Annotated in this window: 44 protein-coding genes and 6 pseudogenes (1 of these 50 running past the window's edge); 30 read left to right on the forward strand and 20 right to left on the reverse strand. The window is 57.0% G+C overall.

The features are described from left to right. A partial coding sequence (locus BMY84_RS25335; RefSeq protein WP_143075160.1) for an integrase core domain-containing protein occupies positions 1 to 404 on the forward strand: 404 nt, incomplete at its 5' end. 168 nt (positions 405 to 572) lie between these two features. Here the strand turns inward: BMY84_RS25335 and BMY84_RS25340 are convergent. From BMY84_RS25340 to BMY84_RS25380, 9 genes and pseudogenes are all read right to left on the reverse strand, one after another. Beyond that, a complete protein-coding gene (locus BMY84_RS25340; RefSeq protein ID WP_093087656.1) occupies positions 573 to 1,853 on the reverse strand; it encodes a hypothetical protein in 1,281 nt (426 codons plus the stop codon). Next, on the reverse strand, positions 1,850 to 2,236 hold the full coding sequence (locus BMY84_RS25345) for a hypothetical protein (protein ID WP_093087658.1): 387 nt from the start codon (positions 2,234 to 2,236) through the stop codon (positions 1,850 to 1,852). Before BMY84_RS25345 ends, BMY84_RS25340 begins: the two co-directional genes overlap by 4 nt. Positions 2,237 to 2,728: 492 nt before the next feature. Beyond that, complete coding sequence (locus BMY84_RS25350) at positions 2,729 to 4,927, reverse strand: hypothetical protein (protein WP_143075161.1); 2,199 nt, start codon at positions 4,925 to 4,927, stop codon at positions 2,729 to 2,731. Then, positions 4,924 to 5,319, reverse strand: a complete 396-nt coding sequence (locus BMY84_RS25355; RefSeq protein WP_093087661.1) for a hypothetical protein — start codon at positions 5,317 to 5,319, stop codon at positions 4,924 to 4,926. The genes BMY84_RS25350 and BMY84_RS25355 overlap by 4 nt, the downstream gene beginning before the upstream one ends. 3 nt (positions 5,320 to 5,322) lie before the next feature. Then, positions 5,323 to 5,622 (reverse strand): hypothetical protein, encoded by a 300-nt coding sequence (locus tag BMY84_RS25360; protein WP_093087663.1) that lies wholly within the window; start codon positions 5,620 to 5,622, stop codon positions 5,323 to 5,325. Between the two features lie 399 nt (positions 5,623 to 6,021). Next, positions 6,022 to 8,499 carry a S8 family peptidase gene (locus BMY84_RS25365; RefSeq protein WP_093087664.1) on the reverse strand — a complete coding sequence of 826 codons (2,478 nt, stop codon included), beginning with the start codon at positions 8,497 to 8,499 and terminating at the stop codon, positions 6,022 to 6,024. Positions 8,500 to 8,518: 19 nt separating this feature from the next. Next, positions 8,519 to 9,535: an AAA family ATPase gene (locus BMY84_RS25370; RefSeq protein ID WP_093087666.1), complete on the reverse strand. Its 1,017-nt coding sequence runs from the start codon at positions 9,533 to 9,535 to the stop codon at positions 8,519 to 8,521. A gap of 289 nt (positions 9,536 to 9,824) precedes the next feature. Next, positions 9,825 to 10,330, reverse strand: a pseudogene (locus tag BMY84_RS25375) (transposase); the annotation flags it as partial. Between the two features lie 225 nt (positions 10,331 to 10,555). Beyond that, complete coding sequence (locus BMY84_RS25380) at positions 10,556 to 11,011, reverse strand: MarR family winged helix-turn-helix transcriptional regulator (RefSeq protein ID WP_093087667.1); 456 nt, start codon at positions 11,009 to 11,011, stop codon at positions 10,556 to 10,558. A 494-nt stretch (positions 11,012 to 11,505) separates the two neighbouring features. Here BMY84_RS25380 and hisD point away from each other — a divergent pair, with 494 nt between their 5' ends. The 21 genes and pseudogenes from hisD to BMY84_RS30920 all read left to right on the forward strand — a co-directional run. Then, positions 11,506 to 12,840, forward strand: a complete 1,335-nt coding sequence (gene hisD, locus BMY84_RS25385) for a histidinol dehydrogenase (RefSeq protein WP_093087669.1) — start codon at positions 11,506 to 11,508, stop codon at positions 12,838 to 12,840. Further along, complete coding sequence (locus tag BMY84_RS25390) at positions 12,833 to 13,603, forward strand: SDR family NAD(P)-dependent oxidoreductase (RefSeq protein ID WP_093087670.1); 771 nt, start codon at positions 12,833 to 12,835, stop codon at positions 13,601 to 13,603. Before hisD ends, BMY84_RS25390 begins: the two co-directional genes overlap by 8 nt. Positions 13,604 to 14,019: 416 nt before the next feature. After that, a complete protein-coding gene (locus BMY84_RS25395) occupies positions 14,020 to 14,733 on the forward strand; it encodes a dienelactone hydrolase family protein (RefSeq protein WP_093087672.1) in 714 nt (237 codons plus the stop codon). Then, the gene (locus BMY84_RS25400) at positions 14,730 to 15,440 is read left to right on the forward strand and encodes a class II aldolase/adducin family protein (protein WP_093087674.1); all 711 of its coding nucleotides are present in this window, start codon (positions 14,730 to 14,732) and stop codon (positions 15,438 to 15,440) included. Before BMY84_RS25395 ends, BMY84_RS25400 begins: the two co-directional genes overlap by 4 nt. A gap of 104 nt (positions 15,441 to 15,544) precedes the next feature. Further along, positions 15,545 to 16,771 carry an NAD(P)/FAD-dependent oxidoreductase gene (locus BMY84_RS25405; RefSeq protein WP_093087675.1) on the forward strand — a complete coding sequence of 409 codons (1,227 nt, stop codon included), beginning with the start codon at positions 15,545 to 15,547 and terminating at the stop codon, positions 16,769 to 16,771. A 542-nt stretch (positions 16,772 to 17,313) separates the two neighbouring features. Next, positions 17,314 to 19,569 carry a TonB-dependent receptor gene (locus tag BMY84_RS25410; protein WP_093087677.1) on the forward strand — a complete coding sequence of 752 codons (2,256 nt, stop codon included), beginning with the start codon at positions 17,314 to 17,316 and terminating at the stop codon, positions 19,567 to 19,569. A 98-nt stretch (positions 19,570 to 19,667) separates the two neighbouring features. After that, positions 19,668 to 20,963 (forward strand): MFS transporter, encoded by a 1,296-nt coding sequence (locus BMY84_RS25415; protein ID WP_177204203.1) that lies wholly within the window; start codon positions 19,668 to 19,670, stop codon positions 20,961 to 20,963. A 19-nt stretch (positions 20,964 to 20,982) separates the two neighbouring features. Beyond that, positions 20,983 to 21,693: an alpha/beta fold hydrolase gene (locus BMY84_RS25420; protein ID WP_218147028.1), complete on the forward strand. Its 711-nt coding sequence runs from the start codon at positions 20,983 to 20,985 to the stop codon at positions 21,691 to 21,693. Between the two features lie 287 nt (positions 21,694 to 21,980). After that, a complete protein-coding gene (locus BMY84_RS25425; RefSeq protein ID WP_093087680.1) occupies positions 21,981 to 23,927 on the forward strand; it encodes an FAD-binding monooxygenase in 1,947 nt (648 codons plus the stop codon). A gap of 224 nt (positions 23,928 to 24,151) precedes the next feature. Then, positions 24,152 to 25,792, forward strand: a complete 1,641-nt coding sequence (locus tag BMY84_RS25430) for a bifunctional 3-(3-hydroxy-phenyl)propionate/3-hydroxycinnamic acid hydroxylase MhpA (protein WP_093087682.1) — start codon at positions 24,152 to 24,154, stop codon at positions 25,790 to 25,792. Beyond that, positions 25,773 to 26,627 carry a fumarylacetoacetate hydrolase family protein gene (locus BMY84_RS25435; protein ID WP_093087683.1) on the forward strand — a complete coding sequence of 285 codons (855 nt, stop codon included), beginning with the start codon at positions 25,773 to 25,775 and terminating at the stop codon, positions 26,625 to 26,627. The genes BMY84_RS25430 and BMY84_RS25435 overlap by 20 nt, the downstream gene beginning before the upstream one ends. After that, positions 26,624 to 27,607 carry a TAXI family TRAP transporter solute-binding subunit gene (locus BMY84_RS25440; RefSeq protein ID WP_093087685.1) on the forward strand — a complete coding sequence of 328 codons (984 nt, stop codon included), beginning with the start codon at positions 26,624 to 26,626 and terminating at the stop codon, positions 27,605 to 27,607. The genes BMY84_RS25435 and BMY84_RS25440 overlap by 4 nt, the downstream gene beginning before the upstream one ends. A 39-nt stretch (positions 27,608 to 27,646) precedes the next feature. Then, positions 27,647 to 28,120, forward strand: coding sequence for a flavodoxin domain-containing protein (locus BMY84_RS25445; protein WP_093087686.1), 474 nt, complete (start codon positions 27,647 to 27,649; stop codon positions 28,118 to 28,120). A gap of 26 nt (positions 28,121 to 28,146) precedes the next feature. After that, complete coding sequence (locus BMY84_RS25450) at positions 28,147 to 28,851, forward strand: hypothetical protein (RefSeq protein ID WP_093087688.1); 705 nt, start codon at positions 28,147 to 28,149, stop codon at positions 28,849 to 28,851. An 11-nt stretch (positions 28,852 to 28,862) separates the two neighbouring features. Further along, positions 28,863 to 29,426 carry a hypothetical protein gene (locus BMY84_RS25455; RefSeq protein ID WP_093087689.1) on the forward strand — a complete coding sequence of 188 codons (564 nt, stop codon included), beginning with the start codon at positions 28,863 to 28,865 and terminating at the stop codon, positions 29,424 to 29,426. Between the two features lie 98 nt (positions 29,427 to 29,524). Beyond that, complete coding sequence (locus tag BMY84_RS25460; RefSeq protein WP_143075163.1) at positions 29,525 to 29,995, forward strand: MarR family winged helix-turn-helix transcriptional regulator; 471 nt, start codon at positions 29,525 to 29,527, stop codon at positions 29,993 to 29,995. Positions 29,996 to 30,281: 286 nt separating this feature from the next. Next, positions 30,282 to 31,232 carry a VOC family protein gene (locus BMY84_RS25465; protein ID WP_093087692.1) on the forward strand — a complete coding sequence of 317 codons (951 nt, stop codon included), beginning with the start codon at positions 30,282 to 30,284 and terminating at the stop codon, positions 31,230 to 31,232. 333 nt (positions 31,233 to 31,565) lie between these two features. Further along, positions 31,566 to 31,958 carry an IS66-like element accessory protein TnpA gene (locus BMY84_RS25470; RefSeq protein ID WP_093087693.1) on the forward strand — a complete coding sequence of 131 codons (393 nt, stop codon included), beginning with the start codon at positions 31,566 to 31,568 and terminating at the stop codon, positions 31,956 to 31,958. Continuing rightward, entirely contained in the window at positions 31,955 to 32,311 is a 357-nt protein-coding gene (gene tnpB, locus BMY84_RS25475) for an IS66 family insertion sequence element accessory protein TnpB (RefSeq protein ID WP_256215442.1), read from the forward strand. Before BMY84_RS25470 ends, tnpB begins: the two co-directional genes overlap by 4 nt. Positions 32,312 to 32,366: 55 nt before the next feature. After that, entirely contained in the window at positions 32,367 to 33,233 is an 867-nt protein-coding gene (locus BMY84_RS25480) for an IS66 family transposase (protein WP_143075164.1), read from the forward strand. Further along, positions 33,230 to 33,694, forward strand: a pseudogene (locus BMY84_RS30920) (transposase); the annotation flags it as partial. The gene BMY84_RS25480 and the pseudogene BMY84_RS30920, both read left to right, overlap by 4 nt. Positions 33,695 to 33,775: 81 nt before the next feature. Here the strand turns inward: BMY84_RS30920 and BMY84_RS25490 are convergent. Next, positions 33,776 to 35,845 carry a recombinase family protein gene (locus BMY84_RS25490; protein WP_093087696.1) on the reverse strand — a complete coding sequence of 690 codons (2,070 nt, stop codon included), beginning with the start codon at positions 35,843 to 35,845 and terminating at the stop codon, positions 33,776 to 33,778. Beyond that, entirely contained in the window at positions 35,832 to 36,017 is a 186-nt protein-coding gene (locus tag BMY84_RS29460) for a hypothetical protein (RefSeq protein WP_143075165.1), read from the reverse strand. Before BMY84_RS29460 ends, BMY84_RS25490 begins: the two co-directional genes overlap by 14 nt. A gap of 312 nt (positions 36,018 to 36,329) precedes the next feature. On the opposite strand from BMY84_RS29460, the pseudogene BMY84_RS25495 reads away from it, so the two are divergent. Beyond that, positions 36,330 to 36,551: pseudogene (locus tag BMY84_RS25495) on the forward strand (transposase domain-containing protein); the annotation flags it as partial. Positions 36,552 to 36,680: 129 nt separating this feature from the next. After that, positions 36,681 to 37,613, forward strand: coding sequence for an IS5 family transposase (locus BMY84_RS25500; protein WP_218147029.1), 933 nt, complete (start codon positions 36,681 to 36,683; stop codon positions 37,611 to 37,613). Between the two features lie 113 nt (positions 37,614 to 37,726). Here BMY84_RS25500 and BMY84_RS25505 read toward each other — a convergent pair. The 3 genes and pseudogenes from BMY84_RS25505 to BMY84_RS25520 all read right to left on the reverse strand — a co-directional run. Continuing rightward, a protein-coding gene (locus tag BMY84_RS25505; RefSeq protein ID WP_093087700.1) for an IS630 family transposase occupies positions 37,727 to 38,790 on the reverse strand; the annotation gives its coding sequence in 2 pieces (ribosomal slippage) (positions 37,727 to 38,296 and positions 38,299 to 38,790; 1,062 coding nt in all). Between the two features lie 500 nt (positions 38,791 to 39,290). Beyond that, a complete protein-coding gene (locus BMY84_RS25515) occupies positions 39,291 to 39,884 on the reverse strand; it encodes a plasmid pRiA4b ORF-3 family protein (RefSeq protein ID WP_256215444.1) in 594 nt (197 codons plus the stop codon). 332 nt (positions 39,885 to 40,216) lie between these two features. Then, positions 40,217 to 40,621: pseudogene (locus tag BMY84_RS25520) on the reverse strand (transposase); the annotation flags it as partial. Between the two features lie 327 nt (positions 40,622 to 40,948). Here BMY84_RS25520 and BMY84_RS25525 point away from each other — a divergent pair. Next, positions 40,949 to 42,202 (forward strand): aromatic ring-hydroxylating oxygenase subunit alpha, encoded by a 1,254-nt coding sequence (locus BMY84_RS25525; RefSeq protein ID WP_093087702.1) that lies wholly within the window; start codon positions 40,949 to 40,951, stop codon positions 42,200 to 42,202. 139 nt (positions 42,203 to 42,341) lie between these two features. Continuing rightward, positions 42,342 to 42,980, forward strand: a complete 639-nt coding sequence (locus BMY84_RS25530) for a TetR/AcrR family transcriptional regulator (protein ID WP_093087704.1) — start codon at positions 42,342 to 42,344, stop codon at positions 42,978 to 42,980. Between the two features lie 204 nt (positions 42,981 to 43,184). On the opposite strand, the pseudogene BMY84_RS25535 reads toward BMY84_RS25530, so the two are convergent. Next, positions 43,185 to 44,408: pseudogene (locus BMY84_RS25535) on the reverse strand (IS256 family transposase). Between the two features lie 185 nt (positions 44,409 to 44,593). On the opposite strand from BMY84_RS25535, the pseudogene BMY84_RS30245 reads away from it, so the two are divergent. Together BMY84_RS30245 and BMY84_RS25545 are read left to right on the forward strand one after the other, a co-directional pair. Continuing rightward, positions 44,594 to 44,900 (forward strand): annotated as a pseudogene (locus tag BMY84_RS30245) (ATP-binding protein); the annotation flags it as partial. Positions 44,901 to 46,019: 1,119 nt separating this feature from the next. Next, complete coding sequence (locus BMY84_RS25545) at positions 46,020 to 48,305, forward strand: TonB-dependent receptor (RefSeq protein WP_093087705.1); 2,286 nt, start codon at positions 46,020 to 46,022, stop codon at positions 48,303 to 48,305. 59 nt (positions 48,306 to 48,364) lie between these two features. Here the strand turns inward: BMY84_RS25545 and BMY84_RS25550 are convergent, their stop codons facing one another. The 5 genes from BMY84_RS25550 to BMY84_RS25570 form a co-directional block, all read right to left on the reverse strand. Further along, positions 48,365 to 49,792 carry a glycoside hydrolase family 28 protein gene (locus tag BMY84_RS25550; protein WP_256215445.1) on the reverse strand — a complete coding sequence of 476 codons (1,428 nt, stop codon included), beginning with the start codon at positions 49,790 to 49,792 and terminating at the stop codon, positions 48,365 to 48,367. An 84-nt stretch (positions 49,793 to 49,876) separates the two neighbouring features. Continuing rightward, on the reverse strand, positions 49,877 to 51,103 hold the full coding sequence (locus BMY84_RS25555; RefSeq protein WP_177204205.1) for a glycoside hydrolase family 28 protein: 1,227 nt from the start codon (positions 51,101 to 51,103) through the stop codon (positions 49,877 to 49,879). 113 nt (positions 51,104 to 51,216) lie between these two features. Beyond that, on the reverse strand, positions 51,217 to 52,695 hold the full coding sequence (locus BMY84_RS25560; protein ID WP_093087708.1) for a mannitol dehydrogenase family protein: 1,479 nt from the start codon (positions 52,693 to 52,695) through the stop codon (positions 51,217 to 51,219). Beyond that, positions 52,692 to 53,939 carry an MFS transporter gene (locus BMY84_RS25565; RefSeq protein WP_093087709.1) on the reverse strand — a complete coding sequence of 416 codons (1,248 nt, stop codon included), beginning with the start codon at positions 53,937 to 53,939 and terminating at the stop codon, positions 52,692 to 52,694. The genes BMY84_RS25560 and BMY84_RS25565 overlap by 4 nt, the downstream gene beginning before the upstream one ends. Before the next feature lie 45 nt (positions 53,940 to 53,984). Continuing rightward, positions 53,985 to 55,481, reverse strand: coding sequence for a UxaA family hydrolase (locus tag BMY84_RS25570; protein WP_093087724.1), 1,497 nt, complete (start codon positions 55,479 to 55,481; stop codon positions 53,985 to 53,987). Between the two features lie 83 nt (positions 55,482 to 55,564). Between BMY84_RS25570 and uxaC the strand changes: the two genes are divergently transcribed. Both uxaC and BMY84_RS25580 read left to right on the forward strand, forming a co-directional pair. Further along, positions 55,565 to 57,010 carry a glucuronate isomerase gene (uxaC, locus tag BMY84_RS25575; RefSeq protein WP_093087711.1) on the forward strand — a complete coding sequence of 482 codons (1,446 nt, stop codon included), beginning with the start codon at positions 55,565 to 55,567 and terminating at the stop codon, positions 57,008 to 57,010. An 85-nt stretch (positions 57,011 to 57,095) separates the two neighbouring features. Then, positions 57,096 to 57,671: the 5' portion of a LacI family DNA-binding transcriptional regulator gene (locus BMY84_RS25580; RefSeq protein WP_093087712.1), read on the forward strand. Its footprint extends 468 nt past the window's final position; the window shows 576 of its 1,044 coding nt (coding positions 1–576); the start codon lies at positions 57,096 to 57,098; its stop codon lies beyond the right edge, outside the window.

Below are 57,671 nucleotides of genomic sequence, written 5' to 3' on the forward strand. Positions count from 1 at the left end.
TTCTGGCGGCCCTGGCCGACCTGTTCATCGCGCGCGGTCCGCCCGCACATATACGGTCTGATAATGGCAGCGAATTTATCGCGACCGCCGTCCAGAAATGGCTGGGCCAGATCGGCGTGAAGACACTCTACATCACGCCGGGATCACCGTGGGAGAATGGCTATAACGAAAGCTTCAACGGGTCGCTTCGCGACGAACTGCTCAACGGCGAGATCTTCTACAGCCTCGCAGAGGCCAGAGTGCTGATCGAAGCATGGCGGCGGCATTACAACACCGTTCGCCCTCACAGCAGCTTGGGCTACCGACCACCGGCACCGGAAACGGCGACACCGCCATATCCGGCCTCCGGTTCCGCTTCGCTCCACCTCCGTCCGGATATGGCGGCGATGGGCTTAATCCACTAACAAACCAAACGGTCCACTCGGTGGGGGCAGATCAATCTCCTGGGCGCCCGCCAGGATCCGGGCGATGCTGACGGCATGGCCCGACGCGCCGCTGTTCGATGTCAGCGTGGCGCCATGTGACGCAGGCCCGTCTTCCTTGTTCGTAGCGATGATCTGTTCCGTCACAGTCTAGGAAAGTGTGCAGGGCGTTGGGGTTTCCTTGTCCTCGCGACCGGCATTTTCGGCGCTCGGGACCAGCTGGCCATATTGGGCGGTTGAGAGGGTCTTGAAGCTGCCCCCTACAAGAAAGCCTATCTTGCCATTGGCGAGTTTGCCGCCCGGTGGCACCGTTTGACGGAGCCATTCACGAAAGGCCGTCGCCTCTTCAAGGGTTGCGAATATCAGGGAGCTCGGCTCGCCGTTCTTTTTGAAGTGGAGAGTGTAGTCGCCAATCCCGATGACATAGCCAGGCTCATAGGGCGGTTGAGAGAAGAGAAAGGGTACCTCGGCCGTGCCGGTCCGGAACTCGACCGCATCGTCGGACTCGCTGAATGTGCTGCCGCCACCGTTCGTGATGTGGCGGATGCGATAGGTGAGTCTGGCCTTGCCGCAGACTGGCTCGCGCTCGAAGGCGATCGGTGCATAGAGGCTGGCCGCGATCAGGCTGACCGCGTCGGGCCTCGCCGGCTGTTCATCCTTGCCCCTGCTTTCGATCGACAGATCGCTGAAGGTGGACAAAGGGCTTGGACGCAGCATGAGTCGGTCGGTCTTCAGCACGACGTCGACCGACAGATTATGTGCTAGGCTCTCACGCCAGCCGGCGGTCTCATAGAGCCACGCCATACCGTCATTGTCGACGGCCGCGTCGAATTCCGATGTATCCTTGAGCTGCACCTCCCGCGCCGTCGTCTGGCTACTCTCGCCAGCCACGCTCAGGTCGGGAAAAAATTTGGCAATCTTGATCCCGGACTCGATCGAGACCTTACTGCTGCTCGTGTCAGTGAGTTTGCCCAGGTCGATGACCTTCTGGCCGTTGCTGGCCTGCGTCCAGGTCGCGACTTTCCAGCGATTAGGTTGAGCGGGGTGTACCTGCAAGGAGACCTTGATTGCATCGACACGGTCCCCGGGCGGAAGAAAGTCCTCCGGCTGGATAGCGATGACGAGGTGACGCGTGATACTGTCGCGCACGATGACTGATTTGCTGCCGACGCCTGCCGGCTTGATGACAGTCGGGGGCTTGCCCTTGGTCTGCTCGATGAGCGCGGCCTGCCCGCTGTCACTGAGCGCTGTGATGGCGACGCCGCCTGGCGTCGAGGCCACTTCGCTGGTTGATACGGAAAGGACCATTTTGGCCGCAGTTTCCGATGTGCGGGCGACGCTACTGTAACGGTTCTCGATGACCGCCTTTTGCCCACCCAGCGCTGCGCAGCCCTCCAGCAGCAGGAGCACTGATACCAAAGCGCGCCTCATTCGCCATCTCCTGTGACGCTGTTGACGCCCTGCTTGCGAACCCATGATCGCACGGCCAAACCCATGGTGAGCCCGCTGATAAGCATCGCGAGCGGCAGGGCTAGGCTTCGTCTTCCTCGGGTCGGGTCTTGACCTAATCCATCGTCGGAGCCGAGCATGTGCGGGCCAACCGGTGTGAGTTCGTAAATGGCCCCGCGCTCGCTGCCGAGGGGATGGTCTTCCCTCCAGACACGATCGCCAAAGTCCGACTTGGCCCAGGCCATGAAGTCGCTGCTCAGGACGCTATACTGCCTGCAGAAATCAAGTGTACCGCTTCGGCTCACGCACCATTGGTCAGCGTGAACCTTTTCCTGATAATTGTCGAACATGAGCGCGAAGACCATAGCAAATCCCCCATCGATGCTATGTTGAGTATGGTAGCGGAAAGTCTTCCCCGAATGAATATCGTTTCGGATCTATTTCGGCATTTTTTGTTTCCCGGCCATGCGCCAGCATATTGACCGCAGCCACTTGATTGCAGAGACCCTCGCCCATGCATCTTTGCGGACGGTCGGTATGAGAGCATGCGGCGGGGCTTGGGCTTCGCCTGAGCCTTCAAGGGATGCGTGCTCGTCAGGGCGGCAGGCTTCAGGGAGCCGGGGGAGCTAGGGGTGATTGCCCGCTGCACGGGCAACGTCGCTTTCATCTCCGAGGCGCTGCGCGCCGATCCGACCCAACTCCCGCTTCGCGGGATCTCGGCCCTTTGGGCGTCGATCGATTGCCGGAAGGGGAAGATCGCGCGGGTTAGGAGGCTTTGGCTGCATAAACGAAGGCGCATCTCGCTACCGGACGAGGGGAATGGTAAAGCAGGTGATGGGCAGCTTAGCCGACGGACATCATTGAGGCTTGAGGAGAAGGAGGCGCCAGCCCCGATCGTCCAGGACGACTTGGGCGGTGGCGAAGGCCGGCATGACATTGTCGCTTGCCCGCTGTCCTTTGATGAGTAGTGGAAGGCGGAACATATAGGTTCCGGCGCCATGTCCATGATCCAGTCTGGCGTGTTCGCTGATTTCGACGCGGGCGGGCATGGATAGGATGTCGATGACGGGCTGCTGTGTCGCTAGCCAGTTGAGGCATGCCGGCAGGACATCCCGTTCCACAATAAGGTCACCTTGTTCTATAGCTGTGATAACATGCCTGAAACGGCGGTCGTGAATAGCGGCGGCCCCGGAAGTACGGCTATAGTGGATCGTTGTCTGCCCATTTAGTACGTGGCGTAGGAAAGGCTTTCGGCGAACCGACTTGGTCGTGATCAGGATGACGTCGTCGCGCCAGCGACGGCTGACCCGGCTCCGGTATGTGCTGCCCGCGTTATCATAGTCGAACTTGCAGTCAACAAACAGCCGTAGGTCCTTGCGCTCTACTTCCCAATCATGATCATCGGCAGGGGTTTGAACGATCTCCCAGCTGCGAGCAAGTTCCTGACCGCACATCGCTGCAAAGCTTTGTGCCGTTGCCCGGTGAAGGGAAACCGTCTGGAGGGCGACGATCAGCTCGCCCTGACGGCGACCGCTGCCTTCCTTGAGCTTAATAGTGACGTCTACATTCGGGAGTGAACGTCTGAGATAGGATTTGAAATCGCCTCTTCGCGGCCGGTCAGCATTGACCTGGATGAGGGCCGCTTGCGCGGAGTGCAACTCGATCTCTGGGTGAAGGAGACGGGCGATCGCATGCTGGAGGAGGGTCGGGGCGGCGCGATCTCCTTTGGCTGAGCCCACTACACCGCATCGCACCATGCTCAAGGTCCCTTGCGCATTTCCGCTGATCCAACCGACGCAATGATCAAGAGCGAAGCGAAGATGGCGTCTAGCCACTTCGGTTGATCGCGCTGGACCAAATGGGGAGTTCTGCTGCGCTACGCCGGGGCTACGGTCGCTGAGAAACCAGATCGCGTCCCACGGGGCTTGCAGCCATGATGGAGCTTCGCTCTCCGGCACCGATGGATTGAAGATCGGCTCAGGGAGATGAGGGATGATGGCGGTGACCCGCACACCCTGGCTGCTATAGCGATCTGCAAGATCATAGGCCGAGCGACACACACCCTCCGCCCCTTCGTTCAATTCGAAAATGACGACCAGCTCCTCGGGATTGCCGAGATCCAGCAGCGAGAAGTCGCCGGGTACGCGCGAATCATAGACCGGTTCGCCGTCGCGTATGATCAGCATCGGCTCGATCATCTGACCGCTCGGCTGCGGGATGCTTAGCGCCATATTGTGGGCCGTATCGGGTATCTTGAAGATCGACCGCGCCAGTCCCTCGGCCATGCGGCCGATGGCGATGATGACGCGCCCGATGAGAGTTTCCTGCGGGGCAATCGCTGTCTCGGCGCCTGTTTTCGCGATCGCCAGGGGGACCAGATGAAGCCGATCGCTTCGCATATCGAAGGCCTCGCGTACGGCCTTGGTCCGCTGATCGAGCTCCTCCCGGGTGCCACTCGCCTGGTCGAAGAGTGCAAACAACGGAGCGGCAAGGCATATCGTCAAACCACCGGCGTGTGTCCGTGTCTCGATGGCGTTCTCCCAATAACAGGGTTCTTCCTCGATCCCATGATCGGCAGCGATCTCCTCGACGGCCTGTCTGACTACAGTCGGCAATATGACCAGATCCCGCCAGGCAATGGCGCTGCGTGGTGCAATGTCGCCCATATGCGCGAACGCCGCTTTCCACGCGGCTGCAAGTTCGGCCTCGGCATCACAGAAGCGAGCAAGCTGGACCTGGAGAAATGGGTCATTCGCTTTCAAGATCTCCGGCCGAAGCCGGGTCTGCAATGTCTCACGGGCATCGAAATCGACAGCGCCAGGTCCGTGCGCGTAGCCCCATAGCGCGAGGTCGCCAACGGCGATCGAGCAGGTCTCGCCCTGCGGCAGATTTTGCAGGTCTTTGGGGAATATCTGGTGGAAGCCGATAACCGCTCCGTCCGGACCGATAGTCTGGACGCTAAGGCCGTTGGCGCCGCTCATTTGGAAGACCGGGAGGAGGAAGCCCGTCGGCTCCGCCGTGGGCTTGAGAAAGCCCACCAAATTAGCCATGCTCACCAATATTTAACCTTGCCATGTTTGCCCCGCAGCAGCGCTTTTACGACGCTGTAGATGAGCGCGACATTCTCATTGGGCCGGCCGCGGCCAAGATGGTCATAGGGTAGGGCCAGCGCTCCGAACCCTTCGATCTTTTTTACAATCTGCGGCTTTGCAAACTCTTCTGGCAGAATCACTGCCAGCGTGTTTTGCGCCAGCGCAACAACCTGCCCGGCTTGTATTTCGATCGTTGATGCCCTGTCGTCGAATTCACCCTTGCCGTTGAACCGGATCAGCTCCTGATAGGATTTGGCCTCGAAATCCATGACGTCGGGCACGAAGTTTGATGTCGGTCCGCTGCTGAAATATGCCTCGTCGCTGGACCAAAAAAGGTTCACTAGCCGACCGGGCATGTCTCACAAGGCGTCCAGTTCGAAATCCTCCTTCATCATCCTGTGATGGGTAAAGTCGGCAAGCAAATGATGGTGAAAAGCGCCGCTGTCGAACGGGAATATGCGTCGCGGGTCAGCCGCATCGGGCTTCATGATGATGCAGATCGGCGCGTAGGCATCAAGGCCGTTGCTCTGTATCTGAGCGCTCGCCCGATAGGCAGGCCTTCCATAGAAGAAGTAGATTAGCGGCTCTTTGTTGAAGACAGGGCAGGGGACCGGGTCGAGCGTTTCGCTCTCCCATGATCGAGCGGAACAGATAGGCATCGGTCAGGTGACTGAGCGGTAGTGGCTTCTCGCTCGGTTCACTCTCCCGAACCATTCTGGCAAAGTCTTGTCTGGCTTCCCGCACTTCAGGTAGGCCAGGGTGGCTGGCATTTGGCTGTTGTCTGTTCCGCATCCTGGCGTCTATAATCAAGCCTTCAACCAGGTGCGAATATTATCTCAGGCTCAGGCTACCGGTTAAATCAACCCAATGCTGCCGCTGGGGGGCCAGAGGCACGCAATTCGGGCACAGCGTTCGTACTTCGGGTCGGGACTGAGGGGCAGTCGGCACCATAGGCGAGGACCAAGCTGCTTGGTTGATTGAAATAGTTGCATGGAGCAGCGTAGCATAGGCCGTCATTTTACGGCCAGCATTCCAGAAGAGGCCGTCTCAGGACATCATCACCGCGTCTCGATGTCAACTTCGGTCTGAGCTTCTATCTGCTGATTGATTTCTATCCAAAGGTCCTGCTCTATGTCGCCGCCGTCAATCGTGACCACCAAGCTATAGGCCATGCTCCCATTGTTGCGGTCCCTATCTTTGGTAGACTTCCACCAGCCGCCGACCGGGAAGACCGCCAAAACATTACGATCTGCCAGGTCAGCGGCGTTGCATCGCCACTCTTCAACATGGAGAGATCCAGCTGAGATCGATTTAACCCCAAGCACGCGACCTGGATCATCCTGCTCGGCGACAATAGGCATGGTATCGTCATCGTCGTCCAGAGAGGCCAGCGCATTTACGCGCGTCTCAAATTGTTGAGGCCCTTCGTTTCGCCGGCAAAGATCGAAGCGCAGGCCCGCTGATCTATATCGGGCAGGCGACAATGGCGCGTCCGCGCTTGGATTGGGCTCGATGAAATATGACAGGACGACCCGTAGTCGAACTTGCTTGTCGCCAAGCGCGAGGAGGGCCTCAGTTGGCCAAGGCAATTCGTAGAAATGGGCCTCATTGACCCGAGAAGTCTCGCCCTTCTTGCGGACAAAAGGCTGAATCTCGGCCTGCCCTATTAGAGCGACGGTGCTAGAACGGGATCGCAGAGCCCGTTCGATCGAAGGCACCCCATATCCAAACCGTCGCAGCATAGCCAAGCGTTCGGTCTTACCCGGGCGGGCAAAAAGCGACTTATCCATTTGGGGCGTCCAGCGTGCGCTGCTCACGAGCAGCGCGCGGATGGTTTCAGGCCACAGAGCGGGATCGTCAGCCAAAATCCTCGCGGCCATGCCAGCCAACTGCGCGGTCGCGGCGCTTGTCGCCCAAGCAAGGGTGAGTGGCTTTGCTACGGAATTGGAACTGGTCGTAAGCAAAGAGAGCGAGTCGATGCCGCTGACGAGATCATCGCCGTCGATCCCTTTGTTGCCGGCTTCCAGAACAAGCTCTGGCTTGATCGCAGAAACGCCGCGATTCCAGGTAGCCGAAACGCGACTGTAAGGGCTTAAGGTGCCGATCTCTGCGGCGCAAGGCCAATGCTCGAACCCTTCGTCGGAGATAGGCCCCTTTTGAGTATATCCTCCCGCCGTCAGAATGTTCCAAGCATGTGCGGGATCTTCAACCTCATAGCTGTCCCAATCCTCCAGGGCTCCATGTTTAAGGCCATCGGGAAGATTGCCGGCCGATACGCAAATAAGGCGGGGACGCAGGTCATCCAGTTCCTCTCCGCCAAAGGCCAGCACATCGAGAGACGCACTCCAGCTAGTGGCGCGTGGACCGTAGACGTCGCGCTGCGTGACTGCCATGCAGAAGATACGCTCTCGCGTCGCCCTCGAAAGTTCGGCGCGATAGATTGCCTGGCGCGTCACGAGGCCATAGCTTCCCGGCTCGGTCGCCTCAAAGCCATGAGGCGCCAGCAATTTTACGGATTCTCCGACAAAAGGGATCGTAATTGCATCGGTCGAGGGAAGTATTGCTGTAAGATCCCCGAACAGTGCGAGACCTGCCATTTCGCTGCCATGCCCATGATGATCATCGACGCCCCAGGCAGGTTTCACGCTGTGAAGATCATCCGTTGCAAATACAGGTGCCAGTAAGGGATGCGCACGATTGACTCCGGTATCGAGCATGCAGACCGCGACCGCGTCTGCGTCTTCGGCATGGTCTAGGCGTTCCGCTACGCTAGCTATCCAGTCATTCTGATCGTCGCGCCCTTCGCCACTTGTGAAAAACGACGCATCATCTCGGCCCAGGCGAAGTTCAGCCACCGCGTCGCAACTAGCGGCTATTCGCGCCATCATGGCCCGGTCAGTGAAAAGAAACAGCACCTCGCGTTCAGCAAAGCTCAAGCGTCCTTGCGCGACCGTGGCCCCAGTCGCTTCGGCCTTTGCAACGAGATGGTCCACCCGGTCGGGCCAGCACCAACATTCCCACCAGGTCAATACATCACTTGCTGGCAGGGGGCGCCGATCGACCCATAAAGACGTAAGGCGGGACGCGAAGAGACGCTCGATCGCTGCAAATCTGCTTTCATGGGCCGGCCGCTGTCGCGCGCCCCGCCTGTCGCGATATTCGTCCAGTTTCTCCTTGAGGAATGTCCGGGCCGTGTCAGGTACGAATAGCGTTCCGCGCGCTGTCCCGTCCGATTTGCGATCGGCCGTCGCCAGTCTAATCCCTTGCGTCGCCCATGTGAGATCGGGCAGCGGCTGATAAGGCAATGTCTCGAAATCGAGGTAGGTGCCGGCGTTGCCGGCCGGACTACCGTCGCGGGACGAAACGAGACTCGTCATGTCGGCCCAGGCAGTCGCAAGCTGTCGTTTTAGGTTTTCCGCATGCTGTTCGGTTGCGCGCTGGACGCCATCGCGCGGACCTTGGTTCGGGCGCTGGTAGGGCTTGGCGGTAGCGAAGGCATCAATATTCAGATGAGATCGATCAAATGGTGAAGGCATATCCTTGGCTGCTCACCCTTTACTCTGCGAAGATATCCGCAACTGCCTCGCGCATTGTCTTTCTGGCTGACAAAGAGGTTAGTAGATCGTCTGTACCCACACTCTTCCTTCCGGCCAATATGGTCTCCTTGACCGCCTCATCTGCAGCGCGCGCCAACTCCGCCTGGCTGAGGCCTTCAGCAAGCGCTGTGATCCGTGCCCAGTCGATGCGTCGCCCTCCAAGCCGTCCGAGGCTCTTGCCGACCATCGCCTTGATGGCCGCCTGATCGGGCAAGCCATACTCTATAATCTCGTCAAACCGCCGGATCAGCGCGCGATCAAGCAGTTCGGGATGGTTGGTTGCGGCCACCACGAGGCTATCGGTCGCATTGGCTTCTTCGAGGAATTGCAGAAAGGAGTTGAGAACGCGGCGGATCTCGCCGACATCATTGCCAGCGCCCCGCTTGCCGCCGATGGCATCGAATTCGTCGAACAGATACACTGCGCGCTGCTGGGCGATCTGATCGAACACGGCGCGCAATTTGGAAGCGCTCTCGCCCATGAAACGGGTAAGCACCGCGTCGAGGCGAACCGTATAGAGAGGCAGATGAAGCTCCCCGGCAAGAGCGCTTGCAGTTAATGTCTTTCCCGATCCCGGCGGCCCTACCAGCAGCAGCCGAGCGCTGGGACGTTGGCCAAATTCTCTGAGACGGGCACGCTGCTGCTGCTGCACGACCAGCTTATCCAGTCGCTGGCGGATGCTGTCCTTGAGGGTCATATCACCCAGTCGAACATCGCATCGAGTGACGCTGACGAGTTCATCAAGATCAGCGCGCGGCTTCAGGATTGGCGTCGCAGCAGCGAGGCGCGGCGTAGCGCGCCGCGGTAGTCCACGCTGGCGAGCGCCGTCGACGAGTTGCCGCAGTTGGTCTGCTGTCTTTACGTGGCCCTGGCGTGCCTCTGACGCTGCAATCTGCAGAGCGATCGTGTAGACGCGCTCCTCTTCCCCTTCCAGGTGGCCGGCAAGAAGAGCAATTACCTGCTTTGCGCTGGGCATGTTCCTCCTTTCGATCCCTAGAGCCTAGAGGCCTCTTAGCATGAATAACGTGCAGAAGAAGCGCTATTCCGCAAGCCTCAGATACGGTATCGAGAAATGCCGGATCGTCAAGGATGCGAAAGCTAACATTTTAAGAACAAGTTGAAATTGCTTCAAACCCTAGGAGCCCTTTAAAACACCATATAGCGCCGCCGACCCCTTGCGGGAGGGCGGCGCGCAATTTTCTCTGACCAGTGGCCCTGTGGGTAACGCCGTGGCAGTCCCGGCCCTTGGCTGGGCCAGGATCATTCTGGCGGAGCTTCACATAGGTCGCATCGATCCAGAGATACGGCCAGTCGCCCTCGATCGGGCGATCCAGGATGGCGTGAACGCGCTCGTCGAGTTCTTCGCACAGTCGGCTGACCTGGCTTTTGGAGATGCCATCCATACCCAGTGCCTTGAGCAGATCGTCGACCGAGCGGGTCGATATCCCCTGGATGGAGGCTTCCTGGATCACTGCTGTCAGCGCCCGCTCGGCCATTCGGCGTGGCTCCAGAAAACCGGGGAAGTAACTGCCCTTGCGTAGCTTGGGGATGCGCAACTCTACTGTTCCGGCGCGAGTCTGCCAGTCGCGCTCACGATGGCCATTGCGCTGGACAAGCCGGGTAGGCGACTTCTCGCCGTAGCCAGCGCCGGTCAAGTTGCCGACTTCCATCTCCATCAACCGCTCGGCCGCGAACGCGATCATGTCGCGCAAAATATCAGCGTCCGGGTCTTCTCCAACAGCGAACGCAAGTGCATCATAGGGTCGGTCATCGTGGTTCCTTCCGTCAGGTTCGAGCTTCGCAACCCAAACCTATCCGAAAATCACGGTGACCACCTCAGACCCCAGCTACACCACCTCGTGGGACATGATCTCACGGCTTGCCACTCTTGAACCCTGTGATGAGGGGAATTGTAACGATATATGCAACGCGGTCACCGACAAAACGAATAAGGTCGTGTATGCAACGTCAATATGATGAACCATAATGTGCTTGATCAGGCGCGCTGCGGCGCGCGGCTCCGCTCGTTAAGCGCATTGATTGCTTTCAAGAGCAGAGATTTTAGTTCATCGCCTTCCGTCTGGGTGAGGCCACTGATCAAATCGTCTTGAACCCTTTCTACTGCCGGCCCGACCTCTTCGACAACCCTAGCTCCTTGAGACGTAATGACCAGTGTCCGCGCCCGTCGATCTATTTCGCTGATCTTGCGTTCGACCAGTTCTTTACGGGTAAGACGGTCAATCACCCCGACGATCGTCGTGCGATCATAGGCTATCTTCCCCGCCAGCGTAATCTGGTCGATCCCAGGGTTAGCACTGATCGCGACGAGCGCAGCATATTGGACAGGTGTCAGGTCTACACCACATCTTTCCATTTCAGAATGAAACAAGGCCACCGCAATCTGATGGAATCGGCGGGCAAGATGCCCTGGCATTTCTACGTTGTCGCGCATCTAAATCCCTAGTTTCCATTTACAAGCATACTGACGATCGGTATACATCCTATATCACCCATCGCTGTGCGAGGATAGAGTCGCTTAACGCACGGGTCGCCTTATGGCGCAGTTTGGCAAAGATGGGGAGGCACGGAGATCGTTGGGAAGACATAGTTTGGATGATGGCTTTCCTGGGTCTTGAGTGGCAGCCGGGTGAGAAGAAGCCGATAGATATGCCGCCGTCTTGATATTGAACGATTATACGGTTCTAAAACATTTTTTCAGGTGATGGGTGCAGCTGGTAGACGTACGGGATCGTTATTTGATGCGCGACTTCCCACTAACGAATGTCGATGCGAATTTGCAGTTTTTGCAGTCTGCCGCCTTCACCGCGCTTCTGGATGACGAATAAACTGGCTGTGCCGCGATTGGGCCAGCCTATGGTGCAATGATGACAAACAATCAGGCGGATAGGCTCATGCAATGGGCACCGTTTCATTTTAGGAGGATGTATGGCGCAATGGCTCAAGCGTTCGGTTGCCGCAGAAATTCGGGCGGTGGCCGATCGAAAGGTCCGTGACGTTGTCGAGAGCACGTTGGCTGACATCGAAAAGCGCGGCGACGCTGCGGTTCGGGAATTAAGCATAAGGTTCGATGGCTGGGACCGCGACGACTATCGCCTGTCACAGCATGAGATCCAAGCCTGCATTGATTCGCTTACCGCGCAGGAAATCAAAGACATTGAATTTGCGCAGGCGCAGATACGCAATTTCGCGCAAATTCAGCGCGAAAGCATGCGTGATGTCGAGGTCGAGACCCTTCCAGGGGTTGTGCTCGGTCACAAGAATATACCGGTTAACGCAGCAGGATGTTATGTGCCAGGCGGCAAATATCCGCTGCTCGCTTCTGCTCATATGAGCGTTATCACTGCCAAGGTCGCAGCGGTGCCCCGCGTTATTACCTGCGCGCCACCGTTCAATGGTAAGCCGGCCCGTGCGATTGTTGCTGCGCAGGCCATGGCGGGCGCCGATGCTATCTATGCGCTTGGCGGCATTCAGGCCATTGGCGCGATGGCGCTGGGTACACAGAGCATAAGTGCTGTGGATATGCTGGTGGGGCCCGGAAACGCTTTTGTCGCTGAAGCCAAGCGGCAGTTATTTGGTCGAGTAGGGATCGATTTGTTTGCTGGCCCCACCGAAACGATGGTGATAGCGGATGAAACGGTCGACGGTGAGATCTGCGCGACAGATCTTCTTGGGCAGGCCGAGCATGGTCCTGAGAGCCCTGCAATCTTCATTACTAATTCGCGAAAGCTCGCGATGGATACGCTGACACAAATCGAGCGGCTGCTTACTATCCTACCGACCGCAGATATCGCCGCTAAGGCCTGGGAAAATTATGGCGAGATAATTCTGTGTGATGGATATGAGGAAATGCTGTCGGTAGCGAACGCTTATGCCAATGAGCATGTTCAGGTTATGACGGAAAATCCGAATTATTTTCTAGATAATATGACAAACTATGGCGCTCTATTTTTGGGCCCGAGGACAAATGTCAGCTTTGGTGACAAGGTTATTGGTACTAATCATACATTGCCGACCAAAAAATCTGCTCGGTATACTGGAGGTCTGTGGGTGGGAAAATTTCTCAAGACCTGTACCTACCAGAAGGTGATAACAGACGAGGCTTCGTCGCTCATTGGTGAATATTGTAGCAGACTTTGCGCTCTAGAGGGTTTTTCCGGACACGGCGAGCAGGCCAACATCCGGGTGCGGCGTTATGGTGGGCGCAATGTCCCCTATGCCGGTGCAGTCGAACCCTCCGAACATACGCGCGCCGATGTCTAAGGGACTGCCCCAAACGCCGAACATGCGCTTGGATGGCCGACGAGCGATCGTAACAGGCGCCGGTCGCGGGATCGGCTTAGCCGCGGCGGCCGCTCTTGCGGAGGCGGGGGCGGAGCTCACACTGGTCGCACGTAGCAATGGCGAAATCGACGACGTCGCGCGGGCCATTCGCGCGTCTGGAGGCATCGCGTCGTCGGTCACGCTTGATGTGTCCGATCTCGACTGCGTCCGTACGTTCTTCGTGCAAAGAGCTGCTTTTCACATACTAGTGAACAACGCAGGCACAAATCGTCCCAAGCCGGTGTGGGAAGTCACGGAGCAGGACTATGATGCGGTGCTTGATCTCAACTTAAAGTCGGCTTTCTTTGTCGCACAAGCTTGTGCCCGACGAATGATCGAAGAGGGGGTGAGCGGATCGCTCATCCATATGGGATCGCAGATGGGTCATGTCGGTGGGGCCACTCGCTCGCTATACTGCGCCTCGAAATGGGGACTTGAAGGGATGAGCAAAAGCTTTGCTCTGGATCTGGCGCAGTTCGGTATCAGATCCAATACGATCGCGCCGACATTCATCGAGACGCCACTTACAAAGCCTTTTTTCGAGGATGCCGCATTCAAGGAGAGCGTGTTGGCCAAGATCAAACTTGGAAGGATCGGGCAAGTTACCGACCTGATGGGCCCCATCTGCTTTCTGGCCAGCGATGCTGCCATGTTGATGACCGGCACAAGTCTTGTCGTCGATGGGGGCTGGACAACCGACTGAGCGCGGCGCTTGCATAGTCGCAAACGACATTTGCGATCATCGTGGTTGGCCTTGGATAACAGGGGCAAGAATGGGCCGTTTCAGGTCCAGCGAAACGGGCAGGCGCTGCGCAACGATATTTCGTAGGAAGTAATGATGGTGCGCGCAAACACCCCTGGCGTGGTTGCTGGCTTACAAGACTGCGAAAAAAGGTAAGCAGTTTTTAGATTTACAAGCATACTGATTATCAGTATGCCATGTTTCGAACGCGAGATTTGCTGGATAATGGGCAAGCTCGCAGCCACCGATCGTCATCAAAATTTGATTGATGCGTGGCCGACAGGAGGGGGCCATGAACGCAACCGGCATTGCAGAGCATTCCTATCGGCTCCACATTTATTGGCCATTTCTCCGCACCATGCGAAAGGGCAGTTTCAATGACTTCTTCAACCGTCACGCTAAAGACTAACGCTGGCGAAACTTTTGGCGCTTATCTTGCGCTTCCAAGCCATCCCAATGGTGGAAGCGTGGTTGTGCTGCAGGAAATTTTCGGCATCAATGCGAATATACGGTCGGTTGCTGACAGCTTCGCGCAAGCGGGATATGCGGCGATAGCTCCAGACCTGTTCTGGCGCCAAGCGGCAGGCGTGGAACTAGACCCGAGTGACGAAGCATCGCGAGAACGGGCAACCGGTCTCATGAAGGGCCTCGATCAGAAACTTGCCGTACAAGACGCACTTATTGCTGCCGATCATGTCCGCTTCCTTCCCGGTGCGAATGGAAAAGTCGGTGCTGTAGGCTATTGCCTGGGAGGCAAACTTGCTTATCTGCTGGCGGCAACGTCAGGGATCGATGCGGCGGTGTCCTATTACGGCGTTGCCATCCAGGGTGCACTCGACAAGATGGGCGAAGTTCAATGCCCGCTTCTTCTCCATATCGCACAGGACGATCATCTATGCCCGCCTGACGCGCAGGCAGCCATTGCCAGCGCGGCCGAACAGTACCCCTTGCTAGTGAGCGTCAAGGTCTATGCAGGCGTTGGCCATGCGTTTGCGCGGCATGGGAGCCCGGCATTCGTGGCGCAAAGCGCTGAGCTGGCAGATGTCGCAACCATGGCTTTGCTCGCCAATAGTGTAGGCGATCTGGCATGAGCGTGGCATTGGTTGCACAGACAAAGGTTTCCCAGGGCAGTCGCATTCTTGCTTCGCAAGGTGTTCTTGATGCCTTCGGGCATGTGAGCATGCGAAGTGAACAGGATCCAGCGCTTTTCCATATTTCGAGAAATCGGGCACCTGCCCTGGTGGCGCCTGAAGATGTCGTGACAGTCGATCTGTCTGGCAACGCTGTGTCCCAGCCTGCCGATGTCAGGCTCTTTCTGGAGCGCTACATCCATGCCGAAATCTATCGGCGGCGGCCTGACGTACATGCTGTCGTTCATAGCCACGCGTTGCCCGTGTTGCCGTTCACCGTCGTTCCAGGAAAATCTCTTCGTCCTATATGCCATATGTGCGGTTTTCTCGAGGGGACGCCGGCTCCCTTCGATCTCGCAGATCATGCAGGGTCGGCCACGGATCTGCTGATTAGTAATGCCCAGTTGGGCGAACAGCTCGCAGAACATCTTGGAAAAGCAAACATAGTTTTGATGCGCTCTCATGGGTTTACTGCAGTAGGCGCATCGGTAGAGCAAGCGGTCTATCGCGCCATCTATACAATGAAAAACTGTGAAATCGAGTTGTCGGCACGAGCGCTTGGGGAACCGATCTTCCTTAGTTCTGGTGAGGCCGAGGCATGTGAGCGAACAATTGGAACGCAAACACATCGCGCTTGGGAGCTATGGCTAAATCAAGTCGGCGCATAACATAATCAGCAAAAAGCCAAATTGATCTGGTCCATTGAAGCGATATGTCCGATTTGAAAAAAGTGTAGCTCTGGCTGTGCCCTGAGCGTTGAGAGGCAAAAGTGATGAAACGTTACGACGTTTTAATTGTCGGCGCCGGCCATGCCGGAGCGCAAGCGGCTATTTCGCTCCGGCATGGCGGGTTTGATGGATCAATCGCGATTTTTGGCGATGAGCCGGAATTCCCATATGAGCGACCGCCCCTTTCCAAGGAGTATCTAGCCGGCGAGAAAAGCTTCGAAAAAATTCTCATTCGGCCGCCGTCATATTGGGAAGATCAGAGCATCGACCTGATCCTCTCTGCTCGAATAGATACCGTAAATCCTGCTGCGAATATTGTCGTTACCGCAGACGCGAAGCAATATGAATATGGCCATCTCATATGGGCAACGGGTGGAGCCCCGCGCCGCTTGAACTGCAGTGGCCACGACCTCGTTGGTGTTCATACTGTTCGCACTCGAGCTGATGTTGATCGGCTGCGCGCTGAACTCGAGGATGTTCGTACCGCTGTCGTAATTGGCGGCGGTTATATCGGGCTTGAATCCGCAGCAGCGCTCAGAAAGCTTGGAAAGAATGTTATCCTGCTCGAAGCGCTAAATCGCGTCTTGGCGCGTGTGGCTGGTGAACCTCTGTCCCGCTTCTATGAAGACGAGCATCGCGCGCACGGGGTCGATATACGGCTTGGCATAGGCATCGAATGTATCGAGGGCAATGACAAGGTTACCGGTGTTCGTACCATAACGGGTCAGACGATTGAATGCGAGATGGTCATCGTGGGTATCGGGATCGTACCGGCGGTCGGTCCCTTGTTGGCGGCAGGTGCTGCTGGCGGCAATGGTGTCTTGGTCGATGCCCAATGTCGAACGAGTCTTCCTGCTGTTTTTGCGGTCGGCGACTGTGCTCTTCACCATAACAGCTACGGACAGGACGGGCCGATCAGGTTGGAATCCATCCAAAATGCTAATGACCAGGCGGTTATAGCGGCCAAGTCCATCCTGGGGGAGGCCGTGTTATACAATTCGGTTCCGTGGTTCTGGTCCAACCAATATGATCTTCGCTTGCAGACGGTTGGGCTATCGACAGGCTACGATAAGGTCATTATTCGCGGAAATCCGGAAAATCACAGTTTCTCCACAATATATCTTCGCGACGGCTATGTTATTGCCCTTGATTGTGTCAATGCTACCAAGGATTACGCCCATGGCCGTCGGCTGGTAACTGACCACATGAGGGTTGATCCAGAACTGCTCTCAAATACTTCGATCGCACTTAAATCTTTCGCTGACAGGTAAAATATTACATTCATTCAGTCCTATATCGAGAGATGTAATTGAAAAATATGGCCGGTTAGCTGCGCTTTATGTGATTTACTACTTTATCTCTTTTGAGATGTGATCGCTACGCGAGTGCGGCATCCGCCCTATGTGAGCACATGTCACTGCTTGGGAAATTCGATGCAAGCCTCCAGGCTGCTCACGCTTTTTCTTCGTCAAAACCCATGCATTCCTAACTCTTGTGTCACTTTTGCGACAGTCCAAACAATCTGGCTAAGTAACCAATTTGAATTTGACAAGGAAATGTCGAAATGACAAATATCTGTCAAATAAGATTGGGATAGAGTCGTCGAGATTGCAAACGCTTTTGGTTGCTTCATTCCAGAACAGGTTCAGACTGGAATGCAGGGGAAGGATCACCTGCAACGTGCACGACGAATATAGCACCCAATCGAACCCCTGATTTGCCTTGCAAATGGCGAGGTGCATCCATGCAAGAGCAGGTGCAGCAGACAAGCAGAATGATCGGCCGGAATGGCTGACAGATAAGGGAGAGGACTATGAAGTATATGCCCAAATTGCATCTGAGTGCCGCGGTGCTCGCGACCCTTTGCACCGTTCCTGCTTTAGCACAGGAAACTAACCCGGCTGATGTGGTGCCCGTAAAGCAGCCGACATCTGTCGACGACACCGAAATCATCGTTACCGCACAAAAGCGGGAAACTGCTCTGCAAGAAACCCCGATTGCCATTACGGCCATAGGCGGAGGCGGACTGGATTCCCGTGGTATCGATTCGGCGGTGGATTTGGCCACGTCGGTTCCAGGCGCCAATTTCTCAACCAATGGCGGCGCGACCTCAATCACAATTCGAGGCGTGGGCAGCGACGGCCTGTCACAGCCAAAGGATGATCCGTCCATCGCAGCGCATATTGACGGCGTTTATCTGGCGCGCCCGGTCTCGTTGGCGGCATCTTTTTACGATCTGGAGCGGATCGAGGTGCTACGTGGGCCACAAGGTACCCTTTATGGCCGCAACGCGACCGGGGGTGCCTTGAATATTATCACCAAGGCGCCGACGACCAACTTCGAGGCGAAGGGTGACATATCTTACGGCAATTACGATGCATTGCAGGTCCGCGGCGCGGTGAACGTTCCGCTGGGGGGCACGCTCAGTTTGCGGGCAGTGGGCTATTACAACAAGCATGACGGCTATGCCCAGCAGTTGAACCCGCAGTTCAAAGATGGCGACGATGCCGATGATGTCGGCGGGCGGGCCACCCTTCTGTGGCAGCCCACCGCAACCCTCTCGGTCACCCTGCGTGCCAATCTTTTTAGTTCAGATGCAGTCGGACCCTCCCGCACCCTCCTCGATACGCGTTCACTGTCTGGTGTGACAGATGCAAATGGCGTTGCTTATGGATCCTCGACGGGAGCCATCATCGTCAATCGCTGCAGCTTTGCCGCTTATCCGCAGGCATGCACCAATCCGCGTGCAATTGAGACGGTTCTGCCTGAATTCCAGAAGGTAAAGAGTAATACCTTCTCGGCGACCGTCGATTGGGAGCTGACTGACGCTTTCAGTTTCAAATCCATCACGGGATATACAGACTTCGAACAAAAGAAAGGTTCCGAGTCACGGCCGTTCCAGCCTGCTGACGCCAACGCCTCCTTCAATTATGTAAGCGCGTCCAAGACGTGGTCGCAGGAATTTGACCTGAATTATGACGATGGCGGTCCGCTGACGGCGGTGCTTGGCGGCTTCTATCTTGACGATGACGGCTCCAACCTGTTCGAGACGATAGCTATTAATCCAGCACGCGTCGCCTCGATCGAAGTGGATTCCTATTCGGAAACCAATTCGCTGGCTTTTTTTGGCGAGGCGAATTACGAAATCGTCGATGGCCTCAAGCTGACAGGTGGCCTGCGTTACACAAAAGAAACGAAACTGGGTTCTAGCGAGGCACGGGTTTCGGTTCCATTCAGCCCGCCATTTGCTATCCCCTTTGCCGGCAAGATCAAATTCAAATCCACGGATTTCAAGGTCGGCTTCGACTGGAAGGTGCGCGAAGGCATCTTCCTCTACGGCAATTATTCAACCGCGTTCAAGTCGGGCGGTGTCAACACGGGCATCCCCGTAAATGCCTATTATCGCCCTGAAAAGCTGAAGGCTTTCCAGGCAGGCATCCGGACGGATTGGTTCGATCACAAGGTGCGGTTCAACCTCGACGCCTATCATTATGACTACAAGAACCCGCAGATTACGCAGACCTTGGGCACTTCGCTGGAAACGCAAAATGCGTCTAGTGCGAAGGTTAAGGGTCTCGAGGCGGTTCTGGAAGTGCGTCCGGTGGCGGGTCTTACCTTATCTGGGCAGGCAAGTTACGCAGATTCTCAATATGGGCCTGGTCTCATCAGTGACATTATCGATCTCAACCGCTTTGGACAGAATGTTTTTGGTAGTATCCAGATCGGCGGCAATCCGCTTCGCTTCACGCCCAAATGGACCTTTGGCGCAAGTATTGCCTACGATACGCCGCTAAGTGAGACAGTCGATTTGGGCGGTCGTGTAGACTATCTCTGGCAGGATGATGCGACATCCAGGCCGCAAAACCTCGTCATCGACCAGATTCCGTCCTATTCCGTTCTCAATGCAACCTTGCGTGCATCATTTGCAAGCAAGCGCTATTTTGTCGAACTGTTCGGCAAAAATCTGACGGACAAGACAGTGGTATCAGCCCGGTTCGTTAACCCACTGCATGTAGCGGAATATCGAGCGCCACGCACCTATGGCGTGACCTTGGGTTTCACCTTCTGATGACTTCTTGGGGATCACTGTCCGGGCGGGAGACGGCGACGTCTCCCGAACGGGGCGGCGGGGGCGTTGACGTATTCGTCGACGATGCGATTGGAGACATGAAGCCGTCGCCTTATGCCTTTGCCATAGTGGGGCTTTGTGGGGCCATTGCAATGGCGGAGGGGCTTGATGCCCAGGTCATGGCTTTTGCAGCGCCGCTTGTTGCGCGCGAGTGGAAGCTTGATCCGTCGGCTATTGGTGCCCTGCTTGCAGCCTCAATCATCGCCATGGTCTTAGCAGGCTTCATGCTTGCACCGCTTGGAGATCGGTTGGGTCGTCGTCCGGCAATATTATTCGCCCTGGCAGTGGCCGCCACCGCGACAGCTGCCGGCGCGATCGCGCCCGGTTTTGCCTGGTTGCTTTGTTCACGAGTCGTGGCCGGTCTGGGACTCGGCCTTGCATTTCCCACGGTTGTTGCACTGGCGATGGAGGTGATGCCGCGACGTTATCATGCTCTGGCTGTTGTTACCGTTAGTTGCGGTTATCCGGTCGGCGGAGCCGTAGGTGGGGCGATCGCAGCGCAACTGATCAACGATCATGGAGCACCCTCGATCTTCTTGCTAGGCGGGGCCACGACGGCATTGTTTCTCGGCATTTGCCTGCTGTTTCTGCCGGAATCCCCTCTTTGGTTGGCAGGGCATCGGCCGGGGAAGGCCGGGATCGCAAGGCTGGTAAGGAAGTTGGGCGCGATGGTGCCCGCCGAGGCTTCGTCTTTTGGCATGCGTGAGGGTTCCTCTGCCCGCTCGCCAGTTGCCGCGCTCTTCACCGCTGAGCGTCGCGCCCGCACGCTGCTGCTGTGGGCGATAAATTTCTGCAATCTCTCCATGGTATATTTCTACATCATCTGGTTGCCAACGATCGTGGTGAACGGCGGGCAAGATGCCTCATTTGCCGCTCAGGTGCTCGCGTTGTTTAGTGCAGCGGGCGTAGCAGGCGGACTTTTGCTTGCTCTTCTCCTTCGCCGTAAGGGCGCGGGAATGGCGCTTGGAACAGCCTATCTTGGCTCCATCTTTTGCATCGCCCTTCTTGGGAACACATCAGGCTCTGCCGCTGCATTCTTGCCTGTTGTTATTGGTGCGGGGAGTTTTGTGGTCGGGTCTCAGTTTTGCCTGAACGCTGTCGTCAATCAATATTATCCCAGCGCCATCCGGGCCACAGCGGCGGGCTTTGCCGGTGGCGCAGGTCGCCTCGGTGCGGTAGCAGCTCCACTGATCGGTGCGCTCCTGGTGCACCCAGCTACCCCTTATCGCACCACCATATTAGCAGGTGGTGTGCCTGCCGTTCTCGCGCTGATTGCTCTCATTGTCCTTCTCGCTGCCGCCCCCTTGCAGCAGGCGCGTTCGCCAACTGACTGAAGCAGGATCGAGAGTAAATATGTCTCCTGTTACACGATCTCAAGAGCCACTGTTGCTGCTTCCGGGGCTCCTGTGTGATCACCGCATCTGGACAGATCAGATCGTGGCGCTCCAGCAAGACCGTACGATCGTGGTTGCCGACTATGGCTCTGCCGATAGCTTGTCCGAGATGGCGGATCGTGTGCTCAAGGTAATGCCTCGTGGATGTGCCGTTGCAGGCCATTCAATGGGCGCCCGGGTGGCCCTTGAACTTTGGCGCACGGCGCCCGAACGCTTTGTCCGCCTGGCGTTGCTTGATACAGGGGTCCATGCGCCCAATTCTGAGGAAGCGCGCAAGCGCTACGCGCTATTGGCGCTGGGTCGAAAGGCGGGAATCGATGCCCTAACAGATGCCTGGCTTCCACCGATGGTTGCCCCACATAACCGCGTGGACCCCTTAATGCGACGACTGCGAGAGATGGTGCGTGCTGCGGGCACAGATCGGTTTGAAGTGCAAATTAGAGCGTTGCTCGGTAGACCTGAAGTCGCTTCACTCCTCGGGTCGATTACCGTGCCAACGCTCGTCGGCGTTGGCAGACTGGATATCTGGAGCCCGCCGGCCCAGGTTAGGGCGCTAGCACAACAGATAACCGGGTCGCGTTATGTGGAGTTTGATGGTGCGGGTCATATGGCTCCCGCCGAGGCACCGGCCGCTGTCACGCAAGCTCTGCGAGGTTGGCTGTCCGCCTAATGTGCGCGCCTTGACGGAAGCCATGTTTGACAATTCAGTCTTTGCCCGCCTGTCGCCCTGACCTGCATGCGATTAAGCGATTTAGGTCCGGCAGCCAGCTTTGCCTTGAGCTAAAGCTTATTCCCTACCGGCAATACCAACAATTAACAGTTGCAGCATACTGATAATCAGTATAGCACGTAAATAACTTTGCAGCGTTCGACGACGTGCAGGGCCTGCAGGAAATTTAAGCACCAGCGCATGAGATCGCGGTCCGCAAATCTGCAAGATTGTGAGAGGATTTCACTATGCAATTTCATTTTAATGGCTTTCGCACGGGAGACCCAGAAGTAGCTCCGATTGCCAAAGGCATCTCGCCTGTCACTCTTGGGGTATCTGCGCCGGCGCAAGTAGATGTCCTTATCGTGGGATGTGGGCCTGCCGGACTGACCTTGGCGGCCCAACTGTCTGCGTTTCCAGGCATCAAGACCTGCATTGTCGATCAACAGCCTGGCCCCCTAGAACTTGGAAGGGCTGACGGTATCGCATGCCGGACGATGGAAATGTTTAATGCGTTCGGATTTGCGCATCGGGTCCTGCGTGAATCCTACTGGGTCAATGAAACGACCTTCTGGACGCCCAGCCCCGACGCAGAAGCTGGGATCGTGCGGACGGGCCGTATCGATGATACTGAGCCTGGTCTGTCGGAGTTCCCGCACGTCATCCTCAACCAGGCGCGCGTCCACGAGTTTTTTCTGCAAGCTATGCGCAACAGTCCTACACGCCTGACACCCCATTATAGCCGGAAGCTTCTAGACCTGGTGGTTGCACAGGTATCCGAGGATGCTCACGGCGATGTGGATTACCCTGTCACAGCTACGCTGGAGCGAAGCGATGAAGGGCATCAAGGGGAAGTTGAAACAATTAGGGCAAGATATGTTGTAGGCTGCGATGGGGCTCGCAGCTCGGTTAGGCGATCAATCGGACTGGAACTGAAAGGCGATTCTGCCAATCAGGCTTGGGGCGTTATGGATGTGCTAGCCGTTACAGACTATCCGGACATCCGGCTTAAGGGTGTCATCAACTCCGAAAATGACGGGAGCATCGTGCTGATCCCGCGCGAGGGCGGGAATCTTGCGCGCATCTATGTTGAGCTAGACGAACTGGAGCATGGCGAACGGGTTGCCGCTCGCAAGATGAGCGTCGATCATGTAATCGCTGCGGCGCAGCGTGTTTTGAAGCCCTACACGCTTGATGTGCGCGAGGTCGCTTGGTGGTCCGTCTATGAGATCGGCCAGCGGCTATGCGACCGGTTCGACGATCTCAAGGAGAATGCTCCAACTAATGCGGTGCCCCGGGTCTTCATAGCGGGCGATGCCTGCCATACGCATAGTCCAAAGGCGGGGCAGGGAATGAATGTCTCTATGCAGGACGCCTTTAATCTTGGCTGGAAGCTGGCTGCAGTCTTGGAAGGGCGAAGCGCGCCGCAACTTTTGCGTACCTACTCCGAGGAGCGCGAGGCTATTGCGCGCGAACTTATTGAGTTCGACAAGGAATGGGCGGCTTTGCTCAGTGCCCCGCTCAGGAAAGCGGGTGACCCTGATGGCGCAGGAGTGGACCCGGCTGACGTACAGGCGTATTTTGTGCGACATGGACACTATACAGCCGGTACAGCGAGCGGTAATTCGCCCTCGATTCTGACAGGTGAGCCCACGCACCAAGCGCTGGCGACCGGCTTCCCAATCGGCAAGCGCTTCCATTCTGCACCAGTCGTCCGCCTTGCCGATGCCAAGCCGATGCAGCTGGGACATGCTTTCGTGGCGGATGGCAGGTGGCGGCTCTTTGCCTTTGCCGGCGCTGGAGATCCGGCAATGAAAGAATCCGGTATCGTGCGGCTATGCAATTTTCTGGCGAATGATGCCCATTCGCCGATCGTGCGCCATACGCCAGGCCATGCCGATATTGATTCGGTGATCGACGTGCGGGCGGTGTTTCAAACGCCACATCGCGAGCTCGATATTGGCTCGCTACCCGCGCTCCTACTGCCCGTCCGGGGCGCGCTGGGCCTGCGCGATTATGAAAAGATGTTTTGTGTCGATCGTGCTGCGGGTGATATTTTCGATATGCGCGGTATCAACCGGGCTGAGGGTTGCATCGTCATTGTTCGACCTGACCAATATGTGGCGCACGTACTTCCTTTGAGCGCACATGAGGATCTGGCGGCGTTCTTTGCCGAGATTCTGCTTCCAGTCTAAAGACTCAACGGTTCCTCGCGCATCGAAGGGCGACGCAAATATCGCGGCGCATCTTTCGATGCGTGTGCTGACGAAATGCAAGCGCCCACGTCGATTTGGACGCGCTATCATTCGCGCAATGAAGCATTGACAAGACAATGTCGGAATGACAAAGTTCTGTCAAATAAAGCAGTGTCTGGGGTCCGTGGCGACCAAAGCAGACTAATTTTCGTGGAGAGGATGTTATGGGGGATACTCCTTTTGACGTAATTCAGGTCGGTTATGGGCCTGTGAGCCAAGGTCTGGCGCTTATGCTTGGGCGCCAGGGCCGACGCGTCGCTGTTTGTGAACGCTGGGAACAGCGCTATCCGTTGCCTCGCGCTGTCTGCATCGACCATGAACTGTATCGAGTGCTCAGCGCGAACGGCTTGGGTGCTGTCTTGCCATCGATATCTCATCCCGGTCCGCCCTATCAGTGGTTCAATGCCGACTGGAAGGAATTGCTGGTTATCGATTGGTCCGCCGGTTCCATTTCTGGTGGCACCGAAGTTAACTTCGTTCACCAGCCAACGCTCGAGGCGGCACTGGACGTGGCGGTGCTGGAGCAACCGACGGTAGAAATATTCTTGGGATGGGAAGCGATAGAGGTTCGTCAGGATGACGATCTGGCTCATGTGACCTTGCGCAATGTAGCAACTAATGATGTGAGGACCATTTCGGCGCGCTATGTAATCGGCTCGGACGGAGCAAACTCACTTGTCCGCACCACCATCGGAGGGGGGCAGGAAGATCGAGGGTTTGAAGCGGACTGGCTTGTAATCGACGTGTTGCTAAAGGAAGGCGTTACGGCCGAAAAATTGGGCATTCCAGCGGCGGGCCAATATTGCAATCCGATAAGGCCCACGACGATCGTTCCAGCAGGTGTTCGCGACGGCCGGACATTCCGGCGATGGGAGTTCATGCGCTTACCGGGTGAGTCGATAGCCGATCTGGAGGGTGAAGATCGCGTCTGGGAGCTACTGCAAGACTGGGCAGGCCCGGACGACGTCGAACTGGTGAGGCATAAGGTCTATAATTTCCGATCGCTCCTGGCGGATCGGTGGCATGATCGCCGCCTTATATTGGCGGGCGATGCGGCACATGTCATGCCGCCTTTCATGGGGCAGGGGATGTGCTCGGGTCTACGGGACGCCTGGAATCTTTCTTGGCGTCTTGGTCTCCTGCTGGACGGCACGGCGGACAATCGGCTGCTGGACAGTTATCAGCCGGAACGCCGACCGCATGTCAGCCAGTTGATCGACATGTCGATCTATCTTGGCAAGGTGATCTGTATTCCAGACCTTGAACAGGCCGCTGCGCGAGATCATGCGTTTCTGAGCGGCGCGGCGGAGCCGCCTCCACCGTTCCCGCAGCTGATCGATGGACTGCTTCACCGCGACAGCTCGCTAAGGTTAAACGCTGGGGCAGGCTTGCTCTCACCGCATGTTGCGATCGAGAGTGACGGCTCTAAGTTGCGACTGGATGATTATACCGGCCCAGGCTTTGTATTCATAGGCCGCGGGTTTGACTGGCGGCGCGGGCTTGATAAACAACTTGTCTCACAGCTTGCAACAATTGACGCCAAGTTTGTCAGGCTCGAGGTGGCGACTGATGATCAGGCTGGATCAATCAGGGATTGCGACGGTAGGCTGGATGCGTTCCTCGACGCCCAGGGCTGGGATGCAATGATCGTGCGTCCGGATTTCTATGTCTATGGTGGAGGCAGCGCCGCCAACAGCGGTGCGCTTGTGCAATCGCTGATCGCAGATTTGAAAGAGCACGGTGTCCATTTGAAGGGCGCGCGCGACAATGCCGGAGAATGTGAAAATGAAGTTAGCGCGGTTTGACGCAGGCGCTGGTCCTCGCGTCGGGATCATCAAGAATGACAAGGTCATCGACATACAGTCGGCGGGCAGTCGTTATGCCACAATGGCGCAGATCATTGAAGCCGGCGACGCCGGGCTTGCGGCCCTGCGTGACATTGCGGCTGTAAGGGATGGGGATTTCCTTCTCTCGCAGGTTCAATTGCTCGCGCCGGTGGAGCGCCCAGGCAAGTATTTGGCTATTGGGATGAACTACCAGAAGCATCTCGAAGAGGCAGACAAGCTGGGCGTCGCGCGAGCCAAGCATCAGATCTGGTTCAACAAGCAGACGACATGCCTATCAGGGCCTTTCGATGAGATCGAGACAGGAGTGACAGAAAAGCTCGATTACGAAGTGGAGCTGGGGTTGGTCGTGGGCAAGCGTGCCAAGGGCGTTTCGCCTGAAGATGCGCTTTCCTATATCTTCGGCTATGTCGTTGCTAATGACGTTTCTGCACGCGACTGGCAGTTCCACTCTTCTACCTTCATGATGGGCAAGTCGTTCGATACCCATGGTCCTGTTGGTCCCTGGATCGTTACGGCGGATGAAGTGCCTGATCCTCAGTGTCTTGATCTACGCTGTTTTGTGAACGGTGACCTGCGTCAATCGAACAATACCGCTAATATGATTCATCGGATCGACGCCCAGATTGCATATCTCTCGACCGCCTTCACGCTCGAGCCCGGCGATCTGATTGCGACTGGCACGCCTGAAGGCGTGGGTATCGGGCGTGAGCCACAGTTGTTCCTGGCAGTCGGTGACGTGGTACGATGCGAGATTGACGGCATCGGTGCCATTGAAAACCGGGTGATCGCATGAACGTCATGCACACAGGCGAGCCTGCGATCGAACGTTCGGTTACTCTCAATTTCATCGGCGACTGGGGGCAGGCGAATTTCCACCGCATCTGCGGGTGGCTTACGCAGGAATTTTGCGATCGGGCCGGTCCAAGATCGCGGGTGGCGACTTGGAGCATACGTCATGGCGGCATCGAGGCGCTTGAGCTTGTCCACGCCGGCGAGGCACAGATGTGCGTAGCAACCCCTGCCATGCTGCTAGGCGACGCGCTGACGGGCGATGGTATCTTTGCGGGTAATCCGATGCCCTCGTTGCGCGCACTGGCGGTTTTGCCGCAAAATGACCGACTGGTCATGGCGATTGATCCCAAGTTCGGAATTTCAAGCTTTGCAGAACTGCGCGATAAGAAGCCGCCGCTAAGAATCGCTGTCTCTGCCGATGATGGCACGAACTTCATAGGGTATGTCACCCAGCGTTATATGGAAGCCCATGGTATTGACGAGGCGACGCTTCGGTCCTGGGGTGGCGAATATGTTACGGCGACACGGCCTGAACAATCGCTTTTCAAGATGCGCGATGGATTGGTCGATGCGGTCGTCCAAGAAGCCATCATGACGCCCTGGTGGGTGGATTCGATGCGTGTGCGCAACGCGATAGCGCTTCCAGTCGAAGAGCAGGCCCTCGAAAAGCTTGAGGGACAGTTGGGATATCGGCGCAACATCTTGCCGGCTGGCTTTTGGGAAAGCCTTAAGGTGCCATTGCCTACCCTCGATTTCTCGGATTTTGCTCTAGTCGTTCGCGATGACCTTCCGGACGATATCGCTCATCTGCTGACTTGGTGCGTCGTAGAAACGCGTGAGGCGCTTGAACGTCAATATCGTCATATCCCGCCCGAGCGTAGCCCGCTCAGCTATCCGCTTGAGCCGAGCAAATTGCTCCAGACGCCGTTGCCGCTCCATCCAGGCGCTGCGCGCTTCTATTCCGAGGCAGGGTTGCTGTGACACTCCTGTCGTTCACCAAGAACATAATGCAAGGCCGCCATGATCACTGAACCTGTCCTCATACTTGTCGCCACCATGGGCGGTACGGCGACATTCGTGGCCGATGAAATGGCCGACGCGCTCAAGGCAAAGGGCATCAAACCCTTCCTTGTCCCGATGGAAAAGGCGGCGCTCGCGATGTTCGATACCCGCAAGCTCTTCATCATTTGCTCATCTACGCATGGCAATGGTGACATCCCGGATAATAGCGTGGCATTTTTCGACGCCTTACGAGACCAACGGCCTGACTTGTCGGATGTGCGATATGGTACAGTAGCGCTGGGCGATATGACCTACTCGGCTAGTTTTTGCGGCGGCGGCGCGCAATTTGATGATCTCTTTGCGGACCTGGGGGCAACACGCCTTGTCGATCGCCTCGAGCATGATCGGCAGGGCGGCACATTCCCAGAAGAAGAAGCCGTCGCTTGGCTAGATGGCTGGCTGGAGGCCGCTAACGCGCATCAGCCGGCCTGACGCAAATATCGATAGAAGGAGCAGTGATGATGGAAAGAACCCGGGGACCTCGGCAAATTCAGCCGCCTGTCGAAAATAAGCCAGCCCTGCAGACCAATGTATTCCACGCCCTACGTGGCGCGAATACCGCGTTGATGCCGATCTTTCCCTATGGCGCCGCGGGGGAGCTTGTACCTGCGGCGAGCATCATGTGGGGAGGTCCAAATCGCGACATGAGCGCCTTTAATCACACCAATTCGGTCGATGAAGTCGCAATTTGCTTCGCATCGGAAAAGTCCCGGCTGCGTTCGGGATTTGTCCATGTCGGCGCACGTACCCATCTGGTAGGCAATTTCTTCGAAGATATGAGCGACCCAGATATCTTGATGGTTATTGTCGTCACGCAGCGCCAGGCGGAAGAGGGTATTCCGCAAGGCGAGACGCTCGGCTTCCTGTGCGATAACTGCCAGAATCCCCTGCTTGTTCATGAGTTTTCGGCAAAGACAGAAGAAAGCGCACAGGCAGCAAAAACGCCCGGCTTCCATCCGCCGCTCGAAACGCTGACAGAGGGCGCAATTGTTCTTGAGCCATTCAATGAGAGTGAAGTGGCGCGAACCTGCTCGAAATGCGGCACGGTCAGCGAGCCCTTTCCAGTGTCGGTTTGGGGATGGGACGCTTATTATAAAAACATGGTCGCAGCCGAGCGTGGTCGCAAGCAATTGCTTGCTCGCGCCGCTGAAGCCGCGAATTAAAGGGGGATATCATGCCACGCAAGCACATGCTCGACACCTACGAGGCTGCCCGGGATGCCGGGCCATACGACGAATATCCGGTGATGGTGGCGGGTGTGGACCCGCAACTTCATCTTAGTCGCAACGACCGGCCGCAGCCTTTTCATCTGACCTTCCAGAAAGACAGTGTGCTGGTTCAGATGTCGGGCAAGGCTCGCATTGAGATGACCAATGGCGCAGTGCGGTACTTCGATCTGGTACCTGGTGACTATGCCTATATCCCCGCCGGCGTCACGCATCGCGTCGTTCCGCAGGACACGTCGATCATGTATCGGTACAAGGCCGAGCATGCCGGCCTTGAGGCCGTCACCTTTTTTTGTGAGCATTGTCATGCAATCCTCTTTCAGGAGACGTTCGATGCCGACACGGAACTACCGCAGGCGGGCTATCTGCGGATCGTCGATGCGTTCAACCAGGATGATGCGTTACGTACTTGTGACTGCGGTCAGGTGCACGAGCCTGTAGATCTGGCATCTTACCGCTGGAACGAGATTGTGGCCGAGTTATCCGCTGTGGAAACGGAAGCTGCCTGGTAGCGCAACAGGCAAGACGTGCCCAGCAAAGGCATGCAGGACTTGCAAGCGGGAGGATCGCTCACTAACCCCCTTATCCCGTCAGGTGGAGGTGAACTATTTTGGCGAAGCGATCTTCTGGTAACAAGCGGACCGCCGCTGGAACGGCTCTGACCGAACTGATTTTCATGATTTTCCGTGCCAATGGGCGGTTGTTGCGTGCGGGAGATCATTTGGGAAGGGATCTGGGCCTAACAGCGGCTCGCTGGCAGGTGATGGGCGCGATTGACCGGGGCGACAAGACGGTCGCGCAAATAGCGCGCGAGTTCGAACTTTCCCGTCAGGGCGTCCTCTGGGTGGTCAATGCGCTCAACAAAGAGGGGATCGTTGAACTCGCGCACAATCCCGACCATCGACGCGCAAAGCTGGTCCGGTTCACAAAGAGGGGCCGCGAAGTATGCGACGAAATGAACGCGCGCCAGATTGCCTGGATCAACGAAGTTGGCGATCATTTTGACGCGACGGCGATTGAAAGCGCAGTGCAGATCATTTCGCAGGTCACTCTACGCACGGTGAATGAAAGCGAGGATTGACGGACCTAACGGTTCTCTAGATCCTCTCATTTGCGGCGTCGAGACGTAGGCGCGTGCATCAGGCATGGACCGAGCTAGACAGCGACGGTGCTGCCCAGACTATATTCTCATGAGTTCAAATCTGAAAGATCCGCTGGCTCCGCATTTATGCGGACCATTCGACAATAGGAATCCAAAGCATTCGGGTTGCGCGGATCGCTTATAGAGTCAGCAGCGTTGACAAGGCCAGTCCAATACGACAAATACTTGTCAATAGTGCGCCCGATAATAAGAGCGAGAGGATGACATGGCGGTTCTATCTGCATATTCGGTGACGCTTGAGGTTCCCCAGTTGGACGTTGGCATCGCGTTTTATAGCGACGCAGGCTTTGTGATTGAGGAGCAGGAGGAGCGTGCTATCGTGCGATGCCCTGACGTGTCGCACGAGAGTATCGTGTTATTGGGCGGTGCGGATCGCAAGAGGCTGCACCATATTGCCTTGCGAGCGGATCCCATGGAGTTCGATGCGGTCCGGGCGCGGGTGTGTCAGTTTGGCGGTACGGTGGTAGATGCGCCGTCTGGCCATGACGAAAGCGGGCTCTGGGTGAGGGATCCCCACGGGATGCTTGTGCATCTCGTCGATGCGCAACCTGATGCGCCACTTGCTGCTGTCGAGCCTTTCGCGATCAACGAACCGGGGCGGATCGTTCGTACCCGGCGTTCAGCCATGCTACCGCGCAGCGCCACGCCGACTGTGAAGCCATTGCGCCTTGGGCACATACTCGTATTTTCTCCTGACGTGCCAAAAAGCGTCGAGTTCTTCACCGGCGCGCTCCACATGGGGCTTGCCGATCACGCACAAGACATCATAGCCTTTTGCTGCGCGCGCAAGGATAGCGACCATCATGTGGTTGCTTTTGCAAAATCACCTGGCGTTGGTTTTCATCATGCGAGTTTCCAGGTGACAGATCCTGACGCGGTTGGGCGCGGCGGGGCACTGCTGGCCGAGCGCGCGGCGCGCGGGCAATGGGGTTTCGGGCGTCACACCATAGGATCGAATTTCTTCCATTATATTCAAGATCCATGGGGCTCATGGTTCGAATATTATTCCGATATGGATCATATCGACGACTATAATTTGTGGACACCTACTAATTACGAAATGGAAGATAGCCTTGCCAACTGGGGTCCGGCATTGCCCCACGACTTTGTACATAACTATGAGATCGAGCCTACGCCATTTTCTTGCCTGACATAAGCGCGGCGTTAGATGGCATCTGGGAGGCCCTGATCTAAACGGCGAAAATTGCTGCGGTGCAATTTACCCCATGACATAGGGGCGGACATGTTGCCGCAATTGCCGTCACCGTCTTGATGCTTTGACGCTTTCAGCCTGAGCTTCGCAGTGCCCGTTATGGCTGCCTATCTGTATCCATTCGGCGATACGCGCCTTGTCGTGAGGTATGGGCCTGCTCTTAAGAACGCTCTCGAGAGCAGGCTTAGGAGCAGTGGATGCGTAAGCGCCGACGGAAGGCGGCCTTGTTGCCGGCACCGGAATAGGAAAGCTCGCGGCCTTTGACGAGGCGTGAGTATGGACATCGAGCAGTCAAACGAGCCTCGTATGAGCGGTCGCGGTGATGGCGGAGCGCTTGTACGGGTGGAGCGGCGTCGGCACTGGAGCGACGAGGAGAAGTTGGCGATCCTGAAGGAGACGACGGTGCCGGGGGCGATCGTCTCGGCCGTGGCTCGGCGGCACAGCGTTGGAACAGGCCAGCTTTATACCTGGCGCAAGCAACTGCTCCGCGGAGCGATGGCAGGCTTCGTACATGTCGAACTGGCAGCATCATCGCCGTCGGCCAAAACTCGAGAAGCTGGGCGGATCGAGGTTCGAGGGCGGTGCGGCCTGACGGTGTTGGTTGATGGCGAGGTCGATCGGGCCGCCCTGAAACAGGTGCTCGATGTCCTGCGGGAGCTGGATCATTGAGCCTGGCGTTCCCGCCTTCGACGAAAATCTATCTGTCGCTGGCGCCGTGCGACATGCGCAAGGGGTTTGATGGGCTGTCGGCGCAGGTGCGCAATATTCTTCAGCTTGATCCCTTCTCGGGGGCGGTTTTCCTGTTCCGCGGGAAAAGGGGCGACAGGTTGAAGGCCTTGGTCTGGGACGGGTCCGGGCTATGCGTGTATGCGAAGCGTCTCGAGCGCGGAAAGTTCGTGTGGCCTCGTGCTCATGAGGGCGCGCTCCGCCTGTCGGCAGCCCAGATGGCGATGCTGGTTGAAGGGCTGAACTGGAAGCAGGCGATCGTCCACGACGAGGTCGTCACGCCGAGTCTCGCATAGCCAAAAAGATCAGGAAAACCGCCATTTTATGTAGGTTTTGCGTTGGGCTTCCGCTATGGTCGAGGCCATGCGGTTCGCCCTTGATCGCCTTCCCACAGACCCGGTTCTCCTGCAGAAAATGCTGCTGGAGATGGCCGATGTCATGGAGAAGGAACGGGCCGAACTGAGGGCCGCGGAAGCCACCGTCAAAGCCCAGACCTTGCGGATCGAAAAGCTCGAGCATCGTGTCGCGCGGCTGCTGCGCGTCCAGTTCGGCCGCAGCTCCGAGAAAATGGATATCGCCCAGCTGCGGCTGATGTTCGAAGAGGTCGAGGCGCCGGAACCCGCCAACGATGTGGTGCCGACGGCGCCTGTGGGGAGAACGGCCCGTAAACCCGGCAGCCGCGCGCCACTTCCTGCACACTTCCCGCGTCAGACTGTCGATCATCAGCCCAGTCCATGCAGTTCCGGTTGTAATGGACCGTCAGTGCAGATCGACGAGGCCGTCACCGAGGTCCTCGACTATGTCCCGGCGCGCTTCCGCGTCATCCGCCATATCCGGCCCAGGCTGGTGTGCCGATCCTGCGAGCAGATCTGCCAGGTGCCCGCTGTCGATCTGCCGCTGCCCAAGGTGATGGCGAGCAGCGCCTTGCTGGCCCATCTGGTCGTCAGCCGCTTTGTCGATCATCAGCCCTGGCACCGGCAATCGGTGATCTTCCGCCGCGTTGGGCTTCACATTGATCGAGATGTGATGAGCCGCTGGGCGCGAAAGCTGGCATGGCTGCTGGCGCCGCTGGGCGAGCGGTTGTTCGCCTATATCCGGGAAGCCGCCAAGATCCATGGGGACGACACGCCGGTCACGTTGTTGGGCAATGGTGACGGCAGCCGGACCGGGCACTTCTGGGTGTGTATCTGCGCGATGACCGTTCAAGCGGTGACATGAGCCCGCCTGCCGTGGCCTTCCGCTTCAGCGCAGATCGTGGCGGAGCGCATCCGGCAGAACATCTCGCTGGCTATCAGGGGTATCTCCAGGCGGACGGTTTTGCGGGCTATAACGCGCTTTACCGCGACCCCAAAACCAAGGCGCCCAGGGGCATCGTCGAAGTAGGATGCTGGAGTCACGCGCGCAGGAAATTTACCGACATACTGGAAAAGAGCCCGTCGCCGATCGCGGCGGAGGCGGTCGTGCGGATCGCCGAACTCTTCGCCATCGAGCGCGATATCAAGGGTGCGCCACCCGATGAGCGAAGACGGATCCGCCAAGGCAAGGCCGTACCGAAGCTGGAGGCTTTGCGCGTCTGGCTCGAAACACAGAACCGTGGCCTGTCTTCCGACAGCAATCTGGCGCGTGCGTGTCGCTATCCGCTCAACCGCTGGCAGGCCATGATCCGCTACTGCGACGACGGTCGGCTCGAGATCAGCAACAATCTTGTGGAAAACGCCCTGCGCGGTGTAGCAACGACCGATTCATACTACACCTCCTCTTCAAATGTCCGGAAACAGGGACTTTTGGTTTTCCATTTTGATGCGACACGGGCCTCTGTGACGCGGGAACTGGATCACTTCGTCCTTTTCCAGGTCCGTGGCTCGGATTTGGTGCGGCGCATCGGGTACAACTTGCTCGGTAGGGAGCACGCCCTCCTTGATCAGTCGACGCACCCGATGGGCAGTAACTCCAAGCTTTTTGGCGGCTTCGGTCAGCGTGAGCCACTCTCCATTCTTTTCGGCGGATCGGTAGCCGTGGATTTTGTGGACAGTGCGCAGCGAGCCGACACGGCGCGCTGTCCAGGTCTTGCCTTGTCTGGTTTGCATTCCCATCCGGTTGAGAGTGGCGGCAACGTCTGCATCGGACCACCGGGTGGCCATGGATCGAATGATGGCAAGGGCGGCTTCGGGCGTACTCTGGCCATGTTCGCCGGCCTTGGGTTTGCGAATGCGCAGCTGGGAGTGCTGGCCACCTTTCCAGTGGATCGTCAAAATGACTTCACGTTGCTCTTCATCGACGTCAGCGATAATATCAGTCACGAGGGCGCGAAGGAGCTGCTGACGACAACGCATGTCAACGGTAGGCGCGCGCCAAGCGCTCTCCAGGTCGGTGGCAATGCCAGCAAAATCGGGTGCCGGCGCGGTCAGATCGATTTGTCGTGCTTGGGCCAAACCCGCTTCACAGGCTTCCACACGTCTGAGCGCTGCTTCCCAGCTATTCTCGAGTTGGGCAGCGATCAGGCGGTTATCAGGGTCGCAGGCAGCATAGCGACGTTCAGCGAGAGATGCCTCGTATCGGGCTTGCTGCGAGTCCAGCTCCACCATGCGGTGCCGTTCTTCCAGATTATCCCGATGCGCCCGATCAGCTTCCATTGCGGCCTCGATCGCCATCGGCGTCACGGCTCTCAATATCTCTTTGCCTATGGCAGGGTCGATGCGAGATGCGCCAAAAGTCATGCATCGTGGCTTGGCCAGCATTTGGTTGATACGTTCGCAGCGGTAATAGGGATGACCCGGAGGCCGGCCCGAATAGACAACGCCCAACCGTCTTCCACATCGGCCGCAGGTGAGCAGGCCCGCGAGCAATGCACGGCCACCACGACCCGACTTGATACCGCCCTTCTGTCCGAAGGCGTTGATGGCGATATGGCGCTGGTTCCTCTCAAACTCACTCCAATCGATATAGCCTTCGTGATGATCTTGGAGCAGCACTTCCCACGTTCCAAAGGGCTTGCTGTGGCCGTAACTTTTGCGTGCCCTGCCATCGACAATCTCGGTTCGCTTCTCGCTTTTACCATAGACATAGACCCCAGCGTAGAAGGGGTTCTTCAGGATCGAAATAACGCTTCGATAGCGAACCGGCATCCAGTCGAAGGACACCGTTTTGCGGCCGTCAGAAGGGCGGGGAAAATGGAAATTGTCAGCTGTCAGCGAAATCAGCACCTGGCGGGCGCTGCCAAGCTCGCGTAAACGCGAAAAGATGAGGCGGATCGCCTCCTGTACCCGGATATCGGGATCCAGCCCCAGGCCGTATTCGCGGTGCCAGATATAGCCGATCGGAACACTGAAGCGCAGTTCTCCCCGCCTTGCCTTGGCGCGCGCCGCGTCAAGCATGCGTGTTCGCAAAATGCCAAGCTCAAACTCGCTGATGCTGCCCTTCATGCCCAACAACAATCGATCGTTTGGCCGACAGGGATCGTATACCCCGTCGAGATCGATCACGCGCGCTTCAACCAGGCCACACAGCTCCAAAAGGTGGTGCCAGTCCCGGCCATTACGGGAAAGGCGCGATGCGTCCAAGCAAAGCACCGCGCCAACCTTGCCCGTGCACAGGCCGCTGACCAGTCGTTCGAAACCGGGGCGGTCGGCAGTGCCGCTGGCGGTCCGACCAAGGTCATCGTCGATCACCTCGACATCGTGAAATCCCCAGCGTCGCGCAACATCGACAAGCTCATATTGTCGGCGCTGGCTCTCCAGGTTGTTCTGGACCTGACCCGGGGTCGACTGTCGGACATACACCACAGCTTTGCGCTTGAGCACCGTGACTGGAAGGAGATCATTGCCCGTCATCAATGGCCTCCTTCGCCGCGACGCCAGCTGCGGCCATCAAGAGGGTCGCCAGCCTAGCAACAACGGCGCTTCGCTGCGCCTCGCTCAGGCCTCGCATCTGCGGCGTATCGAGCGGCATGCTCAGCTGCTGGGTCAGCATCGGTAGCGACGAGGGTCGTGGTAGTGCCTTCATGGCGCGCCTCCTGGATGGCCGTGAGTCCATCCGTCGAAGTCTGCCTGAAACCGCGATCGGTAAGCAGTCCATGAAGCTCTACAAGCCCAATCACCGCAACGCGCGGTTCGCCCATCTCCATGTCGGCGCACAACGCCCTGTCCAGCATCCACTCTGCGACCTGGATGATCTCACCCGGCCTGATCTCTACCCGGATCATCGCCCCATTGGCCCGGTCCTCGCGGCCTTCATGCCGAAAACGACTGCCGTAATATGGATGCCAGCGATAATGAAACTCTACCATCTGCCCGACATGGGCAGAATGACCCTGCGATGGCACTCGGGCGGAAAGCATGGCTATTTTGCGGCTCCGATCGCGGCGGTCAGCGCGCCGCCATCATGTTTTCACTCATTCAAAGCTGTCGCCTCAACGACCTCGATCCCCAGGCTTGGCTCGCCGACGTCCTTGCCCGCATCGCCGGTCATCCGGCTAATCGGCTTGGCGATCTGCTCCCATGGAATTGGAAACCAGCAGCGTTGAAGCTGGAGCCGTGATCTCATAGCATCACGGCATGGAATTTGACCCGCAACCCGAACTGATTGATGAGACCTGTGCGCGGGTGGGCGTAGACAGGCGCGACAATTGCTGATTCTATGGGCTTTCCAAGGAGGAGAGCGGCCGTGGTGCAGCGTTCGATTGGTCAGGAGCGATTTGGGTTTTCAGGGTCCGAGCGCACGACGTCATCGCTCGATGCGCTGGTATCGCTGATTGATTGGGACGCGGTCGCGGCTCTTCTCGATCCGCTTTATCCGGCCTCCAAAGGTGAGCCCGCCTGGCCGCCCCTGGCAATGTTCAAAGCGCTCCTGTTGTCGATCTGGTATGATCTGTCCGATGTGAAGTTGGCTGAGGCCCTGGACGACCGGGCCTCTTTTCGCCGCTTCTGTGGGTTTTCCGCTAATGAGGCGACGCCAGAGCGTACTGCGTTTGTCAGATTCCGCCGACTGCTGGCTGCGCACCAGCTTGACCGATCGCTGTTTGAAACCGTGACCATGCAGCTCAAGGCCAAAGCGGTGACGGTCAAGATCGGTACACTGGTCGATGCCACCATCATTACCTCGGCCAGTGAAGACGATGATGATGCACGCTGGGTAAAGCACAAAAGAAAACGGGCTGTTCACGGCTTCAAGGCTCACGTGGGCGCCGATGCGGATACCGCGTTGGTCGAGGAAGTCTCCGTCACCTCCGCCAATATCAATGACGGCAAGGCAGGTCCCGGTGCCTTGCCCGACAATCCCGGCGAGGTGTTTGCCGACAGCGCCTATCGCGGCAATCACTTTTGTGATGCCGTGCTGGCAAAGGGTGGCATTCCCCGGATCGTCGCCACCGGCATGTGGGGCCGCGACGAAGCTGAAACGCTCCGCAAGCTCCATGAATGGAATCAACCGATCCATCGCGTGCGCGCCCGCATCGAGAAGATCTTCGGTACATGGAAGCGATGCTACGGCCTGCGCCGAATGCGATGGCGAGGTCTCGCCAAAGCCGCCGTCCAAGTCCACCTCACCGCCATTGCCTACAACCTCAAGCGCGCGATGAATATCCTCTCCGTTCCAGCATGATATCGCCTCCGACCGCAAAGCGCAGGCCGGATCGATAAGTCATAGAATATCTGCGCGATTTCATAGCTCTACGCCCACCCGCGCACAGGTCTCTTGATACCAACCTGCATTGATCACAACCCACGCGCCCATTTGCGGCGTCCGATAGTCATGATGCGCCACGGCTGATCGACCAGCTTGTTCCAGGCTTCGCAGCAAAGGTCGATGATGTTGTCGTGTGACGTGAATATCCGGTTGGACAGCCAGTTATCGCGCATGAACTGCCAGATATTTTCGACCGGGTTGAGTTCAGGGCATTTGGGCGGCAGCGGAATGATGCTGATATTCTCCGGCACTTCGAGCTTTCCGGTCATGTGCCACCCGGCTTGATCCATCAACAGAACGCCGTAGGCACCTGGTTCGATAGCGAGCGATATCTCCGCCAGATGCAGCGACATGGTCTGGGTGTTGCAGAACGGGAGCACCAGACCAGCGCCCTTGCCCAGTTCCGGGCAGATGGCGCCGAAGATGTAGGCTGATTTCGTCCTCTGGTCCTTGGGTGTCGACGGTCGGGTGCCGCGCCTGGCCCAGCGGCGAGTGATCTTGTTCTTCTGGCCGATCCGGGCCTCATCCTGGAACCAGACCTCTATCGGCGTGCCGCGCGGGAGGGCGGCTTTGATCTTTGCCAGCTCGGCTGCAAAGCCCCCTTTTTGAAGTCCTCCATCGCATATTCGTTCTGGGCATGGTGACGTGGGCGCGCGGTCAGTTTGACATAACCCAGCTTCTTCAGTTCCCGCCCCACGGTCGTTTCCGTCAGGGACACGCCAAACTCGTCATGGAGCCACCGCGCCAGGTCAATCAGCCGCCAGCGCACAACACCATGGATCGCCGGGATCGGCCCCCTTTCAACGATTTCCGCAAGAGCCTGGCGCTGGGTATCATTCAACAACGGTGGCTTGCCCGGTGCCTTCCCATCAAGGAGTCCGTCCGGACCCTGGGCATTGAAACGCACCACCCAGTCGCGCACGATCTGCAACGTCACTCCGCCGATACGCGCGGCATCGCTGCGGCGTCCACCATCATAAATTTCTGCCAATGCCAGCAGCCGCCGGCCCTGGTTCGCGCTCCTTGTCGCACGCGCCAGTCGCCTCAAGCCCACTGCATCAAAGTCGTTCCGCAATCCGATCGCTGCACCCATGGCCATGCCCTCCAAAAGGAAGCCATAGATTCAGAAATTCAGCCTCTTGGGAATCCCCCTCGTGAGTCAGCATCAATGGAAGCTGGTATGAATCCTCTCTCTGCCGGTCCATCGAACAGGCGGGCGTACGGCTGACCATCAACATCGTCCGGCTCGCCACCGAACGTGGTTGGTCCCTCGAGGTTGTCAACGAGCACGGCACCTCGACGGTCTGGGACAATCTATTCACCACCGACCGCGATGCCGATGCTGCATTCCGCGACGTGCTCGCTCAAGAAGGCGTCAAGGCCTTCCTCGGCAAGTAAGATGCCAAATCCCCCAGAAAACCGTCAGTAGCCGCGGTCCTCACCGGATGCGTACGCCTATCTGGACTGCCAATGCATCACTGGGTTCATACTCGCTACTGTTACCGGCGGGATGCCTATTGCCCCGTCCTTTGGAAGTGTCATTGCAGATAACCTAAGGTAAGCGCCGACGGAAGGTGGCTTTGACTCGGTCTGTCAGGCTTTGCGGCGTGTCCGCGGCGCCAATTTTTTCGCGAGAGCTTCCAGCCTTGCCTCGATCAGGGGGATATCGGGCTGGGCGTTGGGATCATAGTCGTCGCCGAGGGTATCGAGCGCTTCTTCATGATATTCATGCTGGGGGTCGCCGAGCGCTTCGAGCTTTTCGGCATAGCCCCATGGTCCGCCACAGTCCTCTGGCGGCCGCATGCCTACTGCATCGAGGATGAGCGGATATGTCAGGTGCGGGCTGGCCGCGCCGACGCGCGCGATCTTGACGCTATGCTCCCAGGCGTCGCCAAAGTCATAGAGATATCGGAAGGTCTTGCGCCTCGTATCCGCCAGGACCTGGGCGAGAGTGGCCTTACGGGCGTCGAGCGGCCCGTCGAAGCCATATTCAGGATCAGGGATGCCGAAGCCGGTCTGCCCGAAGCTTATTTCCCACAGGTGAGAGTCCGTCCACGAGAAGGCGGTCTGGATGACGGTGTGCAGACGGTCGAGGCGGATATTGAGCGGCACCTCCAGCGTTCGGCTCACGGCCGGTGTCACATCGTCCAGCGTAATCTTCATCCGCACGATAGTGCTGTTGCTCACGCAGCCTTCTCCAGATCGTTGGTCAGCTTTGATGCCTGCCATTTCCTTATGTGTCCGACTCTCTCTTACAAGGGCTGAGTAGAAAAAAATTTCGGTCGGATCGTTTGCTTCCATATGTACGGCCTTTTAGCGTGGTCATACATCACCACTGGCCAAGATGGTTTCCGCGATGTGTGTTCCTACACGGCAGCGGCCTGCAATGGCCACGGGAAATGACGGAGTGTCACACGTCGTGGATCGATCGATCGCACCATCTGCTCATGTCTTGCAAGATCACGCATCAACTCGGCACGATAGCATTTATGTTACGCTCATCGTGACCGGCCGATCTCTCAAGCGGCCGCCAACATGGCTGGCTGGTCAACCCTTCTGTGCGTTTCTCCGGTCACCATCAACATCCAGGCGATCTGCGCTGTTTTATTAGCTAGCGCTACGGCGACGAGCTTTGGCCTTTTTCTTTCTATCAAGCCGAGAATCCATGGCGATGCATTTCGTCCACCTGCTCGGCGGACATGGTGAACGACTGCGGTCGCGCCCACTACAAGCGCGCTTCGGAGGAGTTCATCGCCTGCTCGAGTGATACCCCCGAGCCTCACTTTGCCAGCAGTCGAATGATCCTTTGGCGTCAGACCCATCCAGGCTGCGAAATCACGGCCGGACTTGAATAGCTGCGGATCCGGCGTTTTCATGATGAGCAACGTCGCGCCGATCGGCCCCACACCGGGAATCTGCGCTAATGAACCGGGTCGGCATGACGATGGCCGTCAACCATGCGTGCCGCACCAGCATGACGGCAACGGAATGTAGCTCTGTCTCGGTAATCTTCTCGCATTCGCAGGCGCGGATTGGCACCGCTTTGTCGGCAGGTCACGAAATTTATCGAGGCATTGTCGATTGACGAGACAGTTGTGTATGGTAATTTGCCCTGGGCGCAGGCTAAAGTCTGAAATCCGCAATGCCGGTCTCGGGCCAAGCCATTGCGGGTAAGCGGGTCTGCTTGGTTGACGTCGCGAGAAATTCAGGTTCGAACGGGATAAGTCCCGCGCATCGTAGGGAGGCATGAGATGACGACAAACAGTTTGCATGGTCTATTGGATCGGCACGAAAAGGGCTGGTCACTGGAACAGTCTTTTTATGTCGACCCCGAAATTTTCGCGGTAGAGCAAGCCATCTGGTTTTCGCGCCAATGGACAGTGATCGCGCATGCCAGCGAACTGCCCCGCAAGGGGAGCCATATTGTCCGGTCGCTTTTCGGCACGTCGATCATCGTCGTGAACAGCGGCGATGCTGGTTTCCGCGCCTATTATAATGTTTGCACCCATCGCGGATCACGCATTTGCAAGGAAGATGGCCATTCTCCCTTGCTCGTATGCCCATATCATGCTTGGTCGTTCAGGTTGACCGGCGAATTGCAAAGTACACGCGACCTTCCTGCCGGTGTCGATCCGGCCGAGCTAGGGCTGCATGAAGTGCCGCTGCGCCAGATCGGCAGCCTGATTCTATGCGGCGCAGATGCCGAAAATCTCCCCGACCCGGCCCGTGCGGAAGAGGTGCTGCAACCTGCTTTGCGTCATCATGGGTTGGATCATGCAAAAATCGCCGTTCGCCGATCCTATCCGACACAGGCCAACTGGAAGCTGGTGCTGGAGAATTTCTTTGAATGCTATCACTGTCGTCCGTCCCACCCGGAATATTTCCGGATGAATGGCCATGTAAAGGTGTCGGCGATGCTGGATGACAATGCAGCGCAGGAATGGGGTAAGGTCGTCGACGACTGGCGTGCAGAGGTTGGTGACGATCAGCATAACCGGACCGTGCGCGTCGCTGGCACGCATGATGAGATGAAGTTTACCTTGTATCGCCACCCCATTGGACTTGGCCGCCAGACCCAGTCCAAGGATGGGAGGGCGGTTGCGCCACTCATGGGGGGCTTTGCCAATTATGACGGGGGTGAGACCGCCATGCATTTTGGAAGATTTAGCTTCATGGGCGCTTATAATGATCATGCGGTGCTGTTTCAGTTTATCCCGCGAGGTGTCGAGGAGACTGACGTCGTAGCGACATGGTTCGTCGACGCAGACGCCGATCTGGAACTTATCGACATGGATGCGATGACGCTGATGTGGGACATCACGACTAAACAGGACAAGCAGATCATCGAGGAAAATGCGCAAGGCGTGCGTTCGCGCGCTTACAGGCCCGGCCCCTATACGCAGCTTGAGGCTCAGACATCTGATTTTGTCGAAAGCTATGTCACCGTGATGAGGGAGCTGCTCGAGGCTAAAGGCCCCGTCGCTAAGGTAGAGCAAGTTGCCTGAGGGGGGCCAGGATCTTGAGTTGGCGATGATTTTTTTTGGCCACCGCGACTATGTAATGCCATACGACGCTGTATCGGATGATTGGGGAAGATGGGTTTGACCTGCCTTATGGGCCATATCGACAAGACAGGGAAATTGAGTGGCGAACAAGCACAATAATGAGGAAGAGGGTAGTAATCTCACAACGCAAGATTGGTTGAATCTTGCGCGAGAAACCTTGATTCGTGACGGGGTCGAGGCAGTGAAGATCGACCGGTTGGCAAAGGCAAGTGGGGTGACGAGGGGCGGGTTTTATTGGCGGTTCAAGAGCCGGCACGATCTGTTGGAGCAGCTGCTTGATGACTGGCGGTCTTGTAATACCGTGCCCTTCGTGTCGGCGCTGAGCGGTGCCGGCACACCGGCGCAGCGTTATCGTGCTCTTATGCAGCTATGGATAGAGGAGCGGGAGTTCAGGCCGGATTACGACACTGCTGTGCGTAACTGGGCGGCAACGTCATCGGTCGTGGCGGATGTGGTGCAGACGGTGGATTCCGTCCGCGTTGACGCGTTGCGCCGTTTGTTCAAGGAGGCGGGATATGACGGTAACGAGGCGTTGGTTCGCGCACGAATCACTTATTATCATCAAGTCGGCTATTATACGCTAGGCGTGAGGCAAAGTGCTGAACGCAGACGGCAGCTTAGCCCGATCTATTATCAAATTCTTACTGGTTTTGCTCCGGACCAAAATAGCGGAACCGACGTAATTAGTGGGAAGAATACAAAGGAGCTAGTCGGCTGATCGCGCCGAATCATCGCTCTGGAGCGGGGGGATTATTTTGCACCGGACAGAACCTAGGGTCGGGACTTCTGTGGTTGCCGCCCGTGATGCAAGAGGGCTTTGACCTCCTGAACTGGTGATCGAGTACGATCTTCTGTCAAGCCTTAATTACGGCGCTTTTTCGGGGACTGCAAGGAATTTCGTGTGCGGCGAGGCAGTTGACCATCAGGCCGTCATGGCGCTGATGAAGCGTTCGCCAAGGAGCACGGCCAAGTCAGCCTTCGCCATGCTCCACTCACGCGGCGGCATTTATCACTCTTTCTCCGATTGGTTCAAGATCAGATATAACAGCTTGGTTGCGGCCTCATCGTTGGGGAACTGCCCCCGGGACACGAACAGCGCGACGAAGCTTGGAATTCAGGGCCTCAATGGCATCGGTGGTTTAAACGATCCGCCTGACTTTGGGGTGAAGGTGAAAAATGGGATGACCCTCGGGCCACGCCTGGCGCCCACTCTAGCCGATGGCGGGATAACGTTGACCCCAGACGCTGGCCTCGAATGCCGTCAGTGCCTCCTCGGCAGCCGAGGCATCGACGGCGCGTCAAACGGCCTTCAGGGCTGTCCCGAGCGCCTTGCAATCTTTCCATGCTACGAAATCCATCGAGTTGCGCAGCAGGTGGACGATGCAGGTCTGAACCGTCGCTTCCGGGAAGACGGCGGTGATGGCGTAGGGAAAGCCCTTCAGGGCATAAACGACGGCCAGCACGATGTTCTCGACGCCGCGGTTGCGCAGTTCGTTCCAGACGCGCAGCCCGAACTTGGCGCCTCCCTTCTGCGCCAGCCACTAACCTAGGACGACGTTGGTGCCAACGCCCATGACGCCCAGGGCAATGTAGGTTGTTTTATTGCGGACCATGCCCTCGTCGCGGATCTTGACCCAGATCGCATCAAAGAAAACCAGCGGATAGGCCGGATCCAGCGGACGTTGCTGTCAAGCCGTGACTTCCTCCAGGACTGCGTCAGTGATCTGCTGATCAGATCGGGCGAGGCACCAATGCCATACAGGTCGCGCAGGTGGCCCGTAATCTCCCGGGTACGTATGCCGCGCGCATACATCGAGATGATCTTGTCATCGAAGCCGGGAAAGCGACGCTGATACTTGGCAATCAACTGCGGATCGAAGCTACCGGCTCGATCGCGTGGCACCTTGATCTCGATCCGTCCGCTGTCGGTCGTCACCGTCTTGCGGCCATAGCCGTTCCAACTGTTGCTTCCTTGCTCCTCCTGGCCAAGATGATGACCCATCTCCGCGGTTAGGGCACGTTCGGCAAACGCCTTCTTCAGCGGATCGAGCAAGCCGCCCTGGCTCAGCGCCGCCGCCGCGTCAGTGCCAATAAACAGCTGGTCGAGAATATCGTTCGGTAATGAAGGTCCTTTGCGTCGTGACATACTGGGTCTCCTTGTTCCCCATTATGTCTCGCCGCACACGAAATTCCTGACAGTCCCGCATTGCTCCCATGGCTGCTTATGCCTGTCGTGTTTCAAATGCACACCACTGGCAAGCTGGATCGAGCCATGTCCTGGTGAAACGCCGATTGCGAAAAGGCCTCCAACCGATCCGGACCATCGGCAAAGTGGCGACACGCCTGGAAGAGGAGACCCGGATCGGCAAGGGCGGAACCCAAGCGGGACAGCTCTCGCGGCTCGACCCGGTAGTGCTCGATGAGCTTGGATATCTTCCGTTTGAGCGGCCGGTTGCTATTCGAATTGATCAGCAAGCTCTATGAACGCACCGCCGTCGTCATCACGACCCACCTCGCCATCGGCGAATGGCCTACCGTATTCGGGGATCTTAAGGTGACCACCGCGTTGCTCGACCGCGTTACGCATCAATGCGATATCGTTGAGACCGGCAATGACAGCTGGCGCTTCAAACACCGAGGTTGGCCGCCACTCTCACCCCATCTTCAAGACCCACTTGCGCTGTGTGCGCCTGCGGCCGGGCTACGCCCGACCTCCTCCGCACACAGCGCAGAGCGCTCACCCAAAACCTCCGCTCAATCCCGGAAAGGGCGTCCCTCTTCACGCCGATATGGGTCCCGTTTGCGCGCGTTCGCCATGCTTACCCGCGCTGTGGCATGGCAGGCCGAACACCGCATCATCATGAACGGTAACAATACGGTGGTCTCTTCGGTTCGGAGATAAGCGCTGACGGAGTTCGTGCCGTCTTTCCAGCTACGCTGTTCCATAGGAGATATCATCATGGCAGATGCGATCTGTCGAGAAAATCATGCAACTGGCCGAATCCGTATCGACGGGTTGCGCGGTGGAAAGGGCAGCGTGTGTTGATCAGGCCGTTCGATCTAGGCGGACGCACCATGCTAGCGCGGTTCATCCTCTATAATATGCCTCTAGGTGCAAGCGAAGGCGTTCATGTGCATTATGCCGACGATCGCAACGGCTACGGCGCGTATGACGAATTTGATTATTCATAGATAGGCGGGGCCACAGGACCATCGGAGAAGAGTGCAACGAGGTGGGTGCAGATGGCTACTTTATATGCCGATGGACGTTGTCGCGGTACCGAAAATAACCATATCTACGATGATCTTAAAGATCACCTGACTTCCATTATCCGCTAAAAGGGGTCGTATTTATCATGGATCCTTGTGCAGACGTTGGGTGCACGCCATGTCTCTGCACATTCGAAATCCAGACAAGTCAGGGCAGCAGGAAGCGATCCATTACTGCATCTTTCACCTCGTCCGGGAGCACATCGCGACTACTTTGAACAAATCGGCCGCGATGGGCTTGTGCCAGCCGATGCTCAGTTGACCCTGCGAAAAAGGCCCATATCTTATCGGCTTAAGAGCATATTGAGTTGAAATCCATCGATTCAGCTGATCTGTCGAAGAAAATAACCTGATTTCTCAATTAGCTTTAGCGCAGGAAATTATTCGGCATGTCTTCATGCTTTATCCCCACTTGACAATACATGTATGTATTCTAGCCTCACTTTTTGCCGACATGTCGGCATAGCCAGCCGAGGGGGGCTGGAGAATGAAGGGGATTTTTATGCGTGCAGCTTTTTCTATGGCACTATGCATCTCCACGGCGTTAGCAGCGCTTGCCACATCTACCACGGCTACGGCCCAGGGATCTGGTTCTTCGGCAGAAGCTGAGCGGGACGTCATATTCGTCACAGCGCAAAAACGGGCCGAGCGACTGATCGACGTCCCGGTCGCTGTTACTGCAGTTGCGTCCGATGCACTGATTCAGCAGAACTTGTTGTCGATCCGCGACTTTTACACGCGCATTCCGGGACTTCAGTTGTTCGGTAATACGGTGCAGGATATTTCCCTGCGCGGCATCACGACCGGCAGCGGCACCAATCCGACCGTGTCGATCCTGATCGATGATGTGCAGTTTGGCTCGTCCACCTATCTCGGCAAGCCGCCTCTGCCCGATCTCGATCCAGCGACGCTCCAACGCGTCGAGGTTTTGCGCGGTCCTCAGGGAACGCTTTACGGTGCGTCGAGCCTGGGTGGAATTATCAAATATGTAACCAAGGACCCCAGCACCAGCGAGTTTTCTGGACGTGCCGAAGTTGGCGTCAATAGCGTAAAGGATGGCGGTGAAGGCTGGTCGGCTCGCGCTTCGATTACCACGCCGATCATCTCAGATCGGGTCGGTTTTGGCTTAAGCGGCTTTTATCGTGACGATCCACGCTATCTTGATAGTATCGTGCCAACCGGCGCGAGGGTAAAAGACGTCAACAAGAATGAAGTCTATGGCGGCCGCGCCGCAGTGATCCTTCACCCAACCGAAAGTCTGACGGTTACGCTGTCGGCGCTGTACCAGAAGCAAAATAGCGCGGGTTCGAACCTGATCGATATTTGTACGAGCTGTTCACCCCGTCCGGCTACCGGATCGGCGCAGCGGCCTGTATTGTTTGATATGCGTAATCTTTCCGATCGACGCACGGCACGCGCTGCGGTTGTGCCGACCACAAATGAAATACAGCTCTATACCGCACGTGTGGCGCTTAATCTGGATGAAATGCAGGTCACCTCCGTCACTGCATGGGGACGTAATGAAAAGGCGACTGTTTCGGATTCGACTGCACGGTTCGGCGCTGCGCTTGAGCAATATGCCAACTATCCAGCCCAACAGACCTATTTGTTTGATGAGCCGATCCTCACGAACAAGTTTACGCAGGAGCTTCGTTTTTCCAATCAGGGTGCTCAGTTCGACTGGCTTGCCGGGCTGTTCTATACCAATGAGCGAACCGGCCTGTCGCAGGTCATTAACCGGGTTGGCAGTGCGCCCAATGTGGCCGTCTATAGTGGTTCGAATATTTCCAGCTATGAGGAGAAGGCCGCGTTTGTTGACCTGACCTATCATTTATCTGACCGATTGGATATTCAGGGCGGGTTGCGCTATGCGCAGAATGAACAGACCTATCGCGTTCTGAGCGTAATCGACGCTGCGGCGCAGGCCCTGTTCGGCCCCGGTGAGGATCATCTTTTCACATCAAAGGAAGACGCCGTCACTTGGTTGCTGGCGCCTACTTACCGGTTCAACAAGGATTTGATGGCCTATGCTCGTATTGCCAGCGGCTATCGTCCGGGCGGCCCTAATACAGAAACACCCGGCGCATCGGCAACCTTTGGTGCAGACACGGTCATGAACTACGAAATCGGTCTGAAGGGCAGCGTGCTGGAAAACCGGGCGACATTCGATGTGGCTGCTTTCCAAGTCAACTGGAAGGACATTCAGTTCCAGAACACTGCGCTGCCATCGCAATTCGCGTTTTTTGAAAATGGCAATACGGCACGAAGCCGTGGCGTCGAGCTGGCCGGCGGTCTCAAAGGCTGGAACGGATTTTCGGTAGACGTGAACGCAACCTTCCTGGATGCGATGCTGACCCGTTCGTTGGCACTCACCACGTCATCGGTCCAGCGGCTTTATGGACTAGCCGGCGACCGTCTTCCCTATTCGGCGAAATTCACCGGCAACCTGTCGGTACAGCAGGACATTCCGCTGACGGATAACGCCGAAGCTTTTGTCGGGATCAACCTGAACTATGTTGGCAACCGTTTGGGCATGTTGAATCAAAATTCAGCCAGCACCGTTTTCGAACGCGTTAAAATCCCTGCTTATACAGTCGTCGATCTACGGGCAGGCATGGCGATCGACCGTCGCTGGCGTATTGATGCTTATGTGCGCAATCTGTTTGACAAGATAGGCATCACCAGCGTGGATACCCGCAACGGCACTAATCTTCCCCAAGCCATCTACATCGCACCCAGGACATTTGGCATGAATCTGAGCGTTACATTTTAAATCTGGAAAGCCAGAAAGCTGGCAGATCTAATCTGTCAGCTTTCTTTCACAAATGGACTTCAGGTCTGCGTAAAGCCGATGACGTTCGACGTTGCCACGGCTGGACCATCCAGCTTAGTCACGGCCACGCTGTTAAGGTGCACACTGCGAACGGGTAAATCTAGCTCTCCCGCTATTCGGCATATGAAGCCAGATTTTGCGACCGATATATTTTGAACATATATGCCCGATATAGGTGTGAGTTTTTGCACGTAAGTGGGCAATAATTGCTTCCACTGATAAAGAACATCAGTATCAATCGCAAGAACGCCTCCAGCAAGCACAGTGGCATGAACATTAGAGAAGTGAATGTTCCGCACATAACCGCCACGCCGCTCGTTTGTCTTGACATATAAAAGATTGTTCATCGGCACGGCATGGTCGCCATCGCCTTTCCCGGTGCCCACATAGCGGCAATCGTGAACAAATATATTCTCGATTCCGCCAGACAGTTCGCTTCCAATCGCCATCATCTGATGGCCATTCTTTATCGTGCAATTACGCATCACGATGTTACGCGAGGGCTTACCAATGAGCCAGGCCTCCATATCGCGGCCCGATTTTACCGAAACGGCGTCATCTCCCTGATCAAATACGCATCCTTCGATCAGTACATTGTCCGACATCTCCGGATCGATGCCGTCATTATTATGACCATGAGCGAAGATTTCTATGTTTCGTATCGTAACATTGCTGCACAGATAAGGGTGGATTGTCCAGAAGGGACTATTATGGATATAAATATCTTCCACCAAGACATTACGGCATCGGTTGAATTGAATGAAATGCGGACGAAGATTTGTCTGGCCTTCCGTCATGTCCCGATTTTTGATCGGCACATTCGCCCGCGCAAGTTCGTAAAGCCGGATCAATCCATCCATATGGGCTTTAGGCCGCGCGAACCATTCTCGCCAGACTTCAAGTTCCGCTTCCAGTCTGCCCTCCCCGGTGATGGCGACGTCGATGCATTCGTAGGCATAAATGAGCGGCGAGTAATTTAGACACTCGATACCCTCCCAGCTAGTTCTGACAGGCGGTAGATATTCTTTGGGACTGGAGGAAAAAAGCAGCGTGGCGCCCTTGGCGATGTGCAGGTTGACGCCGCTACGAAGGTGTACCGCTCCGGTTCGCCAGTGTCCCGGCGGCACGATTACGGTACCACCGCCAGCACGGTGGGCTGCGGCGATCGCCTTTGAAATGGCTGTCGTGCTGAGTGCGGCTCCGTCCGAAACTGCGCCGAACTCGGCAATCGAGAATGTTCGGGCATGCGAGAAGTCGGGATAATGTAATGCGGGCATATCGAATGGCGCCTCGACTGATAGGGAGCGCCTACGCACCCGGGCGGAAGCATCGGTTCCCATAGCTGCGAGACTTAACGCGGCGCCCGCATGCAGCAACGTGCGCCGGGGCATATTGCCAATGTCGCCCAGTCCGTCACAATTTGCCATCCTGCGTCTCCAAAAAGTTAGATTTCACTCTTCTGGTGAGAGAGTAAGGGCTTAAATTAAAAAAAGATCACCCAAAAGGGATTTTTATATGTCTGTATTAGATGGTATAGGATTTATTGTTTTGCCATTTATTACAACGCTATCAAATTTTATATTATTTAATTCAGATGCCGAAATTTTGGTATCAGCGAGATCGACATTCAGTTCGTGAATGCTGATACAGCTTATCTTGGTTTGGCCAGGATTTGCCCGAATAAAGCCTAGCTTGCCAAATCTGCCCTGAATACGGGAAAAGCGAATGTTACGGACGACCGAACGAGGCGGCCTGTCCCCATGAAGGTCATGATACTGAGTCCATGGTTCGATAGACACGATCACCCCACCATGGCTATCCAATATAATATCTTCAAAGCGAATATCCTCGTATATCTGCGGTGTGTCGGTGCGAAGCTTCAGCCGCGCCAGAGCCATAGGGCCAGTGATTTTGCAGTTTCTCATAAGCACATTGCGTACGATCGTAGCCTCGCTGCCGCATGCAAATGCATGATGCCCGCGTCGAAACGTACAGTTGAGGATTGTAAGATGTTCGACGGGTGGACTCCCCGTATCCTTCATTGCATGGAACCCTTTTGAACCCTTCGCCGCAACGCAATCATCGGTGACGGAGAAGTGGCAGCCGTCGATGGTTACATGGCGGCAGCTGTCGACATCAATTCCGTCGGTGCTCGGAGCCTGCTTATAATCGTCAGGCACTTCGAAACGTGCATTGCGCACCTTGACCTGATCGCAATTATAGAGATGCAAGTTCCAGAACTGGGAATCTTTGAATGTGATCCCCTCGACGAGCACGTGACGCGATCGCTGTATAAGTGCAAGACGCGCGCGGGGCAGGCTTAAGTTGGAGAAATTTTGCAAATTTTTCGAAGTGGCGCGCATATGCCAGAACTGGTCCCAGACCGATCGGCCAGCGCCGTCCAAGACGCCCATGCCGGTAATTCTGAATCCATCGCACTGGTTGGCATTGATCAGCGCCGGGGTGAAATGCTCCTCAAAATGCCCTTCAATGCGCGTTCTGCCCGGCGGAAACTGTGCCATGTCCGTGGTGCATCGCAACGTTGCTCCCTTCGCCAGATGAAGATGAACACCGGGACGGAAAAACAACGCTCCGCTCAGAAATATGCCGGGGGGTACGACCAGCGTTCCACCGCCAGTAGCCGCTAGTCGCTCTATACCTGTTTGGATTGCCTTGGTGTTGAGGGTGACGCCATCTGCGACGGCACCGCAATATGTGACAAGCAGTGACGGACGCACATGATCCGCCCCATCCGCAGCGGTGGGCAACAACGCCAATGTGAGGGAAGATCGTACGAAAGATCGGCGATCCAGCCGAACGGTCGGTGGAAAGGTGGGTGAGCTACATTCGATCATGAGCCTCGACCTTGAGTAAGCGCGCGAACGCTGGCCATAGCGCCTTCCGTTTCGAGGTTTATCAGCTGACTGGTCAGCGCGTCCGCAAATATTGGATCGTCACGTAGCAAAGCGGGCATGATTGCCGGATAATTCAGGATCGCCGCAACCTTGCCGGCAGGATCGGTCCGAGTTTGAAACAGCACATTTAATTCCGATGCGAGCGGATCATCCACCAGATGCGGACGCCCAAGGTCGTCCTTACCGGCATGCCACCTGATCCAGGCGGCAACGCCCAGGGTCAGTGCAGGAGCAGGCAGGCCCGCGGATCGTCGACTGACAAGGGATTGCAACAGCCTCTGTGGCAGTTTTTGAGACCCGTCCATTGCGATCTGGTGCGTTCGGTGCATGAGCGAACTGTTATCAAATCGTGCCATTAGCGCCCGCCGGTAGGTAGCCACATCGAGTTCAGCCGGTGGCGACAAGGTCGTCTCCGCCTCATCCCAAAGCTGCTGCACATAGATCCTGAACTCGGAGTGGCTCAGGGTTTCGTGGACATGAGCGATCCCGGCCAGTCCACCCAGATATGCGATGGCACTATGTGCGCCATTGAGCAGTCGAAGCTTGGCATCCTCCCAAGGCGCGACCGAAGACGTAAGATGTACGCTTGCTGGAAACGTCGGTCGCGGACCGCAAAATCGATCCTCTATCACCCACTGAGTAAAAGGTTCTGTTTTTACCATGGCTTGATCAATCAAGCCATATTCGCTGGCAAATGCCGCAATATCCTGCGGTATCGTCGCCGGAACTATGCGGTCGACCATCGTGTCGGGGAAAGCGCCTTCCTCATCAATCCATCGGGCGAGCAAAGAATCATGTGCCTGGGCTAGCTCAATGACGGCCCTTTGCAAGCGCCTACCATTGCTGGGGATGTTGTCGCACGATATGGCGGTAAAAGGCTTTATGCCTTTGCGCCGTCGTTCAGCCAGCGCTGCGACGAGAAAACCCGGTGCCGAGCAGGGGTGGGAGAGGCTGTTAAGTTCGTGCGCGATTTGAGGATCGGTTTTTAGCAAGGCTCCGCTGACAGGATCGAGTTTATAGCCTTTCTCGGTGACGGTCAGCGTCACAATATGCGTGTCGACTGATGCCAGCATCGCCACGATCGCGGCTGGATTTTTCGGCGCGACCTGCACGTCCAGGATGCTTCCGATCAGCTGTGATGCGGTCGTTGCACCATCGCTAACGAGTAAATGATATAGTCCATCCTGAGGCATCATCTGATCATGAACATCGGCCGTGCGAAGCGAGGCTGCACGAATGCCCCACCGCAAATCGCCCGCTGCAAGGATATCGTCGAAGACCACCGCCTGATGTGCGCGGTGGAAGGCGCCCACGCCCAGGTGGACGACGCCTGCCGTCACCTTAGACCGGTCATAAGCTGGCTGGCGCACTTCCGACCGCAGCTCTTCCACTGTGCGGGAAGACAGGCGGGTCATGCTACTGCCTCCATCGAATCGCCGATTTTCGGCACCAACCCATGGATCAGCGCCAATGCAAGCAAATAGACCGAACCTGCAACAAGGAAGATCGGCCAGTAAGAACCGCTATGGTCGAGAATATAGCCGGTGAACTGGGTCATAACCATGCCGCCCACGGCACCGGCGGCGCCGCCAATACCAATTGCCGACCCGATCGCATTTTGTGGCAGCATGTCTGACGGGAGGGTGAACAGATTCGCCGACCAGGCTTGGTGCGCCGCTGCCGCGAGCGCGATCAGTCCGACGGCGCCCCACAGACTAGAAACGCCGGGCGCGGCCATGACGGGTATGACGGCCAGGGCGCTGATCAGCATGGTGAGCTTACGCGCGCGGTTCACACTGTGTCCACGTTGCATCATGCGCGATGACAGCCAGCCGCCCGCAACGCTGCCAAAGTCGGCGACGAGATAGATGACGACCAGCGGTGGGCCAAATTCCTTGAGTTCCAAGCCATGGCGGCGATGCAGAAAGTCCGGCAGCCAGAAAAGGAACAGCCACCAGATCGGGTCGGTGATAAATTTCCCTACTGCAAAAGCCCATGTTTCGCGCCGTTTGAGGACGTTGAGCCAACTCTGGTCCGGGGTGGCCTGCGCTTGCTGCATCGATTTGGTATTTGCCGGAAGTCGGTAAAAATGCAGCCACGCAATCAACCACAGAAAGCTTGCGACGCCAGTGACTATGAAAGCAGCGCGCCAGCCAAATGCGAGGGTGATCGCGGGGACCAAAAGGGGCGTGGCAATAGCGCCGACATTCGACCCGGCGTTGAATATGCCCGTGGCGAGCGCTCTTTCCTTAGGTGGGAACCATTCCGCCACGCTCTTGATGCCGGCAGGGAAATTTCCGGACTCTCCGATGCCCAGCACGAAACGGGCGAGGGCAAAGGTTCCTATCGAATGGGCAAAACCGTGACAGATATGCGCGATCGTCCAAATCGTGAATGCACAGGCATAGCCCAGTTTAGCACCTAGCCGATCAATGATCCGCCCAAAGACGAGATAGCCCAGCGCATAGGCCGCCTGAAACCAGAACACGATGTCGGCATAAGCCGTTTCGTTCCAGCCGAACTCGACCTGAAGCGTCGGCTTAAGCAAGCCGATCATTTGACGATCAATATAGTTTATTCCGGTTGCAAGGAACAAAAGGCCGCAAATGACCCATCGGTATCGCGGCGTAACTGCCTCGGCTTGGCTCATAGCATGCATTCGTCTCTCCTAAATGCGTCTTGGCGCGCATATCTGGTTCAGGGGCTAAAGGGTCACCCCGCGTTTCCATATCGCTATGTCGCGCTCGCCATTGATTTCATTGCGGGCAGGCTGCCCCGATGCGACGGCACAAATGCGAGCCATCAGGGCATCGGTCGCGGCGTCCATCCCTTCATCCAGCACTATGCCCGCGTCAAAATCGATCCAGCCCGGTTTGCGCTGTGCCAGATCGTGATTAGTCGCCAGTTTCATGGTTGGTATCGGGCTGCCAAGCGGCGTGCCTCTTCCAGTCGAAAAAAGCGTCAGTGTCGCGCCCGCAGCAGCAAGGGCGGTGGTGGAAACCGCGTCATTGCCCGGGGCCTCCAGCAGCGAGAGGCCGTCGCGTCGCACACGGTCGCCATAGGCCAGAACGTCCGTCAAAATGGCCTGGCCACCCTTCTGGACCGCGCCAAGCGACTTTTCTTCCAGCGTCGTGATGCCGCCGGCGACGTTGCCGGGGCTTGGATTTTCTGAGATAGGTTCGCCATGATCAATGAAGTAGCGTTTGAAACGGTTCACCAGATCGACCAGCGCCTCGTACACCGCCCGGTCGGCCGATCGCTCCATTAAAATGCGCTCGGCACCAAATATCTCCGGAATTTCCGTCAGAATGGCCTTGCCGCCTGCCTGCGTGATTACATCCGCCGCGCGCCCAATTAACGGATTTGCGGTCAAGCCGCTAAAGCCATCGGATCCACCGCATTTTAGGCCAAGCCGAAGGTCACGAATCTCAACCCATTCTCGCCGATCCTGCTGCGCTAACTTGACAATTTCATCAATCGCGTTGTTGGCGGCCTCATATTCGTTCAGGCTCATCTGGGCGCCTACGGCCCGGATTCTGCTGCGTCGTTCCCCCGGTATTCGCTCGATCAAACCATCGAGCTGATTTTCTTCGCATCCTAGGCCGATGAAAAGAACGCCACCAGCGTTGGGATTGCAAGCCAGTGCCGCAAGCACACGCGCCGTGCTATCAAGGTCATCGCTCAATTGCGAACAGCCCAGCGGGTGCGAAAAGGCGACGATGTCATCAATCCGCCCCTTGTGACGCTCGGCCGCCTCTCGCGCGACGCGTTCTGCCGTCCGTGCCACGCATCCGACGCTGGGGATGATCCATATTTCGTTTCGCGTGCCAACGCTGTTGTCGGAACGACGATAACCTTCAAACCGCCAATCACTGGACGCAGGTCGGTTCTCAACGGCATTCTCGCCAGAGAAGCGATACGGCTCTTCTCCTACGAGATTGGTGACCAGATTGTGGCTGTGAACATGGTCGCCAATCATGATGTCGCATCGTGCGCTTCCGATCGCCCAGCCATAGCGGCGCACTTTTTCGCCCGTGCCAATCGTGCGCAGGGCGAATTTATGCCCGCGTTCTATGGGTGCACGGACCGTTACGACCTGTCCTTCCAGGGCAATCCGCTCGCCCGCACGGAGCGATCTGAGCGCAACCCCCACATCATCAGCCGGTGCGATTCGCACTGCGTCAGGAAGTGATGCCTTCATGGCGGCGCCGGTAGGTGAATTTGTGTCCATTGCACCGTTCTACCATTTGTGCCATCGCTGGCACAAGGCAAAAGGAGAATTTGATGCGTGCACTTCGGCTCGATCCTGACCGTTTGTTCCCAAGCGATCCGGCTACGCGTTCCATCGCGCGCGCGCTCTATCAATCTGCGGCGTCGCTGCCGATCATCAGTCCACACGGCCATACCGATCCATCATGGTTCGCGACGAACGCGCCATGGGACGATGCAACGTCTCTCTTGTTGGCGCCGGACCATTATCTCTACCGCATGCTGTATAGTCAGGGCGTGAAATTGGAGGCGCTTGGTGTTCCCGCGCTTGGAAAGCCGTCCCCGGCGGACCCCAGGGAGGCATGGCGCATTTTTGCGAGCAACCAGCATCTGTATCGCGGCACACCCTCATGCATGTGGCTGGATCATGTCTTTGCCGAGGTGTTCGGCTTTAAAACTGCTCTAAGCGCTGAAAGCTCCGATTTCTATTTCGACAGGATCGGAGCACTACTAGCGACCCCAGCATTCCGCCCTCGGGCGCTTTTCGACCGGTTCAATATTGAATTGCTGGCAACGACCGAAGGCGCGCATGAGCGGCTCGATCACCATCGTGCCATCAGGGAATCGGGATGGAGCGGAACGGTCGTGACGGCCTACCGGCCCGACGCTGTCATCGATCCTGAGCATGAGGATTTTGTCGACGCTCTGGAGGGTTTTGCTGCGTTAACCGGTGAAGATGTGCATGACTGGACCGGCTATCTTAGAGCACATGCCAAACGCCGACAGGACTTCATCGCGGCGGGTGCGACCTCTACAGATCATGGGCATCCCACTGCCCGGACAGCAAACCTCTCGACTGAGGAGGCGCGCCGCCTGTTCGAACGGATCATGCGCGGCGATTGGTCGCTGCAAGATGCCGAATTGTTCAGGGCGCAGATGCTTACCGAGATGGCACGCATGAGTCTTGATGACGGGCTGGTCATGCAAATTCATCCTGGCGCATGCCGAAACCACAACAACGTGCTTCACAAGACTTACGGTCGCGACAAGGGGGCTGATATACCAACGCGGACCGACTATGTGAGCAGTCTCAAGCCGCTGCTCGATCAATTTGGTAATGAAGACAGGCTCTCGATCATTCTCTTCACCCTCGATGAGAGCAGCTATGCGCGTGAACTCGCCCCGCTTGCCGGCCACTATCCTTGTCTCAAGCTTGGGCCGGCATGGTGGTTCCATGATTCGCCGGAAGGCATGATGCGATTTCGCGAAATGACGACGGAGACGGCGGGCTTTTACAATACCGTTGGCTTCAACGACGATACGCGCGCCTTTCTCTCCATTCCCGCACGGCACGATGTCGCCCGTCGTATAGACTGCAGCTACCTTGCACGCCTAGTGGGCGAAGGGCGGATGCGCGACTGGGAGGCGCAGGAGGTGGTTGAGGATTTGACTTACAATCTGGTCCGCAAAGCTTACAGACTACCGCACAAGGATGGGAGGCAGACCCACCAGTCGACCTGAAGCGACGCATATTCTCGTTTCGACGCAGATGACAGGCTAGCTGCGATGAGATAGTTTTTCGAACAATTCACTGCGCAAAGGCCATATGTTGAGCACGATTATTGCCACCGGCGGGATGGAACCCACGATTGCCGATGTTGCTGAGGCCGCCGGCGTGTCTATCAGAACGGTCTCGCGGGTGCTCAATGATTCACCAAAGGTGAATAAAGAGACGCGCGAAAAGATAAAGTACGCGATAGACAAACTGAACTTCAAGCCAAGCGCCCGCGCCCGCGCTTTGGCGATGGGGCGTTCCTTGCTCATCGGGATGGTCCATAATGATCGCAACGCATTGGTACTGGACAGCGTCCAGCGAGGTGTCGCTCGTGAGACGACGCGGCGTGGATATGAGGTCATCAGCCATTCAGTCGTAGATGGAGGTCCACTTTCGGTCGAGGATGTGATCGCATTTGCGCGGCGATCGCGCGTGGACGGGCTCGTTGTCCTGCCTCCTGTTTCGGGGATTGCAGGCCTTCCCGAAGCCTTGAAGGCGGATCATGTGCCTTCCGTCGCGTTGTCGGCCGTGCCCATCGGCGGCTATGGCGCAGTCGTGCTGTCGGCGGAACGCGAAGCGGCAGGGCAGGTTGCGACGCATCTGGCCGAACTTGGTCACCGTAAAATC

The organism is Sphingobium sp. AP50 (assembly GCF_900109095.1).
Lineage (GTDB): Bacteria > Pseudomonadota > Alphaproteobacteria > Sphingomonadales > Sphingomonadaceae > Sphingobium.

Coding starts and splice junctions, on each gene's coding strand:
- BMY84_RS25420 (WP_218147028.1), top strand. CDS start 20,983: ATGTCTCCTGTTACACGATCTCAAGAGCCACTGTTGCTGCTTCCGGGG.
- BMY84_RS25490 (WP_093087696.1), bottom strand. CDS start 35,845: ATGACGGGCAATGATCTCCTTCCAGTCACGGTGCTCAAGCGCAAAGCT.
- BMY84_RS25405 (WP_093087675.1), top strand. CDS start 15,545: ATGAAACGTTACGACGTTTTAATTGTCGGCGCCGGCCATGCCGGAGCG.
- BMY84_RS25380 (WP_093087667.1), bottom strand. CDS start 11,011: ATGCGCGACAACGTAGAAATGCCAGGGCATCTTGCCCGCCGATTCCAT.
- BMY84_RS25365 (WP_093087664.1), bottom strand. CDS start 8,499: ATGCCTTCACCATTTGATCGATCTCATCTGAATATTGATGCCTTCGCT.
- BMY84_RS25425 (WP_093087680.1), top strand. CDS start 21,981: ATGCAATTTCATTTTAATGGCTTTCGCACGGGAGACCCAGAAGTAGCT.
- BMY84_RS25560 (WP_093087708.1), bottom strand. CDS start 52,695: ATGACCCGCCTGTCTTCCCGCACAGTGGAAGAGCTGCGGTCGGAAGTG.
- BMY84_RS25465 (WP_093087692.1), top strand. CDS start 30,282: ATGGCGGTTCTATCTGCATATTCGGTGACGCTTGAGGTTCCCCAGTTG.
- BMY84_RS25565 (WP_093087709.1), bottom strand. CDS start 53,939: ATGCATGCTATGAGCCAAGCCGAGGCAGTTACGCCGCGATACCGATGG.
- BMY84_RS25435 (WP_093087683.1), top strand. CDS start 25,773: ATGAAGTTAGCGCGGTTTGACGCAGGCGCTGGTCCTCGCGTCGGGATC.
- BMY84_RS25550 (WP_256215445.1), bottom strand. CDS start 49,792: ATGGCAAATTGTGACGGACTGGGCGACATTGGCAATATGCCCCGGCGC.
- BMY84_RS25400 (WP_093087674.1), top strand. CDS start 14,730: ATGAGCGTGGCATTGGTTGCACAGACAAAGGTTTCCCAGGGCAGTCGC.
- BMY84_RS25345 (WP_093087658.1), bottom strand. CDS start 2,236: ATGGTCTTCGCGCTCATGTTCGACAATTATCAGGAAAAGGTTCACGCT.
- BMY84_RS25355 (WP_093087661.1), bottom strand. CDS start 5,319: ATGCCCGGTCGGCTAGTGAACCTTTTTTGGTCCAGCGACGAGGCATAT.
- BMY84_RS25445 (WP_093087686.1), top strand. CDS start 27,647: ATGATCACTGAACCTGTCCTCATACTTGTCGCCACCATGGGCGGTACG.
- BMY84_RS25390 (WP_093087670.1), top strand. CDS start 12,833: ATGTCTAAGGGACTGCCCCAAACGCCGAACATGCGCTTGGATGGCCGA.
- hisD (WP_093087669.1), top strand. CDS start 11,506: ATGGCGCAATGGCTCAAGCGTTCGGTTGCCGCAGAAATTCGGGCGGTG.
- BMY84_RS25455 (WP_093087689.1), top strand. CDS start 28,863: ATGCCACGCAAGCACATGCTCGACACCTACGAGGCTGCCCGGGATGCC.
- BMY84_RS25545 (WP_093087705.1), top strand. CDS start 46,020: ATGAAGGGGATTTTTATGCGTGCAGCTTTTTCTATGGCACTATGCATC.
- BMY84_RS25360 (WP_093087663.1), bottom strand. CDS start 5,622: ATGCCTATCTGTTCCGCTCGATCATGGGAGAGCGAAACGCTCGACCCG.
- BMY84_RS25370 (WP_093087666.1), bottom strand. CDS start 9,535: ATGCCCAGCGCAAAGCAGGTAATTGCTCTTCTTGCCGGCCACCTGGAA.
- BMY84_RS25525 (WP_093087702.1), top strand. CDS start 40,949: ATGACGACAAACAGTTTGCATGGTCTATTGGATCGGCACGAAAAGGGC.
- BMY84_RS29460 (WP_143075165.1), bottom strand. CDS start 36,017: ATGAAGGCACTACCACGACCCTCGTCGCTACCGATGCTGACCCAGCAG.
- BMY84_RS25570 (WP_093087724.1), bottom strand. CDS start 55,481: ATGAAGGCATCACTTCCTGACGCAGTGCGAATCGCACCGGCTGATGAT.
- BMY84_RS25450 (WP_093087688.1), top strand. CDS start 28,147: ATGATGGAAAGAACCCGGGGACCTCGGCAAATTCAGCCGCCTGTCGAA.
- BMY84_RS25470 (WP_093087693.1), top strand. CDS start 31,566: ATGGACATCGAGCAGTCAAACGAGCCTCGTATGAGCGGTCGCGGTGAT.
- BMY84_RS25440 (WP_093087685.1), top strand. CDS start 26,624: ATGAACGTCATGCACACAGGCGAGCCTGCGATCGAACGTTCGGTTACT.
- BMY84_RS25395 (WP_093087672.1), top strand. CDS start 14,020: ATGACTTCTTCAACCGTCACGCTAAAGACTAACGCTGGCGAAACTTTT.
- BMY84_RS25410 (WP_093087677.1), top strand. CDS start 17,314: ATGAAGTATATGCCCAAATTGCATCTGAGTGCCGCGGTGCTCGCGACC.
- BMY84_RS25480 (WP_143075164.1), top strand. CDS start 32,367: ATGGTCGAGGCCATGCGGTTCGCCCTTGATCGCCTTCCCACAGACCCG.
- BMY84_RS25340 (WP_093087656.1), bottom strand. CDS start 1,853: ATGAGGCGCGCTTTGGTATCAGTGCTCCTGCTGCTGGAGGGCTGCGCA.
- BMY84_RS25415 (WP_177204203.1), top strand. CDS start 19,668: ATGAAGCCGTCGCCTTATGCCTTTGCCATAGTGGGGCTTTGTGGGGCC.
- BMY84_RS25430 (WP_093087682.1), top strand. CDS start 24,152: ATGGGGGATACTCCTTTTGACGTAATTCAGGTCGGTTATGGGCCTGTG.
- uxaC (WP_093087711.1), top strand. CDS start 55,565: ATGCGTGCACTTCGGCTCGATCCTGACCGTTTGTTCCCAAGCGATCCG.